Origin of the sequence: Sinomonas susongensis (assembly GCF_005877005.1) — a bacterium.
Lineage (GTDB): Bacteria > Actinomycetota > Actinomycetes > Actinomycetales > Micrococcaceae > Sinomonas > Sinomonas susongensis.
In genome coordinates, this window is record NZ_SSNH01000007.1 from 1 (window position 1) to 55144 (window position 55144).

The 55144-nt window shown below is 67.4% G+C and carries 59 protein-coding genes and 1 pseudogene (1 of these 60 cut by a window edge); 38 read left to right on the forward strand and 22 right to left on the reverse strand.

The features are described 5' to 3' along the window. Together E6A21_RS10480 and E6A21_RS10485 are read right to left on the reverse strand one after the other, a co-directional pair. A partial coding sequence (locus E6A21_RS10480) for an aldehyde dehydrogenase family protein (protein WP_425471541.1) occupies positions 1–323 on the reverse strand: 323 nt, incomplete at its 3' end. Between the two features lie 88 nt (positions 324–411). Then, complete coding sequence (locus E6A21_RS10485; RefSeq protein WP_138444108.1) at positions 412–966, reverse strand: TetR/AcrR family transcriptional regulator; 555 nt, start codon at positions 964–966, stop codon at positions 412–414. Positions 967–1119: 153 nt separating this feature from the next. Between E6A21_RS10485 and E6A21_RS10490 the strand changes: the two genes are divergently transcribed. Genes E6A21_RS10490 through E6A21_RS10500 form a run of 3 tightly spaced genes read left to right on the forward strand, consistent with a single transcriptional unit; the run spans position 1120 to position 4271 of the window. Beyond that, the gene (locus E6A21_RS10490) at positions 1120–1455 is read left to right on the forward strand and encodes a cupin domain-containing protein (RefSeq protein ID WP_138444109.1); all 336 of its coding nucleotides are present in this window, start codon (positions 1120–1122) and stop codon (positions 1453–1455) included. A 16-nt stretch (positions 1456–1471) separates the two neighbouring features. Continuing rightward, the gene (locus E6A21_RS10495) at positions 1472–2773 is read left to right on the forward strand and encodes a flavin monoamine oxidase family protein (protein ID WP_138444110.1); all 1302 of its coding nucleotides are present in this window, start codon (positions 1472–1474) and stop codon (positions 2771–2773) included. A 28-nt stretch (positions 2774–2801) separates the two neighbouring features. Continuing rightward, complete coding sequence (locus tag E6A21_RS10500) at positions 2802–4271, forward strand: APC family permease (RefSeq protein WP_138444111.1); 1470 nt, start codon at positions 2802–2804, stop codon at positions 4269–4271. Positions 4272–4452: 181 nt separating this feature from the next. On the opposite strand, the gene E6A21_RS10505 is transcribed toward E6A21_RS10500, so the two are convergent. Next, complete coding sequence (locus E6A21_RS10505) at positions 4453–5667, reverse strand: MFS transporter (protein ID WP_138444112.1); 1215 nt, start codon at positions 5665–5667, stop codon at positions 4453–4455. 264 nt (positions 5668–5931) lie between these two features. Between E6A21_RS10505 and E6A21_RS10510 the strand changes: the two genes are divergently transcribed. The 4 genes from E6A21_RS10510 to E6A21_RS10525 are packed head-to-tail and all read left to right on the forward strand — an operon-like array spanning position 5932 to position 10107. Continuing rightward, entirely contained in the window at positions 5932–6891 is a 960-nt protein-coding gene (locus E6A21_RS10510) for a cyclase family protein (RefSeq protein WP_138444309.1), read from the forward strand. A 60-nt stretch (positions 6892–6951) separates the two neighbouring features. Next, entirely contained in the window at positions 6952–8076 is a 1125-nt protein-coding gene (locus E6A21_RS10515; protein WP_138444113.1) for an FAD-dependent monooxygenase, read from the forward strand. 52 nt (positions 8077–8128) lie between these two features. Further along, positions 8129–9130 carry a fumarylacetoacetate hydrolase family protein gene (locus E6A21_RS10520; protein ID WP_138444114.1) on the forward strand — a complete coding sequence of 334 codons (1002 nt, stop codon included), beginning with the start codon at positions 8129–8131 and terminating at the stop codon, positions 9128–9130. An 8-nt stretch (positions 9131–9138) separates the two neighbouring features. After that, a complete protein-coding gene (locus E6A21_RS10525; protein WP_138444115.1) occupies positions 9139–10107 on the forward strand; it encodes a LysR family transcriptional regulator in 969 nt (322 codons plus the stop codon). Positions 10108–10156: 49 nt separating this feature from the next. Here the strand turns inward: E6A21_RS10525 and E6A21_RS10530 are convergent, their stop codons facing one another. Further along, on the reverse strand, positions 10157–10966 hold the full coding sequence (locus tag E6A21_RS10530) for an SDR family NAD(P)-dependent oxidoreductase (RefSeq protein WP_138444116.1): 810 nt from the start codon (positions 10964–10966) through the stop codon (positions 10157–10159). Positions 10967–11185: 219 nt separating this feature from the next. Here E6A21_RS10530 and E6A21_RS10535 point away from each other — a divergent pair, with 219 nt between their 5' ends. The 8 genes from E6A21_RS10535 to E6A21_RS10570 are packed head-to-tail and all read left to right on the forward strand — an operon-like array spanning position 11186 to position 19887. Then, positions 11186–12205 (forward strand): VOC family protein, encoded by a 1020-nt coding sequence (locus tag E6A21_RS10535; protein WP_138444117.1) that lies wholly within the window; start codon positions 11186–11188, stop codon positions 12203–12205. A 38-nt stretch (positions 12206–12243) separates the two neighbouring features. Further along, complete coding sequence (locus tag E6A21_RS10540; protein WP_246036360.1) at positions 12244–13044, forward strand: SDR family NAD(P)-dependent oxidoreductase; 801 nt, start codon at positions 12244–12246, stop codon at positions 13042–13044. A 40-nt stretch (positions 13045–13084) separates the two neighbouring features. After that, the gene (locus E6A21_RS10545) at positions 13085–14248 is read left to right on the forward strand and encodes an alpha/beta hydrolase family protein (RefSeq protein ID WP_138444119.1); all 1164 of its coding nucleotides are present in this window, start codon (positions 13085–13087) and stop codon (positions 14246–14248) included. Positions 14249–14277: 29 nt separating this feature from the next. After that, positions 14278–15567: an MFS transporter gene (locus E6A21_RS10550; RefSeq protein ID WP_138444120.1), complete on the forward strand. Its 1290-nt coding sequence runs from the start codon at positions 14278–14280 to the stop codon at positions 15565–15567. A gap of 22 nt (positions 15568–15589) precedes the next feature. Further along, positions 15590–15916 (forward strand): NIPSNAP family protein, encoded by a 327-nt coding sequence (locus tag E6A21_RS10555; protein ID WP_138444121.1) that lies wholly within the window; start codon positions 15590–15592, stop codon positions 15914–15916. A gap of 53 nt (positions 15917–15969) precedes the next feature. Beyond that, the gene (locus E6A21_RS10560) at positions 15970–17259 is read left to right on the forward strand and encodes an MFS transporter (protein ID WP_171041357.1); all 1290 of its coding nucleotides are present in this window, start codon (positions 15970–15972) and stop codon (positions 17257–17259) included. Between the two features lie 4 nt (positions 17260–17263). After that, positions 17264–19102, forward strand: coding sequence for a glycoside hydrolase family 3 protein (locus E6A21_RS10565; protein WP_138444123.1), 1839 nt, complete (start codon positions 17264–17266; stop codon positions 19100–19102). After that, positions 19099–19887 (forward strand): nuclear transport factor 2 family protein, encoded by a 789-nt coding sequence (locus tag E6A21_RS10570; RefSeq protein WP_138444124.1) that lies wholly within the window; start codon positions 19099–19101, stop codon positions 19885–19887. Before E6A21_RS10565 ends, E6A21_RS10570 begins: the two co-directional genes overlap by 4 nt. 324 nt (positions 19888–20211) lie before the next feature. Here the strand turns inward: E6A21_RS10570 and E6A21_RS10580 are convergent, their stop codons facing one another. Further along, complete coding sequence (locus tag E6A21_RS10580) at positions 20212–21150, reverse strand: 5'-3' exonuclease (protein ID WP_171041358.1); 939 nt, start codon at positions 21148–21150, stop codon at positions 20212–20214. A gap of 208 nt (positions 21151–21358) precedes the next feature. After that, a complete protein-coding gene (locus E6A21_RS10590) occupies positions 21359–22222 on the reverse strand; it encodes a helix-turn-helix transcriptional regulator (protein WP_138444127.1) in 864 nt (287 codons plus the stop codon). 102 nt (positions 22223–22324) lie between these two features. On the opposite strand from E6A21_RS10590, the gene E6A21_RS10595 reads away from it, so the two are divergent. From E6A21_RS10595 to E6A21_RS10615, 5 genes and pseudogenes are all read left to right on the forward strand, one after another. Further along, the gene (locus E6A21_RS10595; RefSeq protein ID WP_138444128.1) at positions 22325–23773 is read left to right on the forward strand and encodes an MFS transporter; all 1449 of its coding nucleotides are present in this window, start codon (positions 22325–22327) and stop codon (positions 23771–23773) included. 116 nt (positions 23774–23889) lie between these two features. Then, positions 23890–24447: pseudogene (locus tag E6A21_RS10600) on the forward strand (alcohol dehydrogenase catalytic domain-containing protein); the annotation flags it as partial. A 240-nt stretch (positions 24448–24687) separates the two neighbouring features. Continuing rightward, positions 24688–25569: an aldo/keto reductase gene (locus E6A21_RS10605; RefSeq protein ID WP_138444129.1), complete on the forward strand. Its 882-nt coding sequence runs from the start codon at positions 24688–24690 to the stop codon at positions 25567–25569. Positions 25570–25596: 27 nt separating this feature from the next. After that, a complete protein-coding gene (locus E6A21_RS10610; protein ID WP_138444130.1) occupies positions 25597–26625 on the forward strand; it encodes an aldo/keto reductase in 1029 nt (342 codons plus the stop codon). Positions 26626–26957: 332 nt separating this feature from the next. Then, positions 26958–27233, forward strand: a complete 276-nt coding sequence (locus tag E6A21_RS10615) for a hypothetical protein (RefSeq protein WP_212745913.1) — start codon at positions 26958–26960, stop codon at positions 27231–27233. Positions 27234–27262: 29 nt separating this feature from the next. Here the strand turns inward: E6A21_RS10615 and E6A21_RS10620 are convergent, their stop codons facing one another. The 3 genes from E6A21_RS10620 to E6A21_RS18160 all read right to left on the reverse strand — a co-directional run bounded on the left by E6A21_RS10620 (position 27263) and on the right by E6A21_RS18160 (position 28451). Beyond that, positions 27263–27724, reverse strand: a complete 462-nt coding sequence (locus E6A21_RS10620) for a hypothetical protein (RefSeq protein WP_138444131.1) — start codon at positions 27722–27724, stop codon at positions 27263–27265. Positions 27725–27769: 45 nt separating this feature from the next. After that, a complete protein-coding gene (locus E6A21_RS18155) occupies positions 27770–27931 on the reverse strand; it encodes a hypothetical protein (protein WP_246036361.1) in 162 nt (53 codons plus the stop codon). An 85-nt stretch (positions 27932–28016) separates the two neighbouring features. Further along, positions 28017–28451 (reverse strand): NADPH-dependent F420 reductase, encoded by a 435-nt coding sequence (locus E6A21_RS18160; protein WP_246036368.1) that lies wholly within the window; start codon positions 28449–28451, stop codon positions 28017–28019. A gap of 275 nt (positions 28452–28726) precedes the next feature. On the opposite strand from E6A21_RS18160, the gene E6A21_RS10630 reads away from it, so the two are divergent. The 3 genes from E6A21_RS10630 (at position 28727) to E6A21_RS10640 (ending at position 32646) form a co-directional block, all read left to right on the forward strand. Further along, complete coding sequence (locus E6A21_RS10630; RefSeq protein ID WP_138444132.1) at positions 28727–30241, forward strand: FAD-dependent monooxygenase; 1515 nt, start codon at positions 28727–28729, stop codon at positions 30239–30241. 1241 nt (positions 30242–31482) lie between these two features. Beyond that, the gene (locus E6A21_RS10635) at positions 31483–31803 is read left to right on the forward strand and encodes a hypothetical protein (protein ID WP_138444133.1); all 321 of its coding nucleotides are present in this window, start codon (positions 31483–31485) and stop codon (positions 31801–31803) included. A 165-nt stretch (positions 31804–31968) separates the two neighbouring features. Then, the gene (locus E6A21_RS10640) at positions 31969–32646 is read left to right on the forward strand and encodes an HdeD family acid-resistance protein (protein ID WP_138444134.1); all 678 of its coding nucleotides are present in this window, start codon (positions 31969–31971) and stop codon (positions 32644–32646) included. A gap of 368 nt (positions 32647–33014) precedes the next feature. Here E6A21_RS10640 and E6A21_RS10645 read toward each other — a convergent pair whose 3' ends face one another. The 3 genes from E6A21_RS10645 to E6A21_RS10650 all read right to left on the reverse strand — a co-directional run bounded on the left by E6A21_RS10645 (position 33015) and on the right by E6A21_RS10650 (position 34424). Then, positions 33015–33455, reverse strand: a complete 441-nt coding sequence (locus tag E6A21_RS10645; RefSeq protein WP_138444135.1) for a DUF4383 domain-containing protein — start codon at positions 33453–33455, stop codon at positions 33015–33017. 107 nt (positions 33456–33562) lie between these two features. Beyond that, complete coding sequence (locus tag E6A21_RS17890) at positions 33563–33739, reverse strand: hypothetical protein (protein WP_171041359.1); 177 nt, start codon at positions 33737–33739, stop codon at positions 33563–33565. Between the two features lie 64 nt (positions 33740–33803). Next, positions 33804–34424 (reverse strand): nucleoside/nucleotide kinase family protein, encoded by a 621-nt coding sequence (locus E6A21_RS10650; protein ID WP_138444136.1) that lies wholly within the window; start codon positions 34422–34424, stop codon positions 33804–33806. Positions 34425–34728: 304 nt separating this feature from the next. On the opposite strand from E6A21_RS10650, the gene E6A21_RS10655 reads away from it, so the two are divergent. Then, entirely contained in the window at positions 34729–35334 is a 606-nt protein-coding gene (locus E6A21_RS10655) for a dihydrofolate reductase family protein (RefSeq protein WP_138444137.1), read from the forward strand. Positions 35335–35473: 139 nt separating this feature from the next. Here E6A21_RS10655 and E6A21_RS10660 read toward each other — a convergent pair whose 3' ends face one another. The 4 genes from E6A21_RS10660 to E6A21_RS10675 form a co-directional block, all read right to left on the reverse strand. After that, complete coding sequence (locus E6A21_RS10660) at positions 35474–35674, reverse strand: hypothetical protein (RefSeq protein ID WP_138444138.1); 201 nt, start codon at positions 35672–35674, stop codon at positions 35474–35476. A 273-nt stretch (positions 35675–35947) separates the two neighbouring features. Then, positions 35948–37546 carry an inositol monophosphatase family protein gene (locus E6A21_RS10665; protein WP_138444139.1) on the reverse strand — a complete coding sequence of 533 codons (1599 nt, stop codon included), beginning with the start codon at positions 37544–37546 and terminating at the stop codon, positions 35948–35950. Beyond that, on the reverse strand, positions 37543–37764 hold the full coding sequence (locus tag E6A21_RS10670; RefSeq protein WP_138444140.1) for a hypothetical protein: 222 nt from the start codon (positions 37762–37764) through the stop codon (positions 37543–37545). The genes E6A21_RS10665 and E6A21_RS10670 overlap by 4 nt, the downstream gene beginning before the upstream one ends. 466 nt (positions 37765–38230) lie before the next feature. Continuing rightward, a complete protein-coding gene (locus E6A21_RS10675; protein ID WP_138444141.1) occupies positions 38231–39049 on the reverse strand; it encodes an SDR family oxidoreductase in 819 nt (272 codons plus the stop codon). 131 nt (positions 39050–39180) lie between these two features. Between E6A21_RS10675 and E6A21_RS10680 the strand changes: the two genes are divergently transcribed. The 3 genes from E6A21_RS10680 (at position 39181) to E6A21_RS10690 (ending at position 42049) form a co-directional block, all read left to right on the forward strand. Further along, entirely contained in the window at positions 39181–39948 is a 768-nt protein-coding gene (locus E6A21_RS10680) for an aminoglycoside 6-adenylyltransferase (protein WP_138444142.1), read from the forward strand. A gap of 129 nt (positions 39949–40077) precedes the next feature. Beyond that, positions 40078–40776, forward strand: coding sequence for an alpha/beta hydrolase (locus E6A21_RS10685; RefSeq protein ID WP_138444143.1), 699 nt, complete (start codon positions 40078–40080; stop codon positions 40774–40776). Between the two features lie 145 nt (positions 40777–40921). After that, entirely contained in the window at positions 40922–42049 is a 1128-nt protein-coding gene (locus E6A21_RS10690; RefSeq protein WP_212745914.1) for a hypothetical protein, read from the forward strand. Positions 42050–42063: 14 nt separating this feature from the next. On the opposite strand, the gene E6A21_RS10695 is transcribed toward E6A21_RS10690, so the two are convergent. Next, complete coding sequence (locus tag E6A21_RS10695; protein WP_138444144.1) at positions 42064–42867, reverse strand: hypothetical protein; 804 nt, start codon at positions 42865–42867, stop codon at positions 42064–42066. Positions 42868–43004: 137 nt separating this feature from the next. On the opposite strand from E6A21_RS10695, the gene E6A21_RS10700 reads away from it, so the two are divergent. Beyond that, positions 43005–43853 (forward strand): histidine phosphatase family protein, encoded by an 849-nt coding sequence (locus E6A21_RS10700; RefSeq protein WP_246036370.1) that lies wholly within the window; start codon positions 43005–43007, stop codon positions 43851–43853. After that, entirely contained in the window at positions 43837–44772 is a 936-nt protein-coding gene (locus E6A21_RS10705; protein WP_171041360.1) for an NAD(P)H-hydrate dehydratase, read from the forward strand. The genes E6A21_RS10700 and E6A21_RS10705 overlap by 17 nt, the downstream gene beginning before the upstream one ends. A gap of 45 nt (positions 44773–44817) precedes the next feature. Here the strand turns inward: E6A21_RS10705 and E6A21_RS10710 are convergent, their stop codons facing one another. Continuing rightward, positions 44818–46143 carry an MFS transporter gene (locus tag E6A21_RS10710; protein ID WP_138444145.1) on the reverse strand — a complete coding sequence of 442 codons (1326 nt, stop codon included), beginning with the start codon at positions 46141–46143 and terminating at the stop codon, positions 44818–44820. 34 nt (positions 46144–46177) lie between these two features. Next, positions 46178–47440: a M20 metallopeptidase family protein gene (locus E6A21_RS10715; RefSeq protein ID WP_138444146.1), complete on the reverse strand. Its 1263-nt coding sequence runs from the start codon at positions 47438–47440 to the stop codon at positions 46178–46180. Between the two features lie 100 nt (positions 47441–47540). Here E6A21_RS10715 and E6A21_RS10720 point away from each other — a divergent pair, with 100 nt between their 5' ends. The 3 genes from E6A21_RS10720 (at position 47541) to E6A21_RS10730 (ending at position 49786) form a co-directional block, all read left to right on the forward strand. Next, complete coding sequence (locus E6A21_RS10720) at positions 47541–48602, forward strand: Lrp/AsnC family transcriptional regulator (RefSeq protein WP_138444147.1); 1062 nt, start codon at positions 47541–47543, stop codon at positions 48600–48602. 147 nt (positions 48603–48749) lie between these two features. After that, positions 48750–49256, forward strand: coding sequence for a hypothetical protein (locus tag E6A21_RS10725; protein WP_138444148.1), 507 nt, complete (start codon positions 48750–48752; stop codon positions 49254–49256). A gap of 44 nt (positions 49257–49300) precedes the next feature. Continuing rightward, positions 49301–49786 (forward strand): hypothetical protein, encoded by a 486-nt coding sequence (locus tag E6A21_RS10730; protein WP_212745915.1) that lies wholly within the window; start codon positions 49301–49303, stop codon positions 49784–49786. A 115-nt stretch (positions 49787–49901) separates the two neighbouring features. On the opposite strand, the gene E6A21_RS10735 is transcribed toward E6A21_RS10730, so the two are convergent. Continuing rightward, entirely contained in the window at positions 49902–50486 is a 585-nt protein-coding gene (locus tag E6A21_RS10735) for a hypothetical protein (RefSeq protein WP_138444150.1), read from the reverse strand. Between the two features lie 179 nt (positions 50487–50665). Between E6A21_RS10735 and E6A21_RS10740 the strand changes: the two genes are divergently transcribed. From E6A21_RS10740 to E6A21_RS10765, 6 genes are all read left to right on the forward strand, one after another. Next, positions 50666–51862 (forward strand): permease, encoded by a 1197-nt coding sequence (locus E6A21_RS10740; RefSeq protein WP_138444151.1) that lies wholly within the window; start codon positions 50666–50668, stop codon positions 51860–51862. A gap of 61 nt (positions 51863–51923) precedes the next feature. Further along, the gene (locus E6A21_RS10745; RefSeq protein ID WP_138444152.1) at positions 51924–52262 is read left to right on the forward strand and encodes a YnfA family protein; all 339 of its coding nucleotides are present in this window, start codon (positions 51924–51926) and stop codon (positions 52260–52262) included. 34 nt (positions 52263–52296) lie between these two features. After that, positions 52297–52674 carry a nuclear transport factor 2 family protein gene (locus E6A21_RS10750; protein WP_138444153.1) on the forward strand — a complete coding sequence of 126 codons (378 nt, stop codon included), beginning with the start codon at positions 52297–52299 and terminating at the stop codon, positions 52672–52674. A gap of 77 nt (positions 52675–52751) precedes the next feature. Then, positions 52752–53381, forward strand: coding sequence for a DUF3887 domain-containing protein (locus E6A21_RS10755; protein ID WP_138444154.1), 630 nt, complete (start codon positions 52752–52754; stop codon positions 53379–53381). 44 nt (positions 53382–53425) lie between these two features. Next, the gene (locus E6A21_RS10760; RefSeq protein ID WP_212745916.1) at positions 53426–53764 is read left to right on the forward strand and encodes a PH domain-containing protein; all 339 of its coding nucleotides are present in this window, start codon (positions 53426–53428) and stop codon (positions 53762–53764) included. Positions 53765–53931: 167 nt separating this feature from the next. Continuing rightward, on the forward strand, positions 53932–54213 hold the full coding sequence (locus E6A21_RS10765; RefSeq protein ID WP_138444155.1) for a hypothetical protein: 282 nt from the start codon (positions 53932–53934) through the stop codon (positions 54211–54213). A 94-nt stretch (positions 54214–54307) separates the two neighbouring features. Here E6A21_RS10765 and E6A21_RS10770 read toward each other — a convergent pair whose 3' ends face one another. Together E6A21_RS10770 and E6A21_RS10775 are read right to left on the reverse strand one after the other, a co-directional pair. Further along, on the reverse strand, positions 54308–54841 hold the full coding sequence (locus E6A21_RS10770; protein ID WP_171041361.1) for a DUF1697 domain-containing protein: 534 nt from the start codon (positions 54839–54841) through the stop codon (positions 54308–54310). 111 nt (positions 54842–54952) lie between these two features. Then, positions 54953–55144 carry the end of a bifunctional lysylphosphatidylglycerol flippase/synthetase MprF gene (locus E6A21_RS10775; protein WP_171041362.1) on the reverse strand. The gene runs 2244 nt beyond the window's last position, so 192 of the gene's 2436 nt are visible here — the last part of the coding sequence; its start codon lies off the right edge, out of view — the gene reads right to left on this strand; the stop codon is at positions 54953–54955.

Genomic DNA, 55144 nt, shown 5'->3' on the forward strand with positions numbered 1-55144 from the left:
CCGACCTCGAAGCGGGCGTTGGGGCCGTTGAGCGGCTTGCCCTGCTCGCGGGAGAGGATCCGGGCGAGCTCCTCGGCGTTGGCCTCCACGGCCTCGGCCGCCGCGTTCAGCGCCGCGGAGCGGGCCTCGTGGCCGGCCGCTGCCCAGGCCGGCTGGGCTGCCCTCGCGGCCGCGATCGCCGCCTCGAGCTCCGCCAGCCCGTGCACCGGAGCCACCCCGACGAGTCCGCCGGTGGCCGGGTCGAGCACCTCGCGGCCGGGCTCGCCCGGGGCGGGAGCGATCGCCTCGAGCAGGGAATCCGTCTGCTGCAGGGTCGTGTCCATGAATCCTCCACGTTGAGAAACTAAGTGTCTGCATAAATCTGCTAGTGCTTAGTTCCGAAGTCAAGGGCCTCCGGTCGGGATTCCGCTCTCAGCGCCGATCGATCAGCTCGCCGAGCCGGATCACGGCGGCGAGGATCTCATCTCGCTCGGCCAGGGTGACCTGCTGCATAACGAGTCCGTCGAGCGCGGCGAAGACAGCCCGCGCCGTTGCCTTGTCGGGCTTGTAGCCATAGCGCACGAGGACGTTCTGGACCATGCTGATGTAGCTCTCATAGAGGTTCCCCGCGATGCGGCGAAGCTCCGAACTGCGGCGTGACGCGAGGATCATGTAGTACTGGAATACTTGGAGATTCGGCTCCTCGGCGACAATCCGGGTGAGGGTCTCGGCGAAGTCGCGGTCGAGGGCCGAGGCGAGCGTCAGGTCAGCCAGCTGCTGCGTCCGCTGGACGGCCCACACTGTGGCCGCCTCCAGAAGCGCCTCTTTCGAGCCGAAGTGGTGGGAGATGAGGGTGTTGTTCACTCCTGCCCGCTGCGCGACCTTCCTGTAGCTCAGCGCATCAAGGCCGTCCTCGGCCACGACATCGACGACCGCCCGGAGGAGTGCCTCCCGGCCCGTTCCGTACCTGATCTCGCTGACTGTCATGCAGAAGATCCTACCGGCAAATTCCCAGAAAACTCTGCACCTGCAGATCTTGACATCTAAAACTAAGCACATGCAGAGTGGTGTGCATGTGATGCAGGCCACCTCGACTGGCCGCCGTAGCCCATCCCCGTCATCCCTCGCAAAGGAGCGACCATGAGTGCCCCCATCTTCCACACGAATACGAACCGAGAGCTCGCCGAGCCCTTTGCAGTCGGCCAAGTCCAGTGGCTGCGCAAGCCCGGTGACGGAGACCGGCCGGAACTCTCCGGCGGAATCTGGACAGTGACGCCCGAGGAGGCCCCGGAGGCGTTCGACCTCGCCTTCGAAGAGGACGAGACGCTGTACATCATCGAAGGTCACCTGCGCATTGAGGTCATCGGCGGAGAGGCGTTCGACCTCACCGACGGGAGCATGGCCTCGTTCAACAAGGGCGCCAAGACCCGGTGGACCGTGGTCAAGCCGACCACCGAGTTCTTCGTGTACAGCTGAGAGAGGGCTGGGCAAAGTGCAGAACACTTCCGACGTCCTCGTCATCGGCGCCGGTTTCGCAGGCCTCATCGCGGCTCGCGAGCTGAGCCGGAAGGGCCTGAGCGTCCAGATCCTCGAGGCCCGCGACCGCATCGCGGGACGCACGTGGCTCGAGCCCCGCATGGGCCGCAGCCTCGAGCTCGGCGGAACCTGGGTCCATTGGAGCCAGCCCCACGTGTGGGCCGAGCTCAGCCGCTACGGCATCGGCGTCGTCACGGCGCCAGAGTTCGAGAAGGCGTACTGGCACGCTGACGGACAGCTCCACGAAGGCTCCCCGGACGAGCTGATGATGATCCTCGACGGGCCCAACCGTGACTTCCTCGCCCCATCACGGCAGCTGGTCCCCCTTCCCTACGAGCCGCTGAGCAACCTCGCAATCAAGGAAGCGGACCAGCTGACCGTGGCCGACAAGATCGACGAGCTCGAACTCGACCCCGTCTCGGACGATCTCATGCGCAGCTTCTGGGCCCTGAACTTCAACGGGCACATTGAGGACGCCGCCTACACCCAGGCCCTGCGGTGGTCCGCGGCAGCCTTCCACGAGTGGCCGATCATGTTCGAGACCTGCGCGACCTACAAGGTCCAGGGCGGCACCCACACACTTGCTCGAGCCATCCTCGAAGACTCTGCTGCCACCCTGACCCTCAACACCCCCGTCACCGAGGTGCGGCAGGACGACTCCGCCGTGGTCGCCGTCGACCGCCACGGCAACGAGTACGCGGCCGAGGCCATGGTCGTGACCGTACCACTGCACGTCCTGGACAGCCTCCGGTTCGAGCCGGAGCTCTCGGCGGGCAAGCGCGAGGCCGCTGCACGGGGCCAGCTCGGGCTCGGCGCCAAGCTCTGGATCAAGGCCAAGGGCGCACACGAGCGCTTCGTCGCGATGGGGCCGCAGGAGTGGCCACTGAACTTCGTCCAGGCCGAATACCTCGACGCCGAGACCACCACGCTCGTCGCGTTCGGTTCCGACGCGGACGCGGTCGACGTCGAGGACGCCGCCGCCGCCGAGGAGATCCTCCGCAGGTGGATCCCGGACATCCAAGTCCTCGAGATCTCCGGCCACAACTGGGTGCAGGACGAATACGCCCGGCAGACCTGGCCCATGCACCGCACCGGCTACCTCTCGGAGTCCCTCCCCGAACTCCAGCGCCCCGAAGGGCGCGTCCACCTCGCCGGATCCGACTACGCCAACGGCTGGGGTGGCTTCATCGACGGCGCGATCGAAAGCGGCTTCAGCGCCGCCCGCAACATTGCAGAGCAGCTCCACATCCGGCAGTGAGGCCGGTCATACTCGAGCAAGGAACATCATGAGCAGCATTGAAGCAAGCATCGACGACCGCGACGACGCGGCCGCTACCCCGACCACCCATTCCACCTCGCTGCGTGCCGGGACAATCGGCGTCTTGGGCATCGTCTTCTTCGTCTTCTCCACCCAGGCCCCGCTGACGGGGATCGCCGGGGCGAGTGCCCTCGCGGTCGGCCTCGGAAACGGTGCCGGCGCGCCCGGCGCCTACCTCGTCGTGGGCCTGGTCATCATGCTCTTCGCGGTCGGGTTCGTTGCGATGAGCCGCAGTGTCGACACCCACGGCGGCTTCTACGCCTACGTCAAGGCAGCCTTCGGACGCCGGCTCGGCGGGGCGGCCGCATGGCTGGCCATCCTCACCTACGTCTCGGTCCAAGCTGGCATGTACGGACTGTACGGGGCCTCGTTCTCCGCCCTGCTCGCTAATCTGGGGATCACCGTCCCGTGGTGGATCCCGACCTTGGCAACCGTGGCCTTCGTCCACTTCATGGGCACCCGCAACATAGAGCTCGGCGCCAAGGTCCTCGCCGTCCTTGTCGGCCTCGAGACCTCCGTGCTCCTGGCCTTCGCGCTCAAGGTCGTCTTCACCGGCGGCGGCCCCGAGGGGCTCAACCTCGCGGCAAGCTTCGGCCCCTCAGCGATCATGACCGGGGCCCCCGGCGTGGCGATCATGTTCGCGATCGCCTCGATGTTCGGCTTTGAATCCACCGCCATCTACTCACAGGAGGCCAAGGACCCCAAGCGCACCGTCGCAAGGGCCACCTACCTCTCGGTCTGCCTCATCGCCGGGTTCTTCGCCTTCGTCTCCTGGACCATCGTCAGCTTCTACGGGGCAAGCAAGGTCGGCGACGCAGCCGGGGCCGCCCTCCAGTCAGGGGACACGACGTCGTTCGTCTTCGGCGCGCTCATCAAGACCCTCGGCCCCTGGGCCGGGATCACCGCCCAGGTGCTCCTGCTCACCTCGCTGCTCGCGGGCGTCATGGCCCTGCACAACAGCGTGAACCGCTACTTCCACTCCCTCGCCCTGCACCGCTCGCTTCCCTCGGTGCTCGCCCGGACCAACCGGCACCTGGCCCCGTCCCGGGCCGCGATCGCCCAGACCGCCCTGACAGTGGTGCTCATTGCCCCGTTCGCGATCTTCGGACTCGACCCGGTCCTCACCCTCTTCTCGTGGTTCTCCGGCCTCTCGGTCGCGTCGCTTCTCGTCGTCTACGTGCTCACCTCGGTCGCCGTCGTCGTCTACTTCCGCCGCAACCGCAGCGACAAGAGCATCTGGAAGACCCTCATCTCGCCCGCCGCCTCCACCCTGCTGCTGATCGGGCTGCTCAGCCAGGTCGTGGGCAACTTCAACCAGCTAATCGGCGGCGACGAGACAACAGCGGTGGTCCTCCTCGCCGTAGTGCCCGTGTTCTTCATCCTCGGGCTGGTGCTCGAGCGCAAGAACGTCCGAGAGGAGCTCACTCCCACACTGTAGGAGATGGTCGTGCTCAAGCTGGCGGTGGTGGGTGGACAGTTCCGCCCACCACCGTTGTGCAGTTCGCGATGCATTGCCAGAGGCGGATCCAGCCTCGGGCCAGGAACGCGGCCAGCGAGACTTCCACGCCGCTGAAGAGCGCGTCGCAACTCCCAGGTCCACGATCTCCTCTGCCTCCCCACTAAGGGGCGGCGCGTCGAGTTCGACGCGCCGCGACTGCCGCGACAATGGCGGCAGCGGCCGTCAGGACGCCGAGTGCACCCAGGGCGCTCTGGAGCCCGCCCATGAAGGCGCCCCCGGTGCCCAAAACTATCGGCGAGATAAACTGCCCAACGTACAGCGTGCCGGTCCAAACGCCGGTGCCGCGCCCCCTCTGCTCGAGCTGGAGGCCAGACACAGCCCAAGTCAGCAGAGTCGGCAGGAGCAGGCCTGTTCCGGTGCTGGTCACCAGAGCGCCGACGAGCGCAAGCGTGACGGATGTCGCGACCCAGACCACGACCAGGCCGACTGCGGCGAGGGAGAATGCCACGACGAGAAGCCGCTGGGGGCCCATCCTTGCGAGGAATCGGAACGAGAAGGCGCCAACCGCAGTCGCGACCGACGCCAAGGCTGTGCCCGCGCCGATCACCGCCACGTCGTTGACGCCGAGATTCGTGAGGAGGTACGGGAGTTGGACCACGAGGGCGTAGAACACGATGCCCCCGAAGAAGGTCACCAAGCAGGGGATGCCGACCTGCCGCCAGGGAACAGGCGTGAACCTGGCCTTCACCACATCGCGCTTCGGCTCCCAGAGGACGAATGCCATGGGAATGGCGAGGAACGCCGCTGCAATGTAGAGCCAGAACGGAGCGCGCCAGCTCTGCGCACCGAGTACGCCGCCCAGAGCGAAGAAGGCGGTGGCCGCCACGGACGCGACGAGCACTTGCAGCCCCAGGTATCGATCTCTGGCCTTACCCGCATAGTAATCAGTGATCAGCGTCGTGCAGACAGTCATGATGCAGGCCTCCGCGGCGCCGACACCAGCGCGGGAGGCGAGGATGAGAGGCAGCGAACTCAGCCAGAGCGGTGCCGTTCCGAGGACGGAATAGGCGATCATCGCGGCGAGCAGGAGCCGCTTCCGCCCTACCTTGTCGGCGATCTGGCCCGCGATGGGTGACACCACGGCAATGAGCAGGGCCGGAAGGGTCAGGACGACGGGGACCATTAGGCCGGCCCCTGGTGTCGCGGCGAAGTCCCTGGTCATCGCGGGCAGGACGGGGGCGAGCAGGACTGCTCCGAGCACTGGCATGCAGCTTCCTGCAAGGAGCAGGGCTGCGGGAAAGCGGCGAGCGGTCCCGGCACTGCCGGGCGCCTCGGGGGCGAGAACCGCGTCGGCGCCAGGGGTGACGTTCTCCATTGAAGATCCTCCCAGATCGAAAGAGTGACAGTCCCCACTCTCGCGTCGAGGCACCTGCGGCAGGGCCGCGTTCCTCGGATAGGTCCTATCCATGCCATGCATTGGTCTCTCACCGTGGGACTGGACTATCCGCTCCGTCGATAGCTGGCATCACGCCGAGGCGCTTCCGGTAGGCAGTCCCGAGGCGGAGAGTAGTGGTCTGAGGCGCGGACGGCGACGTCGACGACCGGTTGAGCGAGGAGCGAAGTGAACCCTGGCGACGCGATGGAAAGCATCGAGCAGATGGCTGCAGAATGCTCGAATTGGGGAAGATGGGGCGAGGACGACGTTCTCGGGACTCTGAACTTCATCGACCCGGGCAAACGAGTGGAGGCAGCAGGCCTCGTAGGGAGTGGTCGGGTCTTCTCCCTGGCCCAGGCCTTCGACTCGGAGGGACCTCAGAACGGCTGGCGGCGACGGACGAATCCTGTTCACACCATGACGGATACGGGAACCGACGCCGAGTACGGGTCGCAGGGATTCCCGCACGGCTTTGGCGGTGCGGACGACGTCGTCTCCATGCCGCTGCAGTGCTCGACGCAATGGGACGGGCTCGGGCACATCTTCGACCGCGGAAGGGCCTGGAACGGCCGTCGTGCGGGTGAGGTCGTGACGGCCGCGGGTGACGCGGTCACCGGAATCGAGACGGCGGCTTCCCAAATCGTCAGCCGCGGAGTCCTGCTCGACCTCGGAAGGGCTCTGGAGCAAGAGCTCGGGCTCGAGCGACCAGAACTGCCCGACGGATTCGCCATCACCGCCGAGCACCTCGAACTCGCCATCGAGCGGCAGGGGCCGTCAGCCACCGTGGGCCGCGGAGACATCCTGCTCATCCGCACCGGGCAATTCACCCGCGCACGTCGCGAGGGGTGGGGCCGGTACGCGGGGGGCCCCGCGCCTGGCCTCTCGTTTGCCAGCGCACCCTGGCTGCACCGACGGGAGGTCGCGGCCGTGGCTACAGACACGTGGGGCTTCGAGGTGCGGCCCAACGAATTCGAGGAGGCGTTCCAGCCCCTGCATCAGGTGGTCATCCCCAATATGGGCCTGTTCGTCGGAGAGATGTGGAACCTCGACGGCTGGGCGGAGCACTGCGCCCAGGACGGCCAGTACGACGCCCTGCTGTGCGCGCCGCCACTTCCCATCACCGGGGCGGTCGGCTCTCCACTCAACCCATTGGCCATCAAGTAGAAGCAGCAACAGTTGGGCGGCCGGCATCGGAGCCAGCACCCAGGGAAGGACAAGTTCACCATGCCAGCTGCCCAGAAGGTTGGAATCGTTGGGGCGGGGGTCGGCGGGCTCGTCCTCGCCACCCGGCTTGCCGATGCCGGAATCGAGGTAGAGGTGCTGGAGAAGAGCAGCGGTGCGACCGCCCTCGGCTCGGGCATCACGCTCCAGGGCAACGCCCTGCGGATCTTCCGTGAGCTCGGCGTCTGGCCCGAGATCTTGCGTAAGGGGTACGCATTCGACACCCTCGGACTGCGCGCCCCGGGCCCAGAGGCCACGGTTCTCGCCGTGCTGGACGACGTACGGGTCGGGGGAGAGGATCTGCCTGCCACGCTCGGCATGTTCCGGCCGGATCTTGCGGCGATCCTGACTGAGCGCGCCCGAAATGCTGGCGCTGTGGTCTGCTACGGCGCCTCCGTCAATTCCTTGTCCCGCCACGACGACGGTGTCACTGCGAGGCTGGACGACGGCGGTGTGCGGCACTACGACCTGCTCGTCGGTGCCGATGGCCTCAATTCGAGGGTCAGGGCCGCGATCGGGATCACCGAGCGCCCGCGCCGGACCGGCATGGGAATCTGGCGTGCCTTCGTGGCCCGGCCCGACGAGGTCACCCGAACTGACCTCTACTACGGCGGGCCTGCCTACATCGCCGGATACTGCCCCACTGGTCCGGACACGATGTACGCGTATCTGGTCGAGGACGCGCAGGAGCGCAACCCTCAGGAGGGCCCCGCCGTGATGGCCGCGCTGGCTGCAGCCTACGGCGGGCCTTGGAACGAGATCCGGCGGCACCTCGAAAACGGCGCAAACGTCAACTACACCCACTTCACCACCCATATCGTCTCGGGGCCCTGGCACAGCGGGCGGGTGGCGTTGCTCGGGGACGCTGCACACAGCTGCCCTCCAACGATCGCCCAAGGTGCTGCGATGGCGGCCGAGGACGCTTCGGTTTTGGCGGACGAGATCATCGCCGCCATGGAGTTCGACGAGGACGTGTTCCGGCGCTATTGGCAGCGCCGGGCGGAGCGTGCCAGGACCGTCGTGGAAGCATCCGTGCAGTTGGGGGACTGGATGCTCGACCACAGCCCGGAAGCCGACGTTCCCGGACTGATGCACCGGGTTGCCGAGACGGTCATCGTCCCGGTTTGACGGTCTTCCCAGCTTCCCAGCCCCGCTTCCGTCTGATCCCGAGGTAGCCCTGATGGTAAAGATCGCCCGTTGGGCCCAAGCAGCCGGAATCCGCACAGGATTCGTCCACGAGGGACGTTGCTTCCCCTTGCCCGAGGAACGGACTCCGCAGGATCTCTTCGATGCCGGGCTCCCAGCCACCCTCGAGCTGGCGGCCAGCGTGATCTCACCCGACGCCCGGCGGGGGATCGCCCTTGGGGACGTCCGCCTGCTGGCTCCGCTCCAGCCAAGAACGCTGCGGGACTTTGTCGCCTTCGAAGAACACGTAGAGGGCGTCTCCGCGAGCATCGACGGAGCGGCGGGCGTTGTCGCGGAGTGGTACGACGCACCCACGTTCTACTTCGCCAACCCCCACACCGTGCGTGCCTCGGGAGATACGATTCCCGTCCCCAGTGGATGCCGGATGATGGACTTCGAAGCCGAGGTCGCCGTCGTGCTCGGATCGGCAGGCGGCCCCAGCGGGACGAACCTCGCCGTCCCCGACGCCCACAGCATGATCTTCGGGTACACCATCATGAACGATTGGTCGGCCCGTGACGTCCAGAGCCGCGAGATGAAAGTCCGGCTCGGGCCGTGCAAGGGCAAGGACTTCGCGACCACCCTCGGGCCTTGGATCGTCACGGCCGACGAATTCGTGGACAGGCACGACGACGACGGCTTCCTCCGCCTCAAGATGACCGCGTCCGTTAACGGCCAGCCGCTGGGGACTGACCTGCTCTCCAACATGGGCTGGCCCTTCGCCGAGCTGGTTGCGTACGCATCCCAGGACTCCTTGGTCGTACCGGGTGACGTGCTCGGGTCCGGAACCTGCGGAAGTGGGTGTCTCGCAGAGCTCTGGGGCCGCAACGGGGGCCCCTTCCCTCCGCCGCTCGAGGAAGGGGACAGCGTTCGCCTTGAGGTGGAAGGGATCGGAGCCGTGCAGAACCGCATCGGCAGCCGGCGGGCAGACGGGATCCCCGCAGTCCCCGCCCGTCGTCGTGGCCGAAGCGAGCCCCTCGCAGGCGTCACCCCATAATCAGAGGCATGAAAGAAGCCGACCTGAACCTGCTGCCCGCGCTGCAGGCTCTCCTCGAACTGCGCAACGTCTCGCGGGCAGCCGAACGCGTGCACCTGAGCCAGCCGGCGATGAGTGCCGCACTCTCCCGGCTGCGGAGGCACTTCAACGACGAGCTGCTCGTCCGCACCGGTCGGTCGTACGAGCTCACCGCCTTCGCCAAGGCGCTCGCTCCGCGTGTCGAGGAGGCGCTCCTCAATGTCCGGGATGCAATGCAGCTCGGGGCCGAGTTCGACCCCCAGGAAAGCGACCGAACGTTCGTCGTCGCAGCCTCGGACTACGTCACGTGCCTGCTCATCAGGAACCTCCGATCGCGCATCGCCGAAGCGGCCCCCGGAATCGCCGTCGACTTCGTGACGGTGCCACCCCTGCGGCCGTCAGCCGAGCTCGAAGCATTCAACGCCATCGACGTCATCATCGGCCCCATGGGCTTCAACCTCGCCGGGTCCTCCCGACAGCTCTTCCGCGACGAGTTCGTCGTCGTCATGGACGCCGAGAATCCTCTGCTCGAAGCCGCCGAGCTCACCGTGCACCACATCGCGGCCGCACCCCAGGCCGTCGGGGAATTCGGGGGAAGCATCGTGACACCTCCGATGCAGTTCTTCCGGCAGATGGACGAACCTCCCAAGGTCGCTGCCAGGCTCGCCGGCCTGCAGGCCCTCCCCACCGTTGTCGAGGGCACCGACCTCGTAGCCCTCGTGCCGCGCATGCTCGCAGCGCGGGCCTCACTCAGCCACAGGATCGCCGTGGTGGAGTTCGCCCCCGAGCTCGAGGTCCCGCTCGTCGAGGCGATGTACTGGCACCCCCTTCAGACGGCGGATCCAGCGAACGAATGGGTGCGGGGGGTCATCCAAGACGCGATCAGGGGGCTCGAGCAGCTCCCACTCCAGTCCCATTCCGTTGCCATCACAGGCCCGCTGGTGCCCGGACCCTTCTGACGTCGCTCGCACGCCGAGGCCTTCGGGGACCGGTCAGGCGGCATCGGACTCAGGGAAGGAGGGCATCGGAGACGGACTTCGCCCCGCCGTGCTGGCTCTGACCGCCGTCCACCGGGACGTCTGCGCCGGTGACGAACGAGGCGAGCGGGCTCAGGAGGAAGAGGACGACGGCGGCAACCTCCTCGGGAGCGCCGGCCCGGCCCAGCGGGGTCTCCGCACGGCTCGCGTCCCGGAACGCGGACGATGCGCTCGCCGTCATCGGCGTCTCGATGAACCCAGGGTGAACTGCGTTCACCCGGATCCCGCGGCTCCCCAATTCCATGGCAGCCACTCCTGAGAGGCCGCGCAGGGCCCACTTGCTCGAGGTGTAGGCCACGGGGTAGTGCGAGGTGAGGGCAGCGACCGATCCCACGTTGACGATCGCCGACCCGGGCTGCATGAGCGGGACACAGGCCTGGATGCCCAGCAGCGCCCCTTCGACGTTGACCTCGGCGACCCGGCGGAGATCCTCCACCGCTGCTTCGAGCAGCCGAGCGCGACGGGTGACGCCGGCGTTGTTCACCAAGCCGTCGATCCGTCCGTGCAGCTGGTGCGCGCCCTCGGCCAGGGCCGCCCACTGCGTTTTGGACGAGACGTCCAAGGCCCGGTAGGAGATTGACCGCGTGTCTTCGAGCGCCGAGCGCAGGGCGGGGGAGGGCTCCTCCGTCACGTCGGTCGCAATGACCAGGGCGCCCGCATCGGCCAGCATCCGGACCTCCGCGAGACCCTGACCGCCATTCGAGCCGGTGATGACAACGATCCTGCCCGACATGTCGATCCCGCTGTCGGCTCGGCGGGCTGCGAGAGACCTGTCTTCCATGTCAGGCTTCCTTCCTTTCAAACTGCTCCGCACCAGTCTGGGCGCCTTCCGCGGCTAGCGCCCGTCATGGAGCAGATGCGAGGCATCAGCACCGTGGATATCCGCGGCGCCTATATCTCGTATGCAGAACTCCCGCTTCCTCAGCCCTGAGCCCTCCTCCACGCTGAGATAGAACAACCACTCGGGCCACCGTCGGCCCAGCAAGGAAAGGCACTCACCGTGGAGAAGCTCCTGGCTCACCTGAGCCATCTCGAGATCGCGAGCCCCGATGTCGAGGCGTCGGCGAAGTTCTATATCGAGAAGTTCGGCATGCGCGAAGTCCACCGGCAGGATGGCAGCGTCTATCTGCGCTGTTGGGGTGACTACGACACCTACAGCCTCGTAGTCGTGCCAGGCGCCGAGCCGGCGCTGCACCGCATGGCCTGGCGCACGTCGTCGCCCGAAGCCCTTGAGACCGCTGCCGCACGGATCGAGGCCAACGGTATTCAGGGTTCGTGGTCCGAGGGCGCCTACGGGTACGGCCGCGCCTACGAGTTCACCGGACCGTTCGGCCACCCCATGCGCCTCGTCTGGAACGTGGACAAGTACTCCGCACCCAGGGAACTGGCCTCCATCTACCCGGACCGCCCTGAGAAGCGAAGCCTCCATGCAGCCGCCCCCCGCTTCCTCGACCACGTCACGGTCGCTGCCCAGGACGTGCGTGCCTTCGCCGAGTGGTACTCGGAGACCCTCGGCTTCCGGGTCATGGCGTACACCGAGCTCGACGAGGCTCCTGTCACCGTCTTCTCCGTCCTGACGACGAACGAGAAGTCCCACGACCTGGGAGTCGTCCTCGATACCTCCGAACGAGGTGGGCGTGTGAACCACATCGCCTTCTGGGTCGACACCCACGAGGACCTCCTGAGGACCGCAGACGTTCTCATGGAGCACGGCACCCCCATGGAGTACGGCCCATCCATCCATGGCATCGGGGAGCAGAACTTCCTCTACTTCCGTGAGCCCTCCGCGCTGCGCGTCGAGCTGAACTCCGGCGGCTACCGCAACTACGTCCCGGACTGGGTGGCGAACGACTGGAAGCCGTCGGACGGCTCCGCGAACTTCTACCGCAACGGGGCTATGCCGCACTCCATGACCGAGTCGTTCCCGTTCGCGGACGGATTCACGGCGACCGAGGAGGGCGCCTCCGACGAGATGAAGGCCGTCCTCCTGAACCCGTACGCCGAACAGGGCCGTGGCTGACCATGGGTCCAACGGCCACAGGCACTGGATCCCAAGCTGTGGGAGCCACGGGCGAGGCTCGCGCGCTTCCACGCCTAGCCGGCAAGACCGCCATCATCACCGGGATAGCCTCTGGGCAAGGTCGCTCCGCGGCCCTGCTGTTCGCCCGCGAAGGGGCACACGTCGTGGGCTGCGACTTGGACCTCGATCAGGCCGAGCAGACGGTCGCCGACATCCGGGCCGGAGGGTTCACTGCGGATGACGCCGTGTGCGTGGACTTGGCGGATGAAATACAGGTCGCGCAATGGGCCGCTGGGGTCGAAAGGCAGCACGGCAGCGTGGACATCCTGTACACGAACGCCGCAGCCACGAGATTCGCCGCACTCGAGGAGATCTCCTACGCCGACTGGCAGTGGAACTTCCGCAACGAGGTCGACGTCGTCTTCCTCCCGGTCCGCGCCTTCTGGTCGCTCCTGGCCGCCTCGGGGCGCGCCGCCGTGGTCCTCGTGGGCTCGACGGCAGGGGTCACCGGTTCGGTGACGGCCGGCCGTCTGGCCCACACGGCGACCAAGGGTTCCGTGGTCGCGATGACCAAGCAGCTCGCCGCCGAAGGTGCGCCGCGGGGCATCAGGGTGAACTGCATCAGCCCGGGCATGATCCGGACCCCGGCTTCGGAGTCGAACCTCCTCGCGGCGGACCACCCCATGCACCGCATCGCCGAGCACATTCCGCTCGGCAGGATAGGCAGCCCGGACGACGTGGCACCGTGTGCCCTCTTCCTCGCTTCGGACGAAGCCTCCTACGTCACCGGAGTGAACCTGATGGTCGACGGCGGCTGGTCCGCCGTCCTGCCCGGCTGACGCAGCCCGCGCGGGCTGAGCCCGCAATGAAAGGACGATCGTGTTCGAATACTTCCGGGGCAACTATGTCTGGAACCTGGGCGTTGTCGCGGCCCTCAACAGCGGCGGATGCATCGATGAAGTCGACCGCGCCTGCAGGCCGCTCCGCGAGGCCGCGAGCCGCGGGGAGGACGCCGGCACTGACGAACTCCTCGCCGCGTGGACCACGCTGGTCGATGAGCTCCAGAGCGAAGCCGAGAGCATGGAGGCAGCTGGGCGCTTCCTCTCGGCCGGAAAGGTGTACGGGCGGGCCGCGAACTACCTCGTGAACGCGGAGAGGATGCAGCGCGCGAGCTCTCCAGGCAGGCTCGCCACTTACCGCCGCTGCCTTGACCTCATGGAATGCTGCTTCCGCCTGGCAGATCCGCTCACGTCCCGCGTCGAGGTGCCGTACAAAGGCACCACACTGCCGGCCTACTTCACCAGGGCCGCCGCCTCCGACGTCGCCCCCGCGCCCGTGATGATCATGTGGAACGGACTCGACAGCACGAAGGAGCACATCTACCTCTCAGGCCACCCCTCCGAATTGGCCGCCCGAGGCATCTCCACCCTTATGGTCGACTGCCCCGGTTCGGGAGAGGCCCTTCGCATCCAGGGCCTCACCGCCCAGATCAACACGGAGGAATGGGCCGCCGCTTGCGTCGACTACCTCCAGGGAAGGGACGACGTCGACCCGCACGCCATCGGGCTGGCCGGCTGGTCCCTGGGCGGCTACTACGCACCACGGGCTGCCGCTTTTGAGAAGCGCCTCGCCCTCGTGGTCGCGTGGGGAGCCAATCACGACTGGGGTGCCGTGCAGCGCCGACGGTTGGAGCGCGAGGGAGAGCGCCCCGTGCCGCATTACTGGGAGCACGTGCTGTGGGTCTGGGGGTTCGAGGACATCGGCGCCTTCATCGACTACGCGGACGGAGTCAACCTCGACGGCATCGTCGAGAAGATCATCGTCCCGTTCCTGATCGTGCACGGCGAGAACGACCGCCAGATCAACGTCGAATACGCTCACCGCTCCTACGAGCAGGCCGTCAACAGCCCCCACCGGGAACTCCGGATCTTCACCCGGGAGGAAGGCGGTGCCGAGCACGTCGGTCTCGACCACCTCCCGCACCTGAGCGCCTACGTTGCCGACTGGGTCGCCGCAGAATTCGCAAGTCTCGCCAAGTCCTGAAGATCCACAACCATGAGAGAGGCAGAACAATGGCCGTTCAGCCAACCCCTGATCTGAACCAAGCATCGGCAGCTGGCTTCGGTTTCCAGACCGGCACTATCCTCCATCGCCGAGCCCGGCAGAAGTACACGTGGACGCTGCTGACCCTCTCGGTAGCGCTCTTCGCCTGCTATCTCGCCGCGGGCTCAATCCTCCTTCCCGCGCAGGTAGCCTCGCTCGACCCTGCTCACAAGGAGACGAACCTGGCGATCGTCACTTCGATCTCCAGCTTCGCGACGCTCTTCGTCCAGCCGATTGTGGGCGCGCTCTCCGACCGGACACGCAGCCGTTGGGGCCGCCGCGCCCCGTGGATGCTGGGCGGCGCCGTCCTGGGCGGAATCATGCTCATCCTCCTGCCGTGGATCGGGGCCAATGTCGGTCTGATCGCACTGATGTGGGTCTTCGCCCAGGTTTCCCTCAACGCCCTGCAGGCACCTCTCATCGCGACGGTCTCCGACCGCCTCGATCCGGAACACCGGGGGAAGGCCTCGGCCTTCCTCGGCGTGGGCACCACTCTCGGGATGACGCTCGGCGTCGTCGTTGCGGGACTCCTTCTCGCTCAGGCCGGACTCGCCTACGCCATCTTCGCCGTGGCAGTCATCGTCTTGGCCTTCGTGTTCATCACCGTCAATGCCGACGCCTCGAGCAAGGAAGTGCCGACGTCACCTTTCAGCTGGAAGGCGTTCCTGGGCGGCTTCTGGATCAGCCCCCGTCGGCATCCCGACTTCGCGTGGGCCTTCGCCGGCCGCTTCACCATGTTCCTCGGCTACATGGGCATCACGATGTACCTCTTCTACATCCTCCTGAGCTACGTGAAGATGGCGCCGATCGAAGCCGGGGCCTTCATGGGTCTCCAAGCCGTGATTGGAGCCGTGGCCAGCATCGGTGCGACGTTTGTCGCAGGCTGGCTCTCGGATCGACTCCGGCGCCGCAAGATCTTCATCTTCGCGGCCTCACTGCTGGTCGCGCTTGGCGTCGCAATCCCGCTGCTGATGCCCACCCCAGTGGGCATCCTGCTCTACGCAGTCGTTGCGGGCGTTGGCTTCGGCTCCTACATGGCCGTCGACGTCGCCCTGGTCGTGGATGTGCTGCCCAACCCGGATCACGCCGCGAAGGACCTCGGCGTCATCAACATCGCCAACAACATCCCGCAAATGCTCGCGCCCATCATCAACGCGGCGCTCATCTCCGTCTTCGGCTATTCGTCGATCTTCGTCTGGTCGATCGTCGTCGTGCTCCTGTCCTCCGTTCTGGTCTTCCCGATCAAGAAGGTCCGCTGAACCCGTGCGAAAGGAATCTGCCGTGTTCGAAATCCGCACCTACGTCCTGGCCAGCCAAAGCGGACTGGAGCAGTACGCGAACGTTCACTGGAAGCGCCACATCCTCAGCCTCGCGGCCTTCGGCGTCCGCACCCATCACGTCTGGACCGAGGTGGACGGCGCTGTCCCACGGCTCGTAGCCCTCGTCGAATACGAGCAGGGCCTGGACCCCGAGGCAGTGACAGAGCGCTACATGGCGAGCCCCGAGTTCCGTGCCGATATGGCCGGGTTCCCCATGGGAGAGATCCGCGATGTCAGCTTCGTCCGGCTGGAAGCCGCTTCCTCAGACCCGGCCACCAGCCTGCCCTGAGCCACGCCCCGATCCCAGAATGACCCCAACCCTCTGACCCCAGAATGGAACCAATGATGGATCCTTCACTCCCCGCTTCGGCCCCCATCGCTGACCCCACCATCCCACTCTCCGCAGTCGATTCCGAGATCAAGCTCCCCGAAGGAGGACCGCTTCAGCGCGAGCCTCGCGGGTTCGTCCCGTCGTTCGGCATGGCCTGGTTCGGCATCTTCGTCGCTATCACTGCGCCGATTCTCGGCGGCTTGGCCGTCAAAGTGCAGGGACTTGTCGGCCTCGCCGCGGCCGCGCCGCAGCTCGGCACCATCCTCGGGGCCGGCGCGCTCGTCTCGCTGGTCAGCCAACCCATCGCCGGTCGCCTCTCCGACCACACCATCGGCCGCTTCGGAATGCGGCGCCCGTGGATCCTCGCAGGAATGCTCGGGACGTTCATCTGTCTGGTCGTCATCGGCCTCGCCACCGACATGACTGCTGTACTTCTGGCCTGGTGCGGGGCTCAACTCTGCAGCAACTTCGCCCAGGCAGCCGCTTTCGCCACCGTCGCCGACCACGTCCCCCACCGTCGTCGCGGTTTTGTCTCCGGCGTCCAGGGCGCCGCGGGTCCGCTCGCAATCCTCGCCGGGGCCTTCGGCCTCAGCTCCTTGCCGACGGACCTCCTGCGCTTCCTCGTCCCTGCGGCACTGGGCCTCGTGCTCTCCATTGTCTTCGTCCTCACATTCCGGGACCGCGTCCTCGCCCGGGAAGATCGGAAGCCGCTCTCAGTCGGCGCGCTCTTCGCATCTTTCGTCTTCAACCCCCGGAGGTCCCCGGACCTCGGCTGGGCCTGGCTCGTCAAGGCCATGTACATGTTCGGAGCCGCATCGCTGGCCACCTATCTCGCGCTCTTCCTGGCCACCAGCTTCGGCATGGCAAACCCCATGGAGCAGCTGAGCTTCGTTTTGCTGGCCACGACAATCTCGACCGTGGCGACCGTCGTCTTCAGCCTCATTGGCGGCCCCCTCTCGGACCGGCTCGGGAAGCGACGCAGCTTCGTGGCACTCGGAGCAGTGATGCTCGGTGCGGGTCTGGCCCTGACCGCGGTCTCGTCGCTGCTGAACAGGGACACAGGCATTGCCGTGCTGCTCGTCGCCGAGGCAATCATGGGCGCCGGCAGCGGACTCTTCAACGCGGTGGACACCGCACTCGTGCTCCAAGTCCTCCCTCAGAAGGAGAACTTCGCCAAGGACCTCGGCGTCATGAACGTGGCCAACGCGGGCGGTCACGGGTACGTCATCTGGTTCCTGTTCGCCGCCCTCGTTGCGATCGTCGGCGGACTCTTCGTCTTCAAGATCAAGGCAGTGCGGTAGACCCATGCGCAAAACACAGATCAACTTCCCCTTCCAAGACCCCATCCTTCCCACCGCTCAGCGCGTGGACGACCTGCTTGGCCGGATGGACCGCGCCGACAAGGTCGGGATGCTCTTCCACCCCATGATCGCCACAATCGACCCCGAAGACCCCGGCCCGTTCGGCCAGGAGCCGGCGGCGGAGGCCATCAGGTCACGGCGAATCAGGCACTTCAATGTCATGGGAGCAGCTCGGACCGGGCACTCCTTCGCGGAATGGACCAACGCCGTCCAAGCCGTGACCGCCGAGCATCCACTCGGCATTCCGGTGAGCCTTTCCACCGATCCACGCCACGCATTCACGGACAATCCCGCGACCTCCGTCCTCGCCGGACCGTTCTCGCAATGGCCGGAATCCTTGGGGCTGGCAGCCATCGGGTCGGCCGAGCGCGTCAGGCGATTCGCCGACATCGTGCGCCAGGAATACCGCGCCGTCGGCCTCAGTGTGGCTCTTCACCCGCAGATTGACCTCGCGACCGAACCGCGATGGCCCCGAGCCGGGATGACGTTCGGGGAGGACGCGGAGCTCACCAGCAGACTTGTTGCGGCCTATCTCGAGGGTCTGGCCGGGGGAGACTTCGGCGCAGGCTCCGTTTCCGGAATCGTCAAGCATTTCCCGGGCGGAGGACCACAACGAGACGGGACCGATCCGCACTTCGCCTACGGACGAGAGCAGGTCTACCCAGCCGGGATGTTCGAGTACCACCTCAAGCCCTTCATTGCGGCCATCGCCGCGGGTGCGCGCCAGATGATGCCTTACTACGGCATTCCTGTGGGCCTCGAATATGAAGAAGTCGGGTTTGGCTTCAACCGCGGCATCCTCACGGGCCTCCTGCGGGAAACCCTGGGGTTCGAGGGGATCATCTGCTCCGACTGGGGGCTCCTCACCGATGAGGTGGCAATGGGCGCGCCCCTGCCAGCCAGGGCTTGGGGGGTCGAGCACCTTTCCGTCGAGGAACGCATGCTGAAGGCGCTCGAGGCTGGGGTGGACCAATTCGGGGGAGAGTCGTGTACGGACGTCCTCCTGGAACTCGTCGCCGCCGGCAGGATCAGTGACGAGCGCATCGGAACATCGGTGCGGCGCCTCCTGACCGAGAAGTTCGAACTCGGACTCTTCGACGGTCCATACGTGCAGCCAGATGAGGCAGCGCTCGTCGTCGGGTCGGCCGCGTTCGTGGAAGAGGGCAAGCACGCACAGCAGGATTCCCTCACGCTGCTGAAGAACGGGCTCGACGCCGCCGAACCGCTCCTCCCGCTCGGAAGGGGCATCAGCGTCTATTGCCAGGACATGCTCCCTGAGGCCGTTCTGCCATTCGCTGCGCCCGTCGAGGACCCCGCCGAGGCGGACGTCGCCGTCGTCCGTCTCCGAAGCCCGTTCGAAACTCAGGGGGAGGGCCTCGAAAGACTGTTCCACCAAGGGTCGCTCGGGTTCCCGGCCGAGACTCTGGAGCAGGTGCGTTCCCTGGCAGAGGCCGTCCCGACGGTCATCGTGGTCTACGCCGACAGGCCCCCGATCCTGACCGAAATGGCAGAGGCTGCCGGTGCCTTGGTGATCGACTACGGATGCTCCGACTCGGCCCTCGCCGAAGTGCTCTTCGGGGAGCGCGAACCGTTGGGGTCTCTTCCGTTCGACCTCCCACTCTCGATGGCGGCTGTCGAAGCGAGCTCGAGCGACGCCCCCTTCGACACAGAAGACCCCTTGTTCCGTTTCGGCGACGGCTTGCGCTACTCGCGCGAACCGGCCGCGGCACGGAACGGAATCCTGACGAGCGATGGCCCGACGAGTAATGGAGAAAGCGCGTGACCGTGAACACCGACCCCCAACCCCAGACGGACGAGCGCCTGGCTGCGCTCGAATCTGAAGTTCGACGCCTTCGGGATGTCGAGAGCATCCGTCGACTGCAGAACATGTACGGCTACTACCTCGACGAGAACAGGGCCGACGACCTCATCGATCTCTACACCCGCAATGAGCCCAGGTTCTACTTCCGAGGCGGGGCCTATATCGGCAGGGCTGGGCTCGAGCGCTTCTACAAGCACACCATCGCGGCCGTCTTCGGCTACACGAAGACTGGCCCGATGAACGGCACCCTCGCGAGCCACTACCAGCTGCAGGACGTGGTCGACGTCGCCGAGGACGGGACCACAGCCGTCGGCCGCTTCGAGCTGCTCCAGCTGACCCTCGTTCACCCCGGCCGGGCCGGGTGGTCCAGTGCTCTCTATGACATCGACTACGTCAACGAAGGGGGAGTGTGGAAGTTTCAGAGCCTCAGGTACACGCACCTCTGGTCTCTGGCCAACACCCCCGATTCGGAGCTCTTCCCCCTCCCGGAGGACGCCCCCGCCGGACCCCCGCCTGGGCCTGTCCTGTTCCCCGAGGACCCTCTCGGTCCGGATCGTCTCGACGACCGGCCCCTGCACATCCCGTTCCCCATGCGGGCCAGCGTCCCGCTCCGATTCCCCAACCCTGTGACGGGGAGAGAATGGCCCATTGGACTTGCTCAGACCGAATCGAGGCCGCCGGGGGCGACCGATGCCTCCATGTCCGCATCGTCGAGGCCCTCGCCGGGTGCGAGCTCGTATTCCTAGGAGCCATGCCCGTAGACCGTACGCCCTTCGAGCATGTAGATGAACTCGGTGCCGGGGTGCTGGAACAGCGGGAAAACCCTGTCGTGGGTCAGCCGGGGATCCTCGAGAGCCGTACATGGGTCCGCGGCTGCCGGCAGCAGGTCAGAGGTGCCTGCTCGTCTTCCGATAGCCGACTGCGAAGCGGCGATCACGATGGCGACCAGGCCGAGACTTTCAGTCGCGTCTCGCCGACCGACGGCGGCACCACGACCTCATGCCGGACGTTGCTCGTGGGGCCTCCTCTGGACCTGCTGCGATAGCCCTGTAGGGACCGGGCCTCTCCTCTCAGCGGTGCTGGTCGAACGCCTGGAGGAGCCGCGTGACCGAGCCGCCGAGGTTCCACTCCGTAGCTAGGCCCTCCAACTCGGCGCGCGCATCGCCGACGATGGGACGCAGCTGCGCTCCGGCGTCCTCGAGGGTTGGCAGGTCGAGGTCGCGGACCACCTTCACGACGGCGGGCGCGACCGCGAGATAGCCCGCGGCCGCGGCCAGCTTCGACCGGATGGGGGCGGACAGGCCGCTGGCGGCGTCCGCGGCTGCGGCGAGCAGCCCGTCGAGTGTTCCATACGTGAGGAGCAGCGACGCCGCGCCCTTCTCCCCGATCCCCGCCACGCCGGGGAGGCCGTCCGAGGTGTCGCCCCGCAGGACCGCGTAGTCGGCGTACTGTTCCGGCAGCACGCGGTACCTCTCCACGACCACTCCTTCCGTGACGAGCTCGAGGTTTCTCATGCCCCGCGCTGTGTAGACCACGCGCACGTCGCGGGCGTCGTCGACCAGCTGGAACAGGTCACGGTCTCCCGTGACCACGTCCACGGGCAGCTCCGCCAGGCTGGCGTAGGTGCCGACGACGTCGTCGGCCTCGTGCTCTGGGGCGCCGACGACGGCGACGCCGGCGAGACGGAGCACGTGGCGGATCAGCGGAAGCTGCGCCGTCAGCCCCTCCGGCACGATCTCGACGTCGGGGGCGCCCGCCACAGCCTTTGCCACACGATGCGACTTGTACGCGGGGATCAGATCCACCCGCCACTTCGGCCGCCAGTCGTCGTCCATGCACGCCACGAGATGCGTTGCCTGATAGTCGGAGGTCAACCGTGCGATCATGTCCAACAGGCCGCGCACGGCGTTCACCGGGGTGCCGTCTCTGCGGCGGATCGTGTCCGGGACGCCGTGGAAGGCGCGGAAGTACAGCGACGGGGCGTCGAGCAGCATCAGGCGCTGGGGCATACCCGATCCTGACACAGATCAGAACCAACGCTGTGAGTCACAGCGGCACCACGCAGGGTTCATGTTGGTGAAGGAGTCCTTCGGGATGACGCTGGGCCGGGCCGCCCGCCTTCACACCGCCGTCCAGACACTGGTCCTCCGCCGCGTTGTTCGCTGCGCAGCTTCCACTCCGCGTAAGCGGGGCCGGGGCGGGTGGTCCCGACGGCGGTCATGAGGGTGAGGCGAGCCCGGCGGTGGCCGCCCAGCTGGCGAGGACTTTCAGCGCGTCCTCCGATGGGGTCCCGGGCTCGGCCGTGTACACGTTGATTCGCAGGCCGGGGTCGCCCGGGAGCTCCAGGGCCTCGAAGCTCAGGTCGAGGTCGCCGACGATCGGGTGGTGGAGCCGTTTGCGGCCCGTCCTGTGGTACTTCACGTCGTGGCGGGCCCACCGGGTGCGGAATTCCTCGCTGCGCGTCGAGAGTTCGCCGATCAGGTCTGTGAGGTCCCTGTCGTAGGGGTTCTTCCCGGCCGTCGATCGCAGGACGGCGACGGTGTCGTCGGCGCTGCGCTCCCAATCGGCGAAGAACTCCCGCGCTTTCGGGTTCAGGAAGGTGAACCGTGCACTGTTCGGTGGGGTGGTCGGTTCTGCCATCATGTCCAGGTAGAGGGCCCGGCCGAGTTCGTTGGCGGCCAGGACGTCCCCGCGGTCGTTGCGCACCCACGCAGGCGCGGTCGTGATCGCGTCTATGACGCGCTGAAGGCTGGGGCGCACCGTCTGCGGGCTGCGCCTGCGCCGCACGCGGGGGGAAGCGGTGGCTGCGCGGGCGAGGTCGAAGAGGTGGGCCGTTTCGGCATCGTCGAGCTTCAGTGCCCGGGCGAGTGCCTCGATGACGCTGTCGGAGGCCCCGGTGAGGTTGCCGCGCTCCAGGCGCACGTAGTAGTCGACGCTCATCCCGGCGAGCATCGCGACCTCCTCGCGGCGCAGGCCGGTGACCCTGCGGTTGCCTCCGTAGAGGGGCAGTCCGGCCTCCTCCGGGGTGATCCTGGCTCGACGGGAGCTGAGGAACCTCCGCACGTCGTCGCTGTGTGTCATGGCATTCACGCTACGCGGGAGCCTCTGGGCGAGGGAGGGACTGGCATTACCCGGAACGGCAGTGACTCCCGGCCGCCCGGAGCTTCCGGTTGCATGGAAAGCATGAAACCTGCACCCACGGCCGCTGCCCGCCCGGCGGCGATCCTGGCGATCATCCTCGCCAGCTACTTCATGATCCTGCTGGACAACTCGGTCATCTTCACGGCCCTCCCGTCCCTGCAGGCTGACCTGAAGCTCACCACGAGTGGACTCTCCTGGGTGCAGGACGCGTACACGCTGGTGTTCGGCGGCCTGCTCCTCCTCGGTGCCCGGGCGGGGGACCTGCTGGGCCATCGCCGGGTCTTCGTGTTCGGCCTGGTGGTGTTCTCGGTCGCGTCCCTGCTGATCGGCGTGGCGCCGACGGGGTGGTCGGCGATCACGGGGCGGGCGGTCCAGGGCATTGGGGCGGCGATCGTTGCACCGGCGTCGCTGTCCCTGCTCACTGCGAATTTCCCGGAGGGCCGTGAGCGGACCAAGGCCGTGGCCCTGTATGGCGCGACCGCGGGGATCGGTGCCAGTCTCGGGCTGGTCGTCGGCGGAGCGCTGGCCCATTGGATCTCGTGGCGGGCAGGATTCTTCGTCAACGTCCCGATCGGCGCCCTGATGGTCGCCCTCGCACCGAGATTCCTTCCCGAGACGGGCAGGGCCCGTGGCCGGTTCGATGTCCTCGGGGCGCTGACTGCGACTCTCGGTGTGGGCGCGCTGGTCTTCGGGATCATCAACACCGCCGACGCCGGCTGGGCCTCGCCCGTCACGGCCGCAGCCGAGGGCGCCGGCGTCGTCCTCCTCGTCGCCTTCGTGCTGATCGAACGCAGGGCCGCGCAGCCCATCATGCCGCTGCGGCTCTTCGCGAGCCGCCGCCACACCGGCGCCTACGTGGCCCGCTTCCTCTACCTGGGTGCGATGATCGCGTTCTTCTTCTTCACCACCCAGTTCCTCCAGGACGTCCTGGGCTTCGACCCGCTGCAGGCCGGTCTCGGGTTCCTGCCCATGACCGCCGTGAACTTCGCCGTCGCCATCGGCGTCCCCTGGCTCGTAAGGCGGATGCCGTCGTCGGCTGCCCTCCTGGCCGGGATCCTGATCACCCTCGCAGGGATGATCTGGCTCAGCCGGGCCGGGGTCGACTCCAGCTACTGGACGGGAGTAGCCCTGCCGATGGTGCTCATCGGCGCCGGCCAGGGCCTCGCGTTCGCGTCGCTGACGTCCTTCGGCATTATAGGAGCCCCCGCGGTCGACGCCGGGGCCGCCTCCGGCGTGGTGAACACCTTCCATCAGGTGGGTACCTGCCTGGGCCTGGGCATCACCGTCGCGGCCGCAGCAACCGTCCCACCCGGACCGGCCACTGCACACGTCGCCGCCCAGATGACCGCCGCACTGACCACCGGCAGCATCCTGCTGCTCCTGGCCCTGGCCGTCGCCGCGGTACTCATCCTGCCCGCCGACCTGACCGTCCGCCGAAACAGGGCCCTGCCGGACGGGCGGCCGACAGCGTTGGCCGAGACCACCGGCTGAACCACCGAACCCCTCCTCCTGGGGGCACTTGGCATTCGCCGCCGGGAGGCCAGATGGCCCGTGTCGACTGAACTGAACGACAACCAGTAAGGAATCACAGCATGCGAGCAGCACTGATGTACGGCGCCGGAGACGTGCGCGTCGAAAGCGTACCCAACCCCACCATCCAGGAGTCCACGGACGCGATCGTGCGGATCGTCGCCGGCTGCATCTGCGGCAGCGACCTGTGGCCCTATGCCTCCAAGCCCGGGACCGCAGAAGGGGCCCGGATGGGTCACGAGTTCGTGGGCATCATCGAAGACCTCGGCTCCGAAGTGACAGGACTCTCGGTGGGCGACTTCGTCATCGCGCCCTTCGTCGCCTCCGACGGCACCTGTGACTTCTGCAAGGAAGGGCTGCAGACCTCCTGCCGCCACGGCGCCCATTGGGGTGGCGACGGCGACGGCGGCCAGGGCGAATTCGCCCGGGTCCCGCAGGCGGAAGGCACCCTCGTCGTCGTCCCCACCGGCTTCGACGAGAAGGGCGAGGAGGGCATCGCCAAGGTCCGGGAGCTCACCGACGGCGACGGAACCCAGGCCGTGCTCGAAGCCGTCGGCCTCAAGCCCGCGATTGAGATGGCGATCGGGGTCGTCCGCGACGGCGGCACCATCAGCCGGGTCGGTGCGCCGCAGTTCGCCGAAGTCCCGCTCGGATTCGGCGAGTTCATGCGCAACATCACCCTCACCGGTGGAGTCGCACCGGCCCGGGCCTACATCGGGGAACTGCTCCGCTCGTACTCGAGGGCACCATCGAACCCGGCAGAGTCTTCGACCGCACCGTCGGCCTGGATGACGTCCCGGCCGGCTACCGAGCTATGGCCGACCGCAAAGCACTCAAAGTACTCGTCCGCCCCTAACGAAGAGGATCAGGATCCCATGGACATCACACTCAACAACGGCGTCGTCATGCCCGCCCTCGGGCTCGGCGTCTTCCAGAGCCCGCCGGATCAGACGACGGCGGCCGTCCAGACCGCGCTTGAGGTCGGCTACCGGCACATCGACACCGCCGCCGCGTACGGCAACGAGCGCGAGGTCGGCGAGGGCATACGCCGTTCCGGCGTCGACCGTTCCGAGGTGTTCATCGAAACCAAGGTCTGGGTCAGCGACTACGGCCACGACGAGACGCTGCACGCCTGGGAGAAGGCGGCCGGCAAGCTCGGCGTCGACCAGCTCGACCTCCTGATCCTGCACCAGCCCGCACCGGACCGCTTCGCGAAGACCATCGCCGCGTTCAAGGCGCTGGAGGTCCTGCTGGCCGACGGGAGGGTGCGGGCGATCGGCGTCAGCAACTTCATGCCCCACCACCTGGAGCAGCTGCTGGCCGAAGCAGAGGTGGTCCCGGCCGTGAACCAGGTCGAACTGCACCCGTACTTCCAGCAGCCGGAGGTCCAGTCGATGGACGCCAAGCATGGAATCCTCACCCAGGCCTGGTCGCCCATCGGCGGCATCACCTTCTACCCCGGCTGGGGCGAGAACCGGAAGAATGTCATGCGGGACCGGACGGTGGCCGCCGTCGCGCAGGCCCACGGCAAGACCCCCGCTCAGGTGATGCTGCGCTGGCATCTGCAGCAGGGCCGCTCCGCCATCCCCAAGTCCACCAACCCGGCCCGCATCGCCGAGAACTTCGACGTCTTCGACTTCGAACTCGACACGGCGGAGCTCGCGGCGATCGACGCCTTGGACACCGGCATCCGAAGCGGACCGGACCCGGACGTGGCCCGCCCGGAGCGGTTCGCCATGGTCATCCCGGAAGCCTGAGAAACCTACAGAGAGAAGGGAACCAGCATGGAGTACCGTTCGCTTGGCCGCACCGGTGTCAAGGTCAGCCCCCTGTGCCTGGGCGCGATGATGTTCGGCCCGTGGGGCAACAATGACCGCGCCGACTCCGCCCGCATCATCCACCGTGCCCTCGACGCCGGAATCAACTTCGTCGACACGGCTGACGTCTACTCCGGAGGCGTCTCCGAGGAGATCGTCGGGCAGGCGATCGCCGGGCGCCGCGACGAGGTGTTCCTGGCCACGAAATTCTTCATGCCCATGGATCAGGACGATCCCAACCAGAGCGGAGGATCCCGCCGCTGGATCATGCGCGCCGTCGAGAACTCCCTGCGGCGGCTGAACACCGACTACATCGACCTGTACCAAGTCCACCGCCCCAGCCCCGACACGGACGTAGAAGAGACACTCGGCGCGCTCACAGACCTGGTCCGCCAGGGAAAGGTGCGGTACATCGGCTCCTCGTCCTACTCCGGGTCCCAGATCGTCGAAGCCCAGTGGGCAGCGCGGGATCGCCACCTGGAGCGGTTCGTCACCGAGCAGCCGCCCTACTCCATCCTGGTCCGCGGCATCGAAGAGGACGTCCTCCCCGCCGTCCAACGGCACGGAATGGGCACCCTCACCTACAGCCCTCTTGCCGGCGGCTGGCTCTCCGGCCGGTGGCGGAAAGACTCCGTCTCCACACCGACCTCGAGCGCCCGGCCGAGCGCCCGCTTCGACATGACGAGCGCGGCCAACCAGCGCAAGCTGGACATCGTCGAAGAACTCGCCCAGCTCGCCGACCAAGCTGGGCTGACACTTATCGAGCTGGCCATCGCGTTCGTGATCAACCACCCAGGCGTCACCTCCGCCATCGTCGGACCCCGCACGATGGAGCAGCTGGAGTCCTACCTCCCGGCGGCAGCGGTCAACCTGTCAACCGACGTGCTGGACCGCATTGACCAGCTCGTCGCGCCCGGCCTCACCGTGAACCCCGACGACAACAGCTACGGCGCCCAGGAACTCACCGCACGGGCACGACGGCGGACACGACCTTGAACCCAGCCGCCGAAGAGTCTCCAAAACGAGGTAACGCAGGAGGAACTCATCGAGGCCATCACCCACGCCAGTAGCGGGGCCCGACCCCCAGCGGCGAGCCCGCACCTCTCCGAGTCCTGGGAAGCTGGCGCTGTCCGTCCTTGACGCGTTCTGTCTCCGGGGAGACCCTTGACGGTACGGCGTGCTGGGAGCCCGACGGACAGAGCTGGATCCGATGGGCCTGCATGTCGAAGCCGGGCCGAAGGCCATGGTCGAGCCCGCACGGGGCCGTGGCCCTCGCTGCCGCGGCGGCTTCCGGACAGGATCCTGTCCACCCCACTCACGGAGGAACCATGATCGAGACCCGCGCACCCCACGGCTGGTTCTCATCCGCCGCCCAGAGGGCCAGCCGCCGCAGCACCATCACGATCAGGTTCGAAGGGATCGGGTCGGTCACACTCCCGCCCACCGACGATCTCGCCTTCCTCGGCGGGATCGGCCTGCTCGCCGCCGTGGGGATCCTAGAATGGCCCGTCGCCGGGGTCCTGGCAGCAGGGCATCTTCTCTCCCGCCACACCAGGAACGACGCGCTCAAGGCCTTCGGGGAAGCCCTCGAAGAAGCCGCCTGAACTGCGGAAATGCTCTCCTAGTCCGGCGGTCATCGGGCTTGGCCGTTCCCCTCCGGGCGCTTCCCCGTGAGAACGCGGGCAATCCTCGGCTCCAGCCAGAAGACCAGCAGCATGGTCGGGACCCACGCCCAGCTGACCCACTCCGTCGCGGCGTCCGCCGCCTCGTGGTTGGAGCCGGGAATCCCCGTGGTCTCGGCCGCGAGTTGGAGCGGAGCACCTGCGGCGATGCAGAGCGAGAGGGCGACGGTCGCGGCGAAGGCCGCCCGCACGAACACCGCCTGCACGGTCGGGGCGCTCTCTCTGGGCCGGTGGTACGCCAGGAGGACCAGCAGGAAAGAGACCCCCAGGACCACGGACAGGAAGGTCCAGTCTCCCGGCTGGGCGAAGAACGCGGCTCCCGCGGCCACGATGGCGGTGGTCAGCGCTCCCGGGTCCACCTTCTCAGCAGCGGACGCGTCGCGCGGCGGGTCTTCGGCGCCCGAACTCGTCATCCTGCCATTGTGCGCGGGCACGCTCGGCCGGTGAAGAGCGCCAGGCTATGCAGCGACGCCGGCCGGAGCTCCCTCGGGCGAGGACGACGCCGGGTGGCGCCCGAGCGCCTCGCCCAGCCCCACGGCGTCGTGCGCCCCGGCGAAGATCTCGGTGCCCGGTTCGAGGGCGCGGCCAGCGGCCAGGGGGGCCAGCGTCGACCGCGTCATACCCGAGCGAGTCGATGAAGGCCAAGACCCGTCCGCGGGCGTCCGCGTCGTCCCCTGCCACAGCGAGCGCACGGCGATCAGTCGATCACGCTGGCCGGCCGTCCGCCTCGAGCTCGTGGTAGCCGATGTGGTTGAGCGTCTTGACCACGCGTGAGGCCTCGAGGAAGTCCTGCACTGCCTCGGACGTCCCGCGCCCGTCGCCCAGCTCGGGCATCGCGCCATCGGTGGGCTCCCAGTAGTTCATGGCGTCGACCACGACGCGGTCGGCGAGCGCGCCGGCGTCGAGCGTGCGGTAGTTGTGCAGGGGCAGCGCGAGGACCACGATGTCCGCTTGGGCTGCCTCCGCCGCGGTGACCGCGACCGCGCCCGGCGTGATGATCTCCACAATGAGCGCGATGTCCTCGACTGGCCTGCTGGTGGCGATGCGGACCTCGTACCCGGCCTTGAGTGCGGCCCGGGCCACGGCTGTGCCGACCCTGCCCGCCCCGAGGATGCCGATGCTTCCGATGCCCTGACTCATGCCGCTGCGCTCCCGCTGTGTTGTGGACTCGTCAACTATCTTCCTCGACGGTCCAACGCAGAACCCACCCCCGGCATTCCTTGGGCCTGGCGCGGGCTTCTGCCCCTGTCAAGTCCGAGGGCAGCATGGAATGTCTGGCCCTATGCGCCGTGGCGATAACGGTTCGGTAACGAAGACGCCTCGGTGCTAGGCAGGGCCCGGAGACTGAAGCAAACTCGCTGCGGTTGCAAGCGGCACAAGCAGAGGGTGCTATCGAGATGAAGAACTCCTAGGTCGTGCTCGCGCATGAGGTGGTGATCGTCGGCGCTGGCCCTACGGGACTTATGCTTGCCGGCGAGTTGGCGCTGGCCGGTGTCGACGCGGTGATCGTAGAGCGTCGCACGAATCAGGACCTGATCGGCCAGCGGGCACTCGGCTTCTCGTCCCGCACGATCGAGGTCTTCGACCAACGCGGAATCGCGGAGCGCTTCCTTGAGCAGGGCCAGATCGGACAGGTCGGCGGCTTCGCATGGATCCGGCTCGACATCAGCGATTTCCCAACTCGGCACAACTATGGGCTCGGGCTTGCCCAGCAGCACATCGAACGCACGCTGGCCGGGTGGGTTGACGAGCTCGGAGTGCCGATCCTCCGCGGACGCGAGGTGACGGGCTTCGCACAGGATGCGGACGGCGTCGTCGTCGAGCTGGCCGACGGCGGGGCGCTCCGGGGCGAGTACCTGATCGGTTGCGACGGAGGCCGCAGCGTTGTCCGCAAGGCGGCAGGCATAGAGTTCGAAGGCTGGGACGCGACGACGAGCAGTCTCATCGCCGAGGTCGAAATGGACGAGGAGCCCGAGTGGGGCCTGCACCGGCGTGGCTCGGGCCTCCATTCCTTCGCGAAGTCCGACGGCGGGTCGGTCCGTTGCATGGTGACCGAGAGGCATGTGGGGCGGACCGACGAGCCGACCCTGACTGACCTGAGCGAGGCGCTCACCGCCGTCTTCGGTACCGACTACGGGCTGCGCCGCGCTGCCTGGATTTCGAGGTTCACGGACGCCACACGTCAGGCCGTCGCCTACCGCGACCGGCGGGTCCTGCTGGCCGGCGACGCCGCGCACATTCACTCGCCGATGGGAGGCCAAGGGCTGGGCGTCGGCGTGCAGGACGCCGTGAACCTCGGCTGGAAACTGGCCCAAGTCGTCAAGGGGATCGCGGAAGAGGGCCTGCTGGACACCTATCACGCCGAGCGGCATCCGGTTGCCGCCCGCGTCCTGCACAACACGATGGCGCAGGTCGCTCTCAGCCGCATCGGTGAGCGCACGGATGCCCTGAGGGACATCGTGGCCGAGCTGTTGAGCATGGACGAGCCGCGCAAGCGGATCGCAGGAATGATGAGTGGACTCGACATCCACTACGAGCTTGGCGAGGGCCATCCGCTGCTCGGCCGACGCATGCCGGACCTCGACCTTGCCACGGCCAACGGCCCGACGCGAGTGTTCTCCCTGCTGCACGGCGCTCGGGCCGTCCTGCTCAACCTCGGCAAGCCCGGGGCGTTCGGTACCGGCACCGTCGACGTCTCCCCGTGGGCCGACCGGATCAAGCTGGTCGACGCCGAATACCGCGGCCTGTGGCAGCTCCCAGTACTCGGAGCGGTCACGGCTCCTAGCGCGGTCCTGATTCGGCCGGACGGACACGTCGCTTGGGCGGGTGACGGCTCAGGCGAGGGACTGCGGGAAGCAATGACCACATGGTTCGGCCCGCCTGATGCAGCGTCACGACGTGTCACGCCATCGGAGGGGTTGACGGCGTGACATTTCGCCGCCGATGCCTAGCCTCCGTGCGGCATGGCTCAGCGGGCGACGGGAATCCAGATACGCACCCGCACTCGGCAGGGGAGTAGCGTGCTGATCACTTCAGATGCATGCGACAATCCATTCGACGCGCCCGGGTGAGTCGCGTGGGAGGACCTGCGAGGACTCAGCGGCCGTGACGGACCGGGCGGCTGCGGGGGCAATTTGCCTGGCCATCCTTAGCCTGCTCACCGGTCACCCGGCACAGGCTGTTCCCCTAGGCGTGCAGATGGTCGGCTGGGGTCAGCCTCCTTCTGGAGAGTACGACCGAGCCCACCGACTGGCCACATGCGGTCCGCTGGGTAAGCTTTGCAACGATGTCGTTCCCAATGGTCCCCGAAAGGATGCCGCCGGCATGCCTGTTTGGCTGAGGCGCCCTCGCCGAGAGGGCCTTTGGAGACGGCGCTTCCTCAAGCCCGCGATAGCTGCGGCCGCGGTTGCCGTCGTGGGTGGCCTCCTGACGGTCCCTGTTGGAGTCATGCTCGTCTGCGGTTTGGTCCTCGCCGTGGCCTCCTTTTGGAGACTGGGTTCGCGCCGTGCCGGCGGCACGGGTGTGGTGCCCATGGCCTTCCTGTGGAGCACCCTCGCCGCCTTGGTTTTGTCTGTCGGTGCTGTTGCCATGCGCGGCCTGCTACCCGACGCGAGCGCGCCGACCGCAGCGACAATAGATCGCCCGGGTCCCTCGGTCGGATCCTCCCGGTCTGCACCTATCCCGGCAGCTACGTCAATCCCGGGCGCCGTCTCGACGTCGCACGGACCAAGCGTTTCGCAAGTGGAGCTGACGCCGCGCCCAGCGGCACCTGCGACCACAGCGCCTCCGGTGGCCGCCGCGCCTTCCGTCGCGCAGTCGAGCGTAGGGGCAGGTGGCGGCTCGACGGCCGGACGGACTTCGGCCAACGCTGGCGGCGCTCCACAACCACCGAGCGGCCCACTCGCGGCATCGTCGCCGTCGGCGGCTAGTCCATCGGGGAGCGGATCCTCACAGTCACCCAGCCCTGCAGCACGCAAGAGCTGTGTGCCGACCCTTCTCGGTGTCGTCCTTCCGCAGCGCACCTGCTAGATTCCCCAGAATCCCACAGGATCTCGTCCTGCCCCCAGCTCATCCGGACCTTGTCCCCCCGGCGGGGCTGATCGAGCGAATTCACAGTCTCGTGAAAGCCCCCTCCATCACTTCCTTCATGCGGGTGGCCGAGGATTGCTCCATGAGGATCTGGACAAAGACCACCCTTGTGCCTGCATTAGCGGCTGTGGCGGTCGTTTTCCTGACAGGGGCCGGTGTGTCCGGCATCGACGAGATGGCGTCCCTCAGGTTGCACTATGCGACGCACAGCACTCTGACAACCCCCACGACAAACGCGCAGCCCTCACTGCACGACCTGCTAATGGACGGCCTCGCCAAGGGCTCGCTCCCGGGCGGCTTTCCCTACGACGAGCCCCGGAATGAAAGCATCGACGAGCAGTACCAGGAAGCTCTTAATCAACAACGGCCTTCGTCGAGCCCCACCGACGGGAACCGCACCTGACCACGAGTGGGAGTCCACGGGCTGATTTGCAAGGAGCAGCTCCTCCGGGCGGCAGGGCTCTAGCCCAAGCTCGTGGATGAGAGGACTCTGGAAGCGTCGGAGGAGATTCAAGATCAGAGCGGCGAGGCGTCGAAGAGTGCCTCGCGACGGATCCCGAGGAGCGAAATGTCAGACATGCTCGGCGAGCAGAAGGTCCTCGGGCGCTCGGGGGCCGTGCTCTTGATACGCGGCATCCTTGCGGTGATCTTCGGGATCCTGGTGATCGCCTGGCCGGCCGTGACGGTCTTGGCCATCGTCTTCCTGTTCGGCTTCTACGCGCTCGTGGACGGCGCGACCAGTCTGTACCACTACTTCTCTCGACATCCCCGTCCGTCAGGATGGACTCTCGCCAGTGGAATCGTCTCCGTCCTCGCCGGGATTGTCGCTTTCGCCTGGCCCGGGATCACGGCGCTGTGGCTTGCCCTCCTGATTGGGGCCTGGGCATTTGTCCTGGGGATCACGCAGATCGTCGTTTCCATTCAGGCGAGGAAGGCGATCAGGTCCTGGTGGGCATGGCTGACCGCGGGAATCGTCTTGGCGCTGTTCGGCCTCTATGTTTTCTTCCTCCCCGGCGCCGGCATTCTTGGACTCCTAGGGGTGGTGGCAGCGTTCGCCTTCGCGGCCGGGATCATGCTGGTCGCAGCCGGGTTCCAGCTTCTGTTCCTCGCTCGCCGGCCGCGGCGCCCAGGCCGCGACCCGGGAATGCCACCCTCGGCTAGGCGACGCCGGGTCGGCGCAAGGTTGTACGCCAGCAGGAGCGCCGTAGCGAGGGCGGCGGCGATGTGGGCCACGACCATGAGGTGAAGGTCTTGGGTGGGTGCCGCTGCCCCGCTCGGGATGCCGGGCAGCGATGCGGGATGGTGCGAGTGCCCTAGTGACGGGAAAAGCGGGGTATTCGGCCCTGCCAGTCCGGTGAAGGCCAGATGAAGCCCCTGCTGGAGGATGCCGCTGCCGATGGCGAGAGCCCACGGCGGCAGGGGCCACCGCACGGCCAGGGATGCCAAGAGGCCCACAAGAGCGGTCAATGCCAAGAGGACGGTGATTGGGGGTGCGGCCCCGCCCGAGGACACGTGGGCTGTCAAGCCGAGGCCGACGCCGACGGGTCCCGCCGCCACTGCGGCGACGGCGGAGCGTCGACGGGCTGAACCCCATCCGTTGTACATGCCGGAGGCTCAGCGACGTGCGACCGTCCTGCGGCCGAGGGCGAGCCCGAGAACCAGCATGCCGATGCCCAGGATCAGGTGCAGCCCGTTGTCGGCAGCGTTAACGGGCACGAAGTTGCCGGCGGTGTCTCCGGAGAACACAAGCCCGTACACGAAGAGGACGAGGTAGATGGCGCCACCCCAGACGAGGTACCCCTTGGCGGAGGCAGCCGAGCGCGCCAGGGCGAGCCCGGCGACGCCGAAGAGGAGGTGGACGATATTGTGCAGCACCGAGACCTGGAACAGGCCCAACAGCATCGCGTGCGAGCCGTGGCCGGCGAATCCGAGGCTGCCCGCGTCGGAGGTGATGCCCGGGATGAAACCGAGCACCCCGACCAGGAGGAAGACAGCACCCACGACCGTCGCGGCTAACTGGACGGGGGAGCGGTGCGAAGTGGCGGGGATGGACATAAGGGACTCCTTGCCTGGATCTGTGATGTGACGTGCGTGCATCCACACTTCGGAGCATCGGACAGTTCGGATTGGCGGCCGGGCCGAGAGCAGCAACCCATGCTCACCTAGTGGGCCGAGAAGCCCATGAGCCCGACTACGAAGAAGACGAGGTGGGCGGGAAAGGGGATCCGGAGCGGGCCGAGAAGCTTGAAAAGGAAGCCTACGGGGGTGACGACGACGCCCCGGACGTTCCGCTTCCGGGCTAGCGGTGAGGCTCCCTCCGCCCTCCGCCCTCCGCTCACGCCCGAAGTAGGGGGCGTTTCCGCCTAGTCCTTCGGCCCCTGCCAAGCCGGGAGGCCACCGTCGTCAGCCGGCAACCGCGACCGCGGGCCGCTCGGGGTGGTTGTATCGCACGAGGATGTCCGGTTCCTCAAGGTTCTCTTTTTCGTGCTCGAGGAGGCCATCCACGGTGAAAGCGAGCTCCGCCGGCGTGCGTTCGCGGAGCACGCGCTCATCCACCTGCAGAGCGACGGACAGGTCAAAGTCCAACCAGCGGCCCAGCAGCATGGGCCCCGCCACCAGCAGGACCAGGTCAGCAGGCGCAGGCTGCCGCTGGGCGCGGACCGAGCGGTCGGTTTCCGGGTCGCGCAGCCGGGGCAGCCAGTGCGCCGCTCCGGGTGCGGCTAGCGGGTCCAGCACCTCGCGGGCCAGCGCGGCGAAGTCGAACCAGCGTTCCCGGTAGCTGTCCGGCTCCTCGCGGCCAAGCTCCAACCGTTGGGAGGCCGGCAGCAGGAAGTCTTTCAGCTCCACCACCTCCGCGGGTCGGCCGGTCGAGCGCAGCCTCGCGGCGATTCTCCTTGCGAGGTCGGCTGGTGCGGCCGCTTCCGCGCCGTTGACGGCGACCCTGGTCCGGCCCGCGCGGGTCAGGCAACGGTCGACGACCATGGAAACCAGCGCGTCGGGTGTCAGCGGGGCGTATGAGGGCACCCGTCGATTATGGCCTCCGGCGTGCGCTGCGTGCTGTTGACGCCTTCGGACATATGGGACGGCAGACCGTCGGCAGAGCCGATGGGACGAAGACCAGGGCGAGGACCGAGACCAGCATCCGGCGGTGCGCGATGGGCCGGTGGTGCCCCGCACTCCTGAGGTGCGGGGCGCCTGTGCATCTGTGCCTATCTGCGGCCTTGAAAGGAAGCCGCAATGCGTTGTCGGATCGGGGGAGGGGTGTCCATAGCAGGGGTGAAGTTGGCCCCCAGGGGCTCCCCCCAATAGGAGAAGGGGAACTGCGATCATGAAACTGACGACCAACACCCAGGTTTCCGTTGACGGAGTGATGCAGGGGAATGGCGGGCGGGACCCGCACCTCGACCCCGGATTCGAGCGCGGCGGATGGGCCCGGCCCCTGTTCGACAGCGAGGCCATGACCTTCGTCAACGAGTTCTACCAGCGCGCCGACGCGTTCCTGTTCGGCCGGCGGACCTACGAGCTCTTCGCCGGTTACTGGGGCGTGATGGATCCGGGCAGCAGCCCCATCGCCGATGCCCTGAACACGCGGCCCAAGTATGTGGCATCGAATACCCTCACCGAACCGGGCTGGTCGGACACGGCCATCCTTTCGGGGGACGTCGCGGCGGGCCTGCGCGAGCTGAAGGCAGCGCCTGGAGGCGAACTGCAGGTGCACGGCAGCGGTCACCTGATCCGCTGGCTCCTCGCGAACGAACTGGTCGACGAGATCATCCTGCTCGTCTGCCCCGTGATCGTCGGCGAGGGCACGCGACTGTTCCCGGAGTCCGGCCCGGACTTGGCACTTGACCTGGTCGAATCGCGAGCCTTCCCGCAGGGCATAACGCTACAGGCCTACAGGCCGGCCGGTCGCCCGCAGTATGCAACCGACTGACGCATCTGCCGCTCATTGAACAGACGAGGGTTCTAGCGGGCCAGGTGCTATCCGTCCGCGCCAGCAGGGATAGCCTGCGTGCCGCTGTCCCGGTCTCCGGTCTCTGGCAGCCGGGGTCCGGGACAGCGGCGAGTGGCGATTAGCGCTGGGAGACCCAGATGCCCTGCAGTGCCGCGCTGTTGGCGCTGGAGAGGATCGTCGCCGCATTGACTGCGGCGGACGAGTTCTGGGCGGCGACGAGGGCCGTGTTGACGTTGAAGCCTCCCCAGAAGAGGGTCTCGCGCCCCGGCAGCAGTTCTGTGGTCTCGGCAGCGAGTTCGGTCATGGTGAGCTTGGTCATCTGAATCAACTCCTTGATGGGATGGAATCTGTTGCGCGGTCGAACATCGATCGCTGTGAAGACTCCAACGGAGGCTGCGTTATCGAGGTGTTACACGCCTGCTGTGGGATGGCGGGATGCGCTGCCCCGGCCGCCGGGATGGTGGGCGTCGCCATCGCCGACGAGGACGTCGGACAGGAGGGGCTCGTCGGGTGCGAGGACGAGCACGCCTTCCAAAGGGAGTGGCGTGTCTAGGCGGCGGCCGCGCCTGAGAGGCTGCCGTCCCGTGTGGGCTCAGACGACATTGGTGCCCTCCCGCCCGGCACGCCGGGACACGGACCACGCGGCGTACAGTTCGGCCGCGTGTTCGGGGCGGGCGACGAGTACCCCGCCGGCGGCGGGCCAGACCGTCTCGTCGCCGTGTTCGTCGAGCACGAGGCCGCCCGCCTCCCGCACGATGAGGGTGGCGGCGAGGTGGTCGATCGGGCTGAAGCGTTCGACGACGCTGCCGGCGCCTCGCCCGGCGGCTACCCCTGCGAGGGTTAGGGCGCCCGAGCCCATGATGCGCAGGGTGCAGTACCTGTCCGCGAGGACAGACGTGAACGCATCAATTCCAAGCCATGGCCTGTGGGCGAGCAGCTCGGTGCCGACAACCTTGCCCGCGAGGGTGCGCCCCGCGTTCGGCGTGGGAGCCTGCAAGTCCAGGCGTGTGCCGTCGAGTTCGGCGCCCCAGCCGGCGACGGCGGAGAGCACCTGGCCCTGCCAGACGTCCCCGACGACGGCCAGGACCGGTTGGCGGTCGATGGCCAGTGCGAGGGAGAACGCGGTCCACGGGACTCCGTTGGCCAGGTTGGCGGTCCCGTCCACGGGGTCCAGGTACCAGCATGGGGTGCCCGGTGGGGCGGTCCCGCCGAGCTCCCCGCCAACGACGAGGTGCCCGGGCAGGCGCGCTGCGATGACCTCGCGTACGTGTCTCTCCACGGCCAGGTCAACCGCGATGACATTGTCCGCAGGGTGGGCCTTCGATCCGGCGTCTCCGACCTTTGCATCGCGCGTGAACGCGATCGCCCAGTGGGCGAGTTCATGGGCGAGCGCTGCTGCCGCAACGAGCTCGTCGCCAGCGAGGCACGCGGGATGGGGTGCGTCCTCCCACGTTTCCGGCCCGGCAGCGACGACGCCCTGGAACCTGCGCAGCCGGTTCGTCGTCACGGCGTCCACGCCCAGGTCCAGGACCCAGCGCATGGCGTCCTCGTTGTCGACGGTCCAGCAGGCGACGCGAGCGCCCGAGCCATGCACTGCGCGGATCAGCTCGGTGCTGAGGACGGCGTACTCGGAGTTGACGAACTCGGGTCGCAGCCGGTCGACGAGGTCGGCGGGTGGCAGGCCACGCTGGTTCCACGGCAGCCAGACGGCGGCTGCGGGATCGAGATCGCGCACGATCCGCATCGCCTCCAGGTGCCCGCACCACGCCACCCGGGCGCCGGAATGCCCTTCGCGGACGACGCGGAGCGCAGGGCCCGCGCACTCCGGGTCGGCGATGTCGATGAGCAGGGTACAGGCGGTCCCGCCCACGGCGGCGAGGGCCTCGGCCAGGAGGGGAATGCGGTCGGTTCCCTCGCCGAGGGCAGCCACGTCAATCCAGTCCATGTCGGCGGCGTGGCTCGGCTCGCCCCAGAGGCGATCGAGGGTTGGGTCGTGCAGAAGGATGACCTCTCCGTCGCGGGTCACGCGCACGTCCACCTCGACGAAGTCGGCACCGGCCTCGACGGCGGAGCGGACTGCCGCCAGCGTGTTCTCGCGATGCCGCTCGACGTCCCCGCGGTGGGCGGCGGCCAGCGGGGCCGGGCGCGTGGAGATGCGGTGGTCTCGGAGGGAGCGGGCAGGGTAGCTCATGCTGTGGTGCCCTGCCGTGTGGGCTTTCCGTCTTCCAACTCGAGCCCGTGGTCCCAGAGGTCTTGGAGGCTGGTGTCGCCGCTGATGAACGCTCGGACGGTCGTCGTGCCGGCGGTCGAAGCGCCGCTACCGGCGGTGCTGCTCTGGGCGGGGGCCGTCGGGGCAAGGGCGGTAGCCGCGATGGCGGCGGTGGCCCCCAGGGCAGTCTCGATCTTCATGGGATGTCGTCTCCTGTGTACGGCCGGGCAGGTTCCCTTCCGGACCGTATGGTGGCGCTGCGGGTCACTGTGTCGCCAGGACCGCAGCCGTCGAGATCACATACCAAGTGTTTGTCCTAACCGTCTGCCGAATGTGAGGTGGCCGACGGGTGAACTGCCACGAAATGTTGACCTGACTGGGAAGCGGCCGGAAAAGGCTGCCTACTGGCAGGCCACAGTCCACGAGCTCAGCGCCGACGACGTCGTCGACGCCATGCGCTTTCACGGACTGATTGACTTGTGGCAACTGTCGTCCCTTCGGCCGCTTGTGGCGGCGTCGGAAGGAGTTCCGTGCTGAGCCGCTTCGGCAGCGCCGCGGGCGCGGTGCCGTCTTGCGCCGCGGACCGCAACGATGAACGGCACCCGACCAGAGCCTGGGTGCCGTCCATCGTTTTCTGGGGTTGCTAGTTCAGTGGCTTCAGTGGCTTCAGTTGCCGTGTGCCTCAATTGAAACCGGCTGCCACTCGTTCCACGTTGCCAGGCGTGATTCGTAATCCTTGGTTGCGATGTCCAAGGGCGCTTTGCCGAAGAAGATGCGCAGCGGCGGGTTCTCCGCGTCGACGACTTTGAGGATAGCGCCGCGGGTGGCGGCGGGGTTGCCGGGGTTGTTCGCTGAGGGTCGGCTGGCCGCTGCCTCTCGGACCTCGGCATAGACGTCCATCTGCTCACTGCGCGTGGCAGACGGCCCGGACCAGTCCGTCGAGAATCCGCCTGGTTCCACTAGCGTCACCTTGATATTGAAGCCTGCAACCTCCTGTGCGAGGGACTGGGAGAAGCCCTCCAGCGCCCACTTCGATGCATGGTAGGCGCCGACTGTTGGGAAGGCGCTGATCCCACCGATGCTCGATACCTGAATGATGTGGCCCGAGCCCTGTCGACGCATGATGGGAAGTGCCGCCTGCGTGATCCACAGTGCGCCGAAGAGGTTGGTCTCCAGTTGCGCCCGGACTTGCTCCTCGGTCAGTTCCTCAATCATGCCGAAGTGGCCGTAGCCAGCGTTGTTGACGACGACATCGAGGCGGCCGAAGTGTTCTGCTGCTTTCCGGACGGCTGCGAAATCGGCTTCCCGATCGGTGACATCGAGCCGGATCGGAAGGAAAGCTTCGGCGTACTTGTCGGCGAGGTCTTGCACCGTCTCGAGGTTTCGTGCGGTGCCTGCGACGTTGTCTCCGCGCTCTAGGGCAGCTTCCGTCCACTCGCGGCCAAAGCCTTTGGACGCGCCGGTGATGAACCAGGTTTTACTCATGGGTACGTTCCTTTCGACGGCTTACATGGACAACCAACGTCCGCCGAGGGCAAAGGCTTCCGGGCGTGAGCCACAAATTCAACGCGGAGGCTCACGGTGGCTCCGCCCTAACCTCGTGGAAACCTAGTGGCGTGGACTACGACAAGGCAATCGACACCCTGGTTGCGTGGGCGCGGGAGAACAGCAACGTGCGCGCGATGGTCTTGACCGGCTCCGCGGCCGCCCACGAGACGCACCCCCTGTCAGACCGCGATATCGAGGTGTACGCCGCTGACCCGGCCCCACTTCTTTCAGACGACTCCTGGTGGGACCAGCTGGGGAAGGTGCTCGTCGTCGAACGCCTGCCCAACCCGGGCTGGCACCCGTCGCGCCTCGTGTACTACGTCGGAGGGAAGCTCGACCTGAGCGTCATCCAGGCCGACGTGCTTCCGGCGATGCGTCATGAACGCCCCTTCACGGTCCTCCTGGACAAGGATGGACATTCTGCCTCGCTCCGCCAGACCCGAGTGCGGGCTTCGCTGCCGGACGAGGCGATGTTCCACGAGCAACTGAACTTGGGTTACGCGGCCGCACTGATGTGCGCGAAGTCGGTAGTCCGAGACGAGCCGTGGTCAAGCAAGATCCGAGACCGAGACCTAAAGGCCACACTCCTGACGCTCATCGAATGGGACCATCTCGTGCGCTACGGCCTCGACTACGACGTACGCTTCCTCGGTTCCCGCATGCGGCAATGGATGGACGTCGACGTGCAGCAGGCACTCGAAGAGTGCTGGGGTGGCTTCGGCGCTGTGGATTCCGCCGCTGCCCTGCGCGCATCCATTGCCTTATTCACCAAGCTCGCGAAGCGGATCGCAGGCAGTCTTGGCTTCCAACCTTTCGATCACAGCGGCGTTCACTGAGAGGTCGAGACAATTCTCGCAATGCAACCGCACATCGGGTAGGACGTCTCGACAGCTCCTGTTTTGGGTGACGCGAGACGGTCCCTTTGGCCCTAAAAGAGCGGACCGCGCAGGGGCTACGTTCTGCGTATGGACACACCGCAGTCCGGGCCCCCGCACAGTGCCGTCCTCGTGCACGGGGGGTGGGGCAACCCTGGCGACTGGCAATGGGTCCGGCGGATTCTCGAGGCCAACGGCTTCGACGTCGCCGTCCCGGACCTTCCATCACATCGCCTTGACGCGGGCCTGCTGGAGGACGCTGAGGAAGTGAAGTCCGCGATCCGGGGCTACGCCGGCCCCGTCGTCGTCGCCGGGTGGTCCTACGGCGGAGACGTCATCGGGCTCGCCGCAGCGGGGGAGCAGAACGTGGTCCGACTCGTGTACGTCTCGTCCGTCCCCCAGCCCATCCAGGAAAAGCGTGACGGGAACCTTTTCGCCGGCAACCCGGTGATCCTCGAGGACGGCCAAGGCAGGTTCGTCCTCGACAACGACTGGTGGGTCTACGAGGAGAAGGGCAGGACATTCCCCGAAGAGGTACGCCGCCACATCCAATCCAACCCGCGCCGCTCCGCTTCACGCCGCACACTCACCGATCCCATACCGGCAGCGGCCTGGATGGAGACCCCTGCCACTGTCCTGCTCGGTACCCGCGACGAGGGGATCGGCGACGACAGACGAGCCTGGGCGAAGCAGAACATCAAGGACGTGCGCGACATCGACGACGACCACTTCCTGATCTTCAACAGCCCGGACACTGTTGCGCACGCCATCATGGAGGCCGAGGTATAGCGAAGCGTGCGGCCTACAGTTGTTTCCATGGCGCAGCAAGACGAGTGTCGGACTGAAATGGCGGGCCCTCACAGGGGGGGCCTTTCGGGTGTTTTGGGGGAGGGCTCCCGTACGCGGCGTCAGCTCTCGGCCGACGCCGGGATCGGTGCCTGAGATGCTGGTCTGGGCTGGCTTCGTGCTGGGCGTCCTGGTCGTTGCCGGAACGGCATTCAGCATCATCGGTGCGCTGATCGTAGCCAGGCGCGTCGATTCATGGGTGACGGCGGTCGTAGACACCGCGCTCGACCACGCCTTCCTGGTGGCACTCCGTGGCGTGGACTCGTTCGAACGTCGCGACTGGTTCCTCGGCTGGCAGGGCCCGCTCACGTTGGTGGTCCGCCTGACGATATGGATGGGGATGCTCGTTCTTGGCTTCGCACTGATCATGCTGCCTGGCACCGACGGTGACTTCGCCGCGGCTCTCGAGGACGCAGGTTCGTCGATCTTCACGCTCGGGTTCGCGGTCCCGCATGGCGGCGGGGGGCAGCTTGCCGCCTATGTGGCCGGTTTCGCGGGCATGGCCGTCATAGGTCTGCAGATCGGATATCTCCCGACCGTGTACTCCTCATTCAACCGACGGGAAACGGAGGTCAGCCTTCTCGTCGCACGGGCCGGGACTCCCGCATGGGGGCCCGAGATCCTGCTGCGCACCCACTGGGGAACCGGCAGCAGCGACTCCGCGCCGGTTCTTGAGGACCTGTTCGTGCGCTGGGAGCGGTGGACCGCAGAGGTCGCCGAGTCGCACACCACGTACACCGGGCTTCTCCGCCTGCGCTCGCCGAAGCGTAACTCCCACTGGCTGACATCCCTGATCGCCGTCATGGACGCCGCTGCTCTCCACCTAGCCCTGGCCCCCGGCACGGAACCCAAGATTGCGGCCCGGCTGATGCTGCGCATGGGCTTCGAGACACTGAACGATTTGGCACGCGCGATGAAGCTGTCCGTACCGGACCTCGCCCAGGTGTCTGTGGCCACGACCCCCATTTCGGTCACCTTCGACGAGTTCGCTCAAGCCGCCGCCACTCTCCGCTCGGTCGGCTACCCCGTGACGGAGACCGACGAGGACGCCTGGCCCAACTTCGCAGGCTGGCGCGTGAACTACGATCGCGCGGCGCTCTCCCTCTCTCGCATGCTCGATGCACCGCCGTCAATGTGGACGGGGCCTCGGCGCTGGCCGTCGCAGCCGACCGCCCCGTTCCGCCCCAACCCAGGCCGCACGCGCAACAGAGAATGAATGAGGGCCCCTGATCAGGGGGTCTTCACACCAGGCATCAGACGGGCTGCCGGGAAGGTCGCCTCTGCACGAGGTGGTAGTTGTACCGCTTCTTGTTGCACGCATTTGAATGCTTCAAGTGCATCGGTAGCTGAGAGGACGTCGCCGTCTTCTGCCTTCGCGTCGGCGAGAAGCTTCTCAGCGGCTGCAACGACGAAACGGTGTTCGAGCATTGCATCGGCGAGGCGCTCCCGCGCGTCCCGGATCCGTCGAGTCCGCCGTCGTTCGGGGCTCTCCGTCAGCCGAGTGGTCAGATTCACGGCCGGTGTGTTCGGCGTAGGCCTGCTCGGCACGACGAAGTCATCGGCGACCAAGTCCACCCCGAACGCTTGGCCGTCCGCCTCGCTCTCGTGCTCCCCGACTCGCCCGCCCTCCTGAGCACGTTCGAGGAACAACTCGGCTGCCCGCAGGTGGACGTCGGCGCGGTTCTTCCTTGCACAGAATTCGTGTTCGGCGATGCCGATCCGCTGTGAGTAAGTCTTCTCAGCGGAGGCTTTCGCCTCCAAGAGACGAAGGCGCTCTTCCTGAACCGTTGGGTCCTCCGCAGGCTCGGACGCCGTCGACTCCCTGACTGCCGCTTCCCCAGCCAGCTCCGCCCGGCGGTCCTCGGGAGACGTCGTTTCCCGTCTCCCTCGGCCTGCAATCACGGCGGCCAAACTCGGGAGCCCGATGCCGACGATGACGGTCCAGATGATTCCGTTCCAGCCCATGTGCCCCGCCCTCTTGCCACCTGCATTTCGTTCAAGGAACTGTCCCAATCCGCCGTACTTGCTTGCCACACTTGCCTGTACTCGACTCTGTGCGGGCGCTGGTCAGCCGTGGAATTCCTGTCGGAGATCTCGTAATCGAGCCTTCGCTGCGGCAGGAGTCCGTTATTTCCTGCAGCCGCCGGGTAGGCCGTTGGTAGTGTTCCTGCATGCGGCAGGGCAAGGACGGTGATTTCTTGAAGGACATTTCAGTGAACGGGGATTCAGCCAACGGGGACTCGGTCCACGACGGCGGCCTGACCGAGGCCGTCCAGGAGGCTGGGGCGGTGGAGCTGCTGCTGATCCGGCATGGCGAGAGCGAAGGCAACGTCGCGGCCACGGAAGCGCGCGCGGCCGGTGTGGAGGTCATCGACGTCCCTGCCCGTGACGCGGACGTGGACCTGTCCGCGACCGGTCGGGACCAGGCCAAGGCGTTGGGTACCGCACTGGGTCGGATCGCCGAGGAGTTCCGCCCGGACGCGGTGGTGTCCTCCCCCTACGCGCGGGCCCGCCAGACGGCCGAGATAGCTGTGGAAACAGCAGGCTGGCCACTGCAGGTGCGCACCGACGAGCGGCTGCGGGACCGCGAACTGGGCATCCTTGACCGGCTCACCCGGCTGGGCGTGGAGAACCGCTATCCAGAGGAGTCCGAGCGTCGGGACTGGCTGGGCAAGCTGTACTACCGTCCGCCTGGAGGGGAATCCTGGGCGGACGTGGCCCTGCGGCTCCGGTCCGTCCTGGCGGAACTGAACAACCTCGGCATGGGACACCGGGTGATGCTGGTGTGCCACGACGCCGTGATCATGCTGTTCCGGTATGTGCTCGAAGGCCTTAGCGAAGAGGAACTGCTGGACCTGGCCGCCAAGGAATCCATCCTCAACGCCTCGATGACCCGGTTCGTGCGCCCCTCCGGCGTGGGGCCGTGGAAGTTGGAGAGCTTCAACGTGGCCGACCACCTGGCGGAGCAGGGCGTCGCAGTCACCGTGCACGCGGGAGACACCAGTGCCCGGCCGCACTGACTCCTCCGGCCCCACCCTGGTGACGCCGTCGCTCCTGCGGGAGTGGCCCCTCCCGCCCCCCGGCCGGGACAAATACTCGCGCGGGTCCGTGCTGGTGGTTGGCGGAGCCCGGGCGACTCCCGGCGCTGCCCTGCTGGCCGGGGCAACAGCCCTCCGTGCCGGGGCCGGAAAGCTCACGCTGGCAGTGGCCGAATCCGTGGCCGTGCAGCTCGGGGTGGCACTGCCCGAGTGTGGTTCGATCGGGCTGCCGGAAACCGCGGACGGCTCGGTCAAGCCGGAGCTGGACCGGATCTCCTCCTATCTGGACAAGGCGGACACGGTCCTGGTGGGGCCGGGACTGGACGATCCCGACCTCGCCGCGCAGCTGCTGGCCGTGTTGCTCGAACGCGAGGCTGGCCGTGGCGGTCCGTCCGGCGGCGACCCTGATGCCAGGGGAGGGCCCGCCGTCGTCCTCGATGCCTACGCCCTGGGCGCCCTGGTGTCGCTGGAGGACCAGCTGGACCCTTGGCGCGGCCGGATGATCCTCACGCCGAATCGAACCGAAGCGGAGGTCCTGCTGGGCCGGGAGGTGGATGACCTCGAAGCAGACCTGGCCGAGATCTCCGACAGGTTCGACGCAGTGGTCAGCTGCCAAGGTCTGGTCACGCAGCCGCCCGGACTCGAGCTCGGGGAACCGGAACTGTGGAAGATCACGACGGGGCACGGCGGCCTCGGCACCTCCGGCAGCGGGGATGTCCTGGCCGGTGCGATCGCCGGGCTCCGGGCTCGGGGAACCAGCAGTGCGCAGGCGGCCTGCTGGGGCACCCACCTGCATGCATCGGCGGCTGACCGGCTGGCCAGCAGGCTGGGCCCGCTCGGGTTCCTTGCCCGGGAACTCGCCGACGAACTGCCCGCCCTGATGCTGGAATTCAGCGTCTGACCACCAGGAGCGGTCTACCGGCCGCCGGTTGGCCGGCCAGCCCGGTCAGTAGTTGAGGTCCTTGCCCTTCGTTTCGGGTATGGTCAGCACGACAAGGGCCGAGATGACAGCCATGAGCACCGCGTACCCGTTGAACATCCATCCCTGCTTCACGACGTCGGTGAAGAGCGTCTGCAGGTAGGGAGCGGTGCCACCGAATAGCGCGACGCAGATTGAGTACGGAACCCCCACGCCGACGGTCCGGATCGACGTCGGGAACAGCTCGGCGTACACCGCCGGGACGATCGAGGCGGACGCTGCGATGAAGACCAGCATGACGGACATCGAGACGAACAGCTGCCATGCGGAGTCCCGCAGGAGGGCCTGCATCGGGAAGTTCAGCACGGCAGCGCCAATCGCGCTCACGAGCAGAACGGGCTTCCGGCCGATCCGGTCGCTCAGCTTCCCCCAGAGCGGAAGCGCGACAAGGAAGACGAGGTTCGCGGCGACGCCCGCCCACAGCGCCTGCCCCGGGTCGATCTTGAGGGTCGTCGCAGCGTACGTCGGGGCGACGATCGCCCACACGTAGTACACGATCGTCAGGCCGACCGTCAGCCCGATGACCTGCAGCGCCTGCTTGCGGTGCCTGACGATCTCGGACCAGAGCTTCGGCTTCGCGTGAGCCGCCTTGACCTCCGCCTCCTCCTCTTGGAAGACCTCGGTCTCCTTGAGCCGCGAGCGCATCACCAGGCCCCAGAGGCCGAGCAGGGCGCCGACGAGGAATGGGATGCGCCAGCCGAACGCACCCATCTGCTCCTTTGTGAGTATGACCGTGAAGACCGCGCCCATGAGCACGCCGGCAACTGTCCCGATGGTCCCGGAGAAGTAGATGAGCGTCGACCAGAGGCCGCGCTTCTCCCGCGGCGCCGTCTCGGAGAGGTACGTCTGCGAGGAGGGGAGCTCGCCGCCGTGCGCGAGGCCCTGGACGAGGCGGGCGACGAGCAGCACGAGGGACGCGAGAGCGCCTACGGACTGGAACGTGGGGGCGACGGCGATGAGCAGGCTGCCGACGGCGGCGAGCCCGATCGAGAGGGTCATGGAGGTCTTGCGCCCGATCCGGTCGCCGATCCAGCCGAACAGGAAGCCGCCGAAAGGACGGGCGAGGAAGCCGACGGCGAAGACCGCCAAGGTGGACAGGATCGCCGAGGTCGGGTCGGCAGGGTTGAACAGCTGCTTCGAGAAGAACGGGGCGAAGGTGGCGTAGATGCCCCAGTCGTACCACTCGGCGGCGTTGCCGATGCCCGTGCTCAGGAGCGTGTGCGTGGTGGTGCTGCGGCGGGTGGTCCCGCTTGCATAGGCCGTGGCGGGCGCGGGGCTGCTGGGAGAAGTCATGGGGTGGTGTCTTTCAGTTGGGGTGCGCGGGCGTTCAGCGCCCTGCGAGCTGTGCGGTCTTTGCGAGGGCGAGTTGGGCGTAGAGGGCTGCGCCGTCGGCGAGGACGGCGTCGTCGAACGTCGCGAAGGGCGAGTGGTTGAACGCGCTCGTCGCCGGGTCGGCGGCGGCGGGCACGGCGCTGAGCCCGATGAAGCTTCCGGGCACCTCGGCGAGGACCCGCGAGAAGTCTTCGGATCCGCTGAGCGGCTGGGGCAGCCGAGCATGGCGTCCACCGGCCTGCGAGAAGAGTTCCGCGATGGCAGACTCGGCGAACTCCGTTTCCGCCTGGTCGGTAACTGTGAGCGGGTATTCGGCCTCGTACCGCACCTCGACATCGAGTCCGTGCGCGTGGGCGATGCCCTCGAGGAGGCGGGGGATCGCGGTCTGCATCCGTTCACGGTGGGCATCCGAGAACGTGCGGATGGTCGCGTCGAATTCCGCCACGTCCGGGATGACGTTTCGCTTGGTCCCGGCGGCGAGGCGGCCCACCGTCACGACAACGGGATCGAACATGTCGAACTGCCGGGTCACCATCGTCTGGAGGGCAAGCACCAACTCTGCGGCGACGGTGACAGGGTCCTTGGCGGCGTGCGGGGCCGAGCCGTGGCCGCCGGCGCCGCGAACGGTCACGAAGAGCCCGTCGGATGCACTCATCATGACGCCCGGCCTCGTGAGGAACTGCCCGTGCGGCGCCATGGAAGAGAACACGTGCATGCCGAACGCCGCGTCGACGCGCCGCCCGGCGGCGTCGAGCACGCCCTCGCGTACCATGACGCTCGCGCCGTCGTACCCTTCCTCGCCCGGCTGGAACATGAAGACGACGTCGCCGGCGAGCCGGTGGCGGTTGTCGGCGAGGAGCGTCGCGGCGCCCAGGAGCATCGAGGTGTGGAGGTCGTGACCGCAAGCGTGCATCGCGCCGTCAATCCGAGACGTGAAGTCGACCCCGGTTCGCTCCTGGACGGGCAGCGCGTCCATATCGGCGCGAAGGAGGACGGCGGGCCGTGCACCCGAGGCCCCGGCACGGCCAGCGGACGACGACGACCTGCCGCCGCCGTTGTCCGCCGCGCCGCGGAGGACCGCGGTGACCGACGTCGTGTCGGCACCCGTCGAGACCTCGAAGCCGAGGCCGTCGATCGCGGCAAGGACCTTCTCCTGGGTGCGGGGCAGGTCAAGGCCGATCTCGGGCTCCTTGTGGAGGGCATGCCTCCACTCGACGAGGCTTCCCTGCAGGCTCTTGGCTTCGGCGATCAGATCCATGATTTCCTTCCACGTGACGCGCGCCACTTTTTTCACTGCTGTAGCGAGTGTGTGGCACTCACACCGTGACGGGCGTACATTCGTCAAGATCATGCAAAAAATGCCCATCCAACCGGTGAATCATGCACGAAAGACGGAGTCGGAGGCTCTGTCGGAGGACGATCTCGAGCTGATCCACGCTCTGCAGATGGCCCCGCGGGTCACCTGGCAGGAGGCGGCAGTCATCCTCCAGGCGCGCCCCGCCACGCTCGCAGCGCGTTGGCGCCGGATCCAGTCGGAGGGACTCGCCTGGATCACCTCGTACAGGGCCGGGGACCCCAATGAGATGAACCTGGCGTTCGTGGACGTCGACTGCGCACCCGGGCAGGTGATGGGCGTCGCTGAGGCCCTGAGCTCGATCCCCGAAGTCCAGACGGTCGAGCTCCCGGCGGGCCACCACGATTGCATGCTGACCGTCTTCACCGAGACCCTCTCCGACTACTCGAAGCGAGTTGCGCCGGCGATCCTCGCCATTCCAGGGGTCGTCCGCATCCAGACGACCCTGGGCAGCAGGCTCCACCAGGCCGGCCACTCATGGCGTCTGGCGGCCTTGGATCCGAAGAAGGCCGCCGCGTTTGCGGCTCTCGCGACGTCGGGCCCAGTCGACGCACCCTTGACGCAGGGGTGCTGGGACCTCCTGCCGTTGCTGGCCCACGACGGTCGGGCGACGGCAGCCCAGATGGCCAAGGAGCTCGGCCGGAGCGCCTCGGCGGTGCAGCGGCAACTCTCGAGGGTGCTCGCGTCGGGAACCGTTTCCCTCCGTTGCGACGTCGCCCAGGCGGCGGTCGGCTTCCCCGTGACCTGCACCTGGTATGCGCGGGTGCCGCCGGGGGAGCACCAGGCCGCCGCGGCAGCAGTCCGATCCCTCCGATCGGTGCGGCTCGCGGCGTCGACCACGGGACAGTCGAATTTCCTCGTCACGATGTGGCTCCGCTCCGTGGCGGAGGTCATGACTGCAGAACTCGCCCTCCAGGAAAGGGTGCCGGGGATCGACCTGAGGGAGAGCATGGTGATGCTGCGCATGACAAAGCGGATGGGCATGCTGATCGGGCCCGACACTCGAGCCCTCGGTCGGGCCGAGCTCCTCTGGGAGGCGAGGCCAGGGGCGGACGGGGTGGTCTGAGGGGGCGGATGGCGTGACAAGAACTGTAGAGGCTTGACCGCCCGATTTGGGACCAAAGCCCTTGGCTAACACCTAAAGACGATGGATAAATAGGACCTGTGCGTCTCAGCGGGCTCTCCGCGGCGACTGAAATCGGGGGTTCTCATCGTGGTTGATTCTTTCAAACCGGCCGGAAGCCGGTTGATCGTCGGCGAGCAAGTCCGCTTCCTGGGCTCGATGCCGGATCCGCTTCTGACGGGAATGCGGGCTCGAAAGGGCGACACGGGCGAAGTGGTGCACGTCCTTCCCGGGCTCTTCCCTCGTGCCGTTGTCGTGAAGCTGGACAAGCCGAGGACAGAGGGGTTCTATCGGCTCGTCGTGGCGGAGGAATTGCTCGAACTGGTCTTCACGGCCGGTCTGGACCCGAGTGACGAGGAAGCGGCCGCGCTGGTGGCGGAGGCCGAGGCGCTGGCCCGGAGGGCGAGCATGGCGCAGCACCCATCGGGGTCGGTTCATCGCGGCAACTCGCTCCCGGTCACGGTCCTCCGCGCGGCATCAGCGTCTGGGCCCCGTCGGCAGCCCGCGCTCGGGGCCACGGGTCTCGCCGCCGTCGTGCCGCTCGGCAGCAAGGGGCCGGCCGGGAAAGGGCGTGCCTCGTCGGCGGGGCAACGATGACGCTTGCGAACGGCCCAACAGTTGAGGAGGGTGAAGTCTTCCTCGTGCCGACCTCCTTCGGGGAAGCCGTCTGCGTCGTCTCCCGCGTCTACGGCGAAGGCCTTCTCATAGGGCACTTCTTCGCCCCCGAGATGCGGGAACTGGTGCAGGCCGGGGCGGCGCGCACCCGGGACGCCCTCGTCGTCCTGCAGATCGGACCGCTTGGGATCAAGGTCGGCGCGTGGCGCCCGCTGGGCAGGATGGAGGACTGGGACAGGCGGCGCTGGGCCGCGACCGTATTCGTGACATCCGGCCTCGGCCTGTCGGAGCGGCAGGTCATCCGGTACGCCGACGCGGAGGCCATGACGGTCGTGTCCCGCCGTCTCGCGACCCCACAGGAGGCGGCGACGCTGCCGAGGGACGGGCTCTGTGGCTACCAAATGGTTCCCCGGCTGCTCGAGCAGCTCATTTCGGACAGACGCGCTGTCCCGCTCCGCAACAGGCTGGACTTCCGTCCGGCTGGCGCCTTGGGCGGCTCACCTGCGCCCTAAGCGGGGCTTGGCTGTGCGGACGCCGGCTGTCTTCCTTCGCCGAAGTCAGAGACGGCACTCCGCATCGCGGTTGCGATCCTGCGCGTAGGTGGGCACCCCGACTCTTGTTGGAGGCTCAACGAGTCGCGCTCGCCGACGGGGTCGGGGTCGCCGTCCCGGGGGAGCCGCTGCCCGTCGCCTTCGCGGTAGTGGTCGACGCCGACGGCGTGGGAATGTACTGCCGGTACTGGGCGAGAGTTCCGTCCAGCACGGGGACGAGGACGTCCTGGCTCGATGAGCCGGTCTGGATCCTCACCGTCGTCATGGCCCCCGGGATGGCGCCCGAGCTGCTCAGGTCGGAGACGCTGCGGTCGTCGCCGAGCAGGACCTGCCCGTTGGGCGGGACCGTGACGTCGAGGGTGTTGGACGACTGCGTGGAGAGAGTCGCCGTGACCGGGGACGACGAGCTGTTGTAGAGGCCTCCCGTGAGTCGGCCGGGGGCGTCCGGACTCGGGGTGCCCGTTCCTGCGTTCCCGGCCGAGACGATGGCGAGATTGTTCGCCTCGAGTGGCCCGACGGTGGCCTGCACCCCAGGGACGGCGGCGGTGATGCTCTGCGTCTCCTGGGGATTCGTCATGCTGCAGCCCGCGAGGGCCAGACAGCAGCCGGCGATGGCTGTTGCGAGGGCAATCGACTTTGTGGCCCTGCGGCTTCTCGGCATGCTCTTCTCCTGACCGTGCGTTGTGCGGCTGGGTGCGAGAGCTGGTTCCCAGAGTACGCCGCCCGGTGGCAGACGACGACGTCGAAACCGTCAGGTTCGACAATTGATGGGAATGGGCCGGCACTGGCCCCAGCACGCATTGCCCAGCCAGAGAGATGTCTACGGAAGGAGCGACGCGGATGGATGTCGTCAACGCGGTCCTGCGTGCACTTGCGGCCGCCGGCTCGATGGGCTGGGAGATCCTGTGGCCGCTTGTCCTGGGCTTCGCCCTCTCCGGCGTCGTGCAGGCCGTGGTTCGACGGGAGCAGGTCACCCGGCTGCTCTCCGGCGACTCTCCGAAGGCGCTGGCCGCCGCATCCGGTCTGGGAGCTGCGTCGTCGTCATGCTCCTACGCCGCCGTCGCGCTGGCCAGGAGCCTCTTCCGGAAGGGTGCGAGCTTCGCCTCGGTCATGGCGTTCGAGATCGCCTCTACGAACCTCGTGATCGAGCTGGGGCTGATGTTGGCGCTGCTGATGGGGTGGCAGTTCACGCTCGCCGAGTTCATCGGCGGCCCGATCATGATCGTCCTGGTCGCGCTGTTCTTCCGGCTCTGGATGCAGGGGAAGATCGTGGACGCCGCCCGCGAACAGGCGGAGAGGGGCATCCCCGGGTCGATGGAGGGCCACGCCGCGATGGACATGTCGGTCCAGAGCGGGGGGACGTTCTGGCAGCGGCTCTTCTCCCGGGAGGGCCTCGACTCCGTCGCAGCGTACTTCGTGATGGACTGGGCCTCGGTGTGGCGGGATATCTTCGGCGGTCTCCTGATCGCCGGCGCCTTCGCGGCGTGGATCCCGACGGAATGGCTGCGGGCCTTCTTCTTCGAGGGCAACCCGGTGCTCGCGGCACTCTGGGGCCCGCTCGTCGGGCCCGTGATCGCAATGCTCAGCTTCGTCTGCTCGGTTGGGAATGTCCCGCTCGCGGCGGTCCTGTGGAACGGCGGCATCAGCTTCGGCGGGGTGGCGAGCTTCGTCTTCGGGGACCTCATCGTGGTCCCGGTGATCCTGATCTACCGCAAGTACTACGGCGGCCGTGCCGCACTCAGGATCACCGCGACCTTCTATCTCGCGATGGTCCTGGCCGGCTACGCCGTCGAGGCACTTTTCTCCCTCACCAATTTGACGCCAAAGGCCCGCAACGCGACCGCCGTCGAAGCCTCCGTCTCGTGGGACTACACGACGTGGCTGAACATCGCCTTCCTCGTGCTTGCCGCCGTCCTCGTCGTGCGCTTCTTCGTCATTGGCGGCGCCGGAATGCTGAAGATGATGGCCTCCAGCCCAGAGGGCGAGCCTTCCCACGAGCATGGTTCCCAGGGCGATGGGCACCAGCACCACGGCTGATACGGATTCCCACGCCGCTGGTTGGACCGATCCACGGGACGACGCCGGGCATGATGGTGCCATGACGATCGTCAAGACCGTGCTGCTGTTCATTCTCGCCGCCGCTGCCGAGATCGGTGGGGCGTGGCTGGTCTGGCAGGCGGTCCGGGAGGGGAGGGCGTGGTGGTGGGCCGGGCTCGGCGTGATCGCTCTGGGCCTCTACGGATTTGCGGCGACCCTTCAGCCCGACGCTCACTTCGGGCGCGTCCTGGCTGGCTACGGAGGCGTGTTCGTGGCTGCGTCCTTGCTCTGGGGAGTGATCTTCGACGGCTTCAGGCCGGACCAGTGGGACCTCGTGGGATCAGCCGTGTGCCTCATCGGAGTCGCCGTCATCATGTTCGCGCCCCGGGCCGCCGGTTGACGGGCCTCTGGTCGAAGAATCGGAGAAGGGACATATGGGCGGAGTGCGCGAGCAGGTGCTGGAGGCAGCCGAGGCCAGGGCTGAGGCAATGAAGGCTGGCGACTCGCAGGCCCTCACCCGGCTGCTCCACCCGGATTTCAGATGGACTTCCCACACCGGCGAGCAGTTCGACCGGGCCGCCTACGTCCGGGCGAACACTGGCGGACGGACCACTTGGCGTGGCCAGGACCTGGGCGACCCGGAAATCCTCGTGGCCGAGGGGGCTGCGGTCCTCCGCACCACCGTGGTCGACCTGGTCGGCGAGTCGGAGCGTACGACGTTGTACCGGATGCCGATGACCCAGGTGTGGGTGCTGACCGGGCAGGGGTGGAAGTGCCTGGCGGGCCACGCGGGTCCGCGTCTGCGCGACTGATCAGGTCCGGCCGCCGCGCGAGGATCGTGTGTAAAGACTGTCTTGACGACCTTCACGTGTGAAGGTAGCCTTTACGCGTGACCGAAACTCCGATGGGACTGGCTGCCCTCCAGGCTCTCCTGCTGGAACAGGCTTCAGCTTTGGCCGGCTCTTCCGCGAGTCCACTGGCTCCGCCTTCCTACCTCGGCCTGATCAGCACCGCCCGGCGCACGCAGGAGATCGCCGGACAGGTACTGGAGCTCTGCGTCCAGCAGGCCCGCGACGCGGGCCACACCTGGCAAGAGATCGGCGACCTCCTCGGCGTCACACGCCAGGCAGCGTTTCAAAGGTTCGGCAAACCTATCGACCCTCGAACAGGAAAGCCCATGGACAAGACAGTTCAGATGACAGACGCGGCCGAACGCGCCGCGGAGATCGTCGCGGAAGTCCTCGAAGGACGGATGGACGAGGCCCGCAAGTCGTTCAACGCACAGGTCCTAGCCGCCTTCACGGACGAGGTCCGGGGAAGCGGCCTGGCCACCGTTGCGGGCATGGTCGGGGCATTCCAAGGCTTCGGCGACACCGAACCGTTCGTCCGACGCATCGGCGACCACACCGTCGTCGACGTCCCGCTGCGCTACGAAGCCGGCGAAATGAAAGCCCGCGTCGCCTTCGACGCAGATGAAAAGGTCGCCGGTCTGTTCATCCTGCCTCCCGAGGCCCCCTGAGTGCCGGGTAGAAGGAAAGCGCCGAAAGAGGGAGAGAAACGGACATGACTCACGGGAACGCCGCGACCTACGAGGACGGCATGATCCGTTGCGCCGGGGGCGAGCTGACTATTCGCCGATACTATCCGTGGGGCGCCAAGCGCATCCGCTACACCGCTATCAGGGGCGTCAAGCAACTCCCGCTGACTGGAGCGAACAGGATCCGCAAGTGGCGCATCTGGGGCTCGGGAGACTTCCTGCACTGGTGGAACCTCGACCCACGTCGGCCGAGAAAGCAGATCGCCCTCGTCATCGATCTCGGGCGCCACGTACGCCCCACCATCACTCCCGACGACCCGATCGCTGTCGAGCAGATCCTCGCTGCTCACATCACCCAAAACTGACTGAAGGCGAAAGCGTTCGTCACGGAGGTGGAAACTCTGGGCACCCTCAAGGTCGGTCCAGGCCGCTCCCGCCGCGGCCGCCGTTCCTTCGGCTTCGGTGGCCGTGGTTCCCCTGCACGATCGAGGTCATTAGGGTGGATGCACCGACCAATAGAGGGAGGCTTCCCATGACGACCCCAGACAACGACGACGCCCCGGACCTCGATGACGTCATCACGCCCGAGGAGGACGCCCTGCCTCCCCGGATCCACCAAGGCCATGCGGGAATGCCGGAGAGGCTCGACGACGACGCGTTGGCCGCGGCCACCGAGCAGGAGCGCGTCGCCGCGGGGCTGGCCGACTATGCCCCCAGCCAAGTGCCTCCCGCGACTGACCCCTTGCCCGAGGGTTCCTCTGAGGAGGCAGACCGCGCACAGCGCGGCTTGGTCGAGGACGAGGACGAGGACTGACGCACCCGTAGGCCCGACGGGCCGCAAGGTTCTGGGCTCGGGCGCTTCTACAGGCACACCATCGCCGCCGTCTTCGGATGCACGGTGCACTGAGCTACCACGCCCGCCCCAGCGTCACGAGACGTTCGATCGTCCCCCTCGTGCGCGTCGTCGTGATCGCGCCGGTGAGCCGTTCGATCTCCGCTCCGGGGCTTCCGGGCCCGGAGCCTGTCCAACGGGTCACTCCCAAGGCGACGCCGTCGGAGACGTCGATGATGTCGACGTCTCCGCGCCCGTTCGTCCAGGGCAAGGGCACGCATAGCGGCTTCCCGCCGTCGAAGAACGTGAAGGTCTCCCGGTAGAGCTGACCGTCCCCGCGGCCCCCGAAGGGTTTCCGGTCCACGATCGAGGCCAGCAGCGAGAAGGTGCGCACCATGACCGCTCCGCGGTACCCGGCCATCTTCTCGAGCGCTGCAATAGAGGCGCGGAACACCTCTTCTGGCTCTTCCGCCTCGATCAGTGCAGTCCCGTTCGCCCCGACGGACACGACCCTGCGCGCCCCTGCCTCCCTCAGCTCGGCCTCGAGGACAGCCCGAGTGGGGGAACCGGGGTGGCCAAGATTGAGGTTCCGGTAGAAACCCGCGCACAAGACCCTCATTCTGGGGGCCCTGTCCTGATGCCGGGAAGGATCACGGCGCATATTGTCCTCGTGGCCAAGGGGCTGGGGAAATAGCAGCACTCGGGGTCGCCGCGGCGTACCTCAGGGCTCGGGAGCCCTTCCGGGCGGCTGCAGAACGGTGCGTGGAGCCCTGCTGTGGACGGCTCCACGTGCGGCGGCGCGGCCGGGGTGGGGGAGCCGGGGAAGGAGCCCACGGAGGAGCCCGCGGGTGACGCGAGCCGTGAGGCCGAAGAGCTGGCGAGGCGTTGCGTTTGGAAGGTAGGCGTTGACGAG

Bases quoted from the DNA above. Each gene is read 5' to 3' on its own strand.
- E6A21_RS10560 (WP_171041357.1), top strand. From the start codon at position 15,970: ATGATGGATCCTTCACTCCCCGCTTCGGCCCCCATCGCTGACCCCACC.
- E6A21_RS10505 (WP_138444112.1), bottom strand. From the start codon at position 5,667: ATGGAGAACGTCACCCCTGGCGCCGACGCGGTTCTCGCCCCCGAGGCG.
- E6A21_RS10590 (WP_138444127.1), bottom strand. From the start codon at position 22,222: ATGACACACAGCGACGACGTGCGGAGGTTCCTCAGCTCCCGTCGAGCC.
- E6A21_RS10525 (WP_138444115.1), top strand. From the start codon at position 9,139: ATGAAAGAAGCCGACCTGAACCTGCTGCCCGCGCTGCAGGCTCTCCTC.
- E6A21_RS10665 (WP_138444139.1), bottom strand. From the start codon at position 37,546: ATGAGCTACCCTGCCCGCTCCCTCCGAGACCACCGCATCTCCACGCGC.
- E6A21_RS10660 (WP_138444138.1), bottom strand. From the start codon at position 35,674: ATGACCAAGCTCACCATGACCGAACTCGCTGCCGAGACCACAGAACTG.
- E6A21_RS10670 (WP_138444140.1), bottom strand. From the start codon at position 37,764: ATGAAGATCGAGACTGCCCTGGGGGCCACCGCCGCCATCGCGGCTACC.
- E6A21_RS10490 (WP_138444109.1), top strand. From the start codon at position 1,120: ATGAGTGCCCCCATCTTCCACACGAATACGAACCGAGAGCTCGCCGAG.
- E6A21_RS10615 (WP_212745913.1), top strand. From the start codon at position 26,958: ATGATCGAGACCCGCGCACCCCACGGCTGGTTCTCATCCGCCGCCCAG.
- E6A21_RS10765 (WP_138444155.1), top strand. From the start codon at position 53,932: ATGACGACCCCAGACAACGACGACGCCCCGGACCTCGATGACGTCATC.
- E6A21_RS10530 (WP_138444116.1), bottom strand. From the start codon at position 10,966: ATGGAAGACAGGTCTCTCGCAGCCCGCCGAGCCGACAGCGGGATCGAC.
- E6A21_RS10720 (WP_138444147.1), top strand. From the start codon at position 47,541: ATGCCCATCCAACCGGTGAATCATGCACGAAAGACGGAGTCGGAGGCT.
- E6A21_RS10700 (WP_246036370.1), top strand. From the start codon at position 43,005: ATGCGGCAGGGCAAGGACGGTGATTTCTTGAAGGACATTTCAGTGAAC.
- E6A21_RS10740 (WP_138444151.1), top strand. From the start codon at position 50,666: ATGGATGTCGTCAACGCGGTCCTGCGTGCACTTGCGGCCGCCGGCTCG.
- E6A21_RS10595 (WP_138444128.1), top strand. From the start codon at position 22,325: ATGAAACCTGCACCCACGGCCGCTGCCCGCCCGGCGGCGATCCTGGCG.
- E6A21_RS10550 (WP_138444120.1), top strand. From the start codon at position 14,278: ATGGCCGTTCAGCCAACCCCTGATCTGAACCAAGCATCGGCAGCTGGC.
- E6A21_RS10640 (WP_138444134.1), top strand. From the start codon at position 31,969: ATGTCAGACATGCTCGGCGAGCAGAAGGTCCTCGGGCGCTCGGGGGCC.
- E6A21_RS10735 (WP_138444150.1), bottom strand. From the start codon at position 50,486: ATGCCGAGAAGCCGCAGGGCCACAAAGTCGATTGCCCTCGCAACAGCC.
- E6A21_RS10715 (WP_138444146.1), bottom strand. From the start codon at position 47,440: ATGGATCTGATCGCCGAAGCCAAGAGCCTGCAGGGAAGCCTCGTCGAG.
- E6A21_RS18160 (WP_246036368.1), bottom strand. From the start codon at position 28,451: ATGAGTCAGGGCATCGGAAGCATCGGCATCCTCGGGGCGGGCAGGGTC.
- E6A21_RS10745 (WP_138444152.1), top strand. From the start codon at position 51,924: ATGACGATCGTCAAGACCGTGCTGCTGTTCATTCTCGCCGCCGCTGCC.
- E6A21_RS10605 (WP_138444129.1), top strand. From the start codon at position 24,688: ATGGACATCACACTCAACAACGGCGTCGTCATGCCCGCCCTCGGGCTC.
- E6A21_RS10515 (WP_138444113.1), top strand. From the start codon at position 6,952: ATGCCAGCTGCCCAGAAGGTTGGAATCGTTGGGGCGGGGGTCGGCGGG.
- E6A21_RS10510 (WP_138444309.1), top strand. From the start codon at position 5,932: ATGGAAAGCATCGAGCAGATGGCTGCAGAATGCTCGAATTGGGGAAGA.
- E6A21_RS10655 (WP_138444137.1), top strand. From the start codon at position 34,729: ATGAAACTGACGACCAACACCCAGGTTTCCGTTGACGGAGTGATGCAG.
- E6A21_RS10500 (WP_138444111.1), top strand. From the start codon at position 2,802: ATGAGCAGCATTGAAGCAAGCATCGACGACCGCGACGACGCGGCCGCT.
- E6A21_RS10750 (WP_138444153.1), top strand. From the start codon at position 52,297: ATGGGCGGAGTGCGCGAGCAGGTGCTGGAGGCAGCCGAGGCCAGGGCT.
- E6A21_RS10565 (WP_138444123.1), top strand. From the start codon at position 17,264: ATGCGCAAAACACAGATCAACTTCCCCTTCCAAGACCCCATCCTTCCC.
- E6A21_RS18155 (WP_246036361.1), bottom strand. From the start codon at position 27,931: ATGACGCGGTCGACGCTGGCCCCCCTGGCCGCTGGCCGCGCCCTCGAA.
- E6A21_RS10620 (WP_138444131.1), bottom strand. From the start codon at position 27,724: ATGACGAGTTCGGGCGCCGAAGACCCGCCGCGCGACGCGTCCGCTGCT.
- E6A21_RS10580 (WP_171041358.1), bottom strand. From the start codon at position 21,150: ATGCCCCAGCGCCTGATGCTGCTCGACGCCCCGTCGCTGTACTTCCGC.
- E6A21_RS10635 (WP_138444133.1), top strand. From the start codon at position 31,483: ATGAGGATCTGGACAAAGACCACCCTTGTGCCTGCATTAGCGGCTGTG.
- E6A21_RS10710 (WP_138444145.1), bottom strand. From the start codon at position 46,143: ATGACTTCTCCCAGCAGCCCCGCGCCCGCCACGGCCTATGCAAGCGGG.
- E6A21_RS10645 (WP_138444135.1), bottom strand. From the start codon at position 33,455: ATGTCCATCCCCGCCACTTCGCACCGCTCCCCCGTCCAGTTAGCCGCG.
- E6A21_RS10685 (WP_138444143.1), top strand. From the start codon at position 40,078: ATGGACACACCGCAGTCCGGGCCCCCGCACAGTGCCGTCCTCGTGCAC.
- E6A21_RS10520 (WP_138444114.1), top strand. From the start codon at position 8,129: ATGGTAAAGATCGCCCGTTGGGCCCAAGCAGCCGGAATCCGCACAGGA.
- E6A21_RS10610 (WP_138444130.1), top strand. From the start codon at position 25,597: ATGGAGTACCGTTCGCTTGGCCGCACCGGTGTCAAGGTCAGCCCCCTG.
- E6A21_RS10760 (WP_212745916.1), top strand. From the start codon at position 53,426: ATGACTCACGGGAACGCCGCGACCTACGAGGACGGCATGATCCGTTGC.
- E6A21_RS10485 (WP_138444108.1), bottom strand. From the start codon at position 966: ATGACAGTCAGCGAGATCAGGTACGGAACGGGCCGGGAGGCACTCCTC.
- E6A21_RS10675 (WP_138444141.1), bottom strand. From the start codon at position 39,049: ATGAGTAAAACCTGGTTCATCACCGGCGCGTCCAAAGGCTTTGGCCGC.